The sequence below is a fragment of the Nostoc sp. genome (assembly GCF_036917535.1).
GTDB lineage: Bacteria > Cyanobacteriota > Cyanobacteriia > Cyanobacteriales > Nostocaceae > Nostoc.
The window spans coordinates 57,672-115,342 of record NZ_JBALDA010000048.1 but is presented as its reverse complement, the minus strand read 5'-3'; the positions used below and the strand labels follow the sequence as shown (position 1 = coordinate 115,342).

Below are 57,671 nucleotides of genomic sequence, written 5' to 3'. Positions count from 1 at the left end.
TTATCTCGGAGGAAGTAGAAGGTAGGAGTCAGGAGTTAGAAGTCAGGAGTTATTCTCCCAATCCCCAACTTTTTTTACATTGGCAGCTAGAACCAGCTTTGCAAAATGCCGATTTTGTCATGACTTTGCGCCTGCAAAAGGAACGGATGACAGCTCATTTACTACCAAGTTTGCGAGAATATCATCAGCTGTTTGGCATTACACGCACAAAACTGCAACTTTGTAAACCTAATGTCAAAGTTTTGCATCCAGGCCCAGTTAACCGTGGTGTTGAAATTAGTTCTGAATTGATGGATGACCCAGAATTTAGTCTCATTCAATCACAAGTTACCAGCGGTGTTGCTGTTCGGATGGCACTGTTGTACCTATTAGGTAGCGGCAAAGCTTAATATAATTTCAGTTTGAAATTTACTCCCATCGGACTACCTAACGGAAGAATACCTAGTCTCATCGAAATTATATATTCCTCCGAGCGCATGAGGACAGAATTTTTTAATCTTGGCACACTGGTATCGTACAAGTTCAGAGAAGTTGAGAATTCAATAACTTCTAGAAGTGTCGGAGGTGAATATGAAACGAATTTTTTTGACGGCAGCAGCCTTACTCAGCACGCTATCTTTAGCTGCTCCCATTCCCGTCAAAGCCGAAAACTCCGCCCCTGTCCGCCGCTTGTTAGAAACTAGAGAATGTTCGGGATGCAATCTAGCAGGAGCCAACCTCAAAGGCGCTCATCTAATCGGTGTTGACTTGAGAAATGCAAATTTAAAAGGAGCTAATCTCGAAGGTGCCAACTTAGAAGGTGCAGATTTAACTGGAGCTAATTTAAAGTCTGCTAATCTTACACAAGCATTTGTTAGCGATACGATGTTAAATAATGCCAATCTTACCAACGTGAATTTGAGTAATTCCCGTTTATATAATAGTGACCTAGATGGCGCTGTTTTAGCTGGTGTTGATTTAAAGGGTGCTGATGTATTTAATACTGCCATTAGCATTGGTGGTGAATACTAATGATCAGTCATGATTTCCAAGTGATGAGTTAAGAGTTAAACTCTTAACTCTGCACTTCCTAAGTTTTATTCGCCGGTAATCGATAGTTCATTAACCCAGATTTTCGGGCAAACCCCACCTGGCGTTAACTCTGGCTCTTTTTCTACATAAATAATTGACTTCAAGAGTTCTAAGAAGTCGCCAGCAACAGTTGCTGACTCAATACTTGTCCTCACTCCCTTATTAACTAGCCAACCATCAAACGGCAAAGAAAAGGAACCTTGCAAGGATTTAACTCCAGCATGGAGAGCTTGTAAATCATCGATAAAAATCACATTTTCAGCAGTTTCTAAGCTCAACTCCTGATCAGAAGTTGCTGTTGAAAATACATGATAAAAATTCGGACTAACGCTGACTTTTGCGCCAATACTAGCATTACCCGTTGGCTGGGCATTTAACCTTTTAGCAGTGCCTGCACTATGGAGAAATCCTGTTAAAACGCCATTTTCAATCAGCGAAATTTGACGAGTGGGAGTTCCTTCGCCATCAAAACTTTCGGCACCAACGTTAGCTAGGTGCAGTGCATCATCGTAAACTGAAAGCAAAGGAGAAGCAATTTGCTTACCTAAATCATCAGGAGTAGACAGACTTTGATTGTCTAAAATACTTTGGGCATTGAACAAGTTAGAAAAAGCACCCAACAGACTTAAGAAAGCTTCCGCAGAGAAAACAACTCGATATTTACCAGTTTTGATTTTTTCATAGTTCAGGTGACTGATAGTTTTATCGGCGGTTTCTTTGATGCAACCATTAATATCTAGATTATCTAAACTTTGGTTGATTCTAAAAGCGCCTGCACTGCGCGGTTTTTTGCCATCTTCCTCAGTTTTGCTGTAAAGATAAACTGATGCCAAAGAGTGAGATTCAGTTCTCACTGCGCCGTCGCTATTAAGATAAAATCTGTCAATATCTCTTTGTGACAAACCATTATAAGGTACACCTTTAATTGCTGGATGAGCTGCTAGTAATTCTTTTTCAGCTACCAACAATTTTTCTATAAGTTCAGCAACAGGTGCTTGGGGCGTTTTATCCTGAGGTTTACTTGGGATAGGAGCAGTAGCCTCTGGACTAAAATCAGGAACATTTTCTTTAACACCAAAGAAACTGGCTTCGTAGGCAGTTTTCAAAGCTAATTCCAGTCCCTTGGTGTCTACATCTGTGGTGCTAGTTACACCCATTGTATTATCTTCATTCCAGACACGAACAGTAACACCAGAGCGATTTGAAGCTTTGACTTGTTTTGGCTCTCCTTGGTCTACTTGCACGCTAGTGTCATCTACTGTCGAGCCATAAATGTCGAATTTCTTAATGCCAAGCTTATCAGCATTGTCCTTGGCAGAATTTGCAATCTCATTGATATTCGGCATAGTTAATTTTAGATTTGGGATTTAAGATTTGGGATTGGAAACGATTCCTTTTTTGATATTAAAGTTTGGATTTTGGATGTTATGACTTATATTTGTTAGACGAATAACTCGTAATGCCAGCTGCTTTGTTCTAGCCTGAAACTTCTGCTCATTCACAATCCAAAATCCAAAATCTAAAATTCTTATCGTCCACCTACAGTAATAGAATCGACCTTAATGTGGGGTTGTCCGACTGTGGTATAAATACTGCCACTGACTGAGCCACAAAAACCTGGTGCAATTTCCAAATCTTGAGAACACATGGAAATTTTATTCATAATTTCCTTGGCTTCACCAATCAAAATTGCTCCCTTTAGCGGTTTGGTAATTTTGCCATTTTCAATTAAATAAGCTTCATCAACACTAAAGTTAAATTGACCTGTAGCACCAACGCTACCACCACCCATCTTTTTACAGTAAATACCTTTATCAATGGAGGCAAATAATTCATCATTGCTATGTTCGCCAGAATCAATATAAGTATTACGCATCCGGCTAGCAGCAGCATAGGTATAATTTTGGCGGCGTCCACTTCCAGTTCTGGGGTGTCCGGTGCGTGCAGAACCTGTTCTATCTGCTAAGAAGTTTTTCAGAACGCCTTTTTCAATTAAGAGGGTTCTTTGAGCAGGCATACCTTCGTCATCCATGTCAATTGTTCCAAAGGCATTTTCAGAGCGCCCTTCATCCCAAGCTGTCAAACTTTCGTGGGCTATTTTTTCGCCTTTTTTATCAGCAAAGGGAGTGGTATTGCGTTCAATTTGAGTGGTTTCGAGCAGGTGTCCGCAGGCTTCGTGGAAGATTACGCCGCCAAAGTGATTGGCCATAATGATGGGATAAGTACCCGATTCCACGTAATCTGCGTAGAGCATTTTTCCAGCCGATTCTGCTATTTTTTCGGCGGCTTGTTGAGAATCCCAAGTTTTCAGGAAGTTGGCATCACTAGTGTTACCTGCGCGATCGCCAATTGAGGTACGATTAGCACCATCAGCACACAACAGGTTAAATCCTACTGACTGCGTAAGGCGAATATCACGCGCAAAAGTCCCGTCACTAGCGGCGATTAAAACTTCTTGCCAATCCCGGAAATAGCTAGCACGGCGCGATTGGACGTGGCTAGCTTTTTGCTTCAGGTGGGCTGTACCATCTAGGAGGATTTCTCCCATTTCTCGGATGGAGCTACACATCGGTAGCCATGCATCTTTACCTCTTTTGGTGGCGTAATCTCTGAGTAATTCCAGGTTAATTTCTGGGATGAAAGCTTTCGCAGTGGGTAGTTGTAATCCCAAGATAGAAAGACCTTTTTCTAAGGCTGCTTTCAAACCGGAAAACGAAAGGTCATTAGTGCTAACGTAGCAATCAGCTTTGCCGCGAAATACCCTGACTCCCGCGCCTGTAGACAGACTGGGTGAAATACTGGTGATAGCGTCATCTTCTGCAAGAGAACTAATATAGTTGCGACGCTCTAAAAATAATTCGATAAAGTCAGCACCAGCGGCGCGTCCTAGTCCCAGAAGGGTAGCCAGAGGGGCTTCCCAGGTTTCATCGAAACGCTCTGGTGTAGAAGAATATTGGAGAGTGGGAAGTTGATTCGAGAGAAGTAGCGTACTTGTAAGCATGAGTAGCCTCGTCTGCTGGCGTAGTTCAGAGATTTGACTGAAAAATCCTAGTGTGTTCAGTCTAACAAATGAGTGAAAGCCACAGTTGGCAGTTATGCAGTAGGGGTTTCCTCACTGCACTTGGACCTTAGCTTCTACGCCTAGATAAAAGTCACCAGAAGAAGAAATATCTTAGAAGTAATGCACTTGAGGGAGCGATCGCTATCATGCAGGAGTCAAAAGAAAATACAGTTTACTAAACTGTATTTTGCGACAATAGGGGGTAAGAGTTTCATAGCATTGCCAATACACGCAGGGACTGTTTTACCTCAACAAGGAATATAAAATAATGAGTTCGTATGCTTTTTGGAACAACAAAGGCGGCGTGGGAAAAAGCTTTCTTTGTTTTGTGGCTGCTGCTGAATATGCTCACCGTCACCCCGATACAGATGTTTATGTAATTGACCTATGTCCCCAAGCCAACGTCTCAGAAACCCTACTAGGAGGATATCTCAATAGTCCAAAGGCACTACATTCTTTAAGCAGTAAGATACCACGTTCGACAGTAGCTGGATATCTGGAAGCACGTCTAAACTCTCCCTTCAGAATGATTACCGATGTATCTCCTTATGTTTGTGATCCAAGGGAATTCAACCCACAAATACCAGAAAATTTGAAACTCGTATGCGGGGACAATCTTCTTGAAATAATTTCTGAAGCAATTAGGCAAACATCTGAACTACAAATACCAATTGATGCTTGGAAACAGGTGCTTAATTGGATTCGAGATTTAACAGTTTCTCTGCGTATATTTAGTGGAGAGAGAGATACTGTATTTTTAATTGACTGTAACCCTAGTTTCGCTATTTATACACAACTTGGTCTGGTTGCAGTAGAGGGTGTAATTGTCCCATTTACTGCGGAAAAAAGTTCATTTTATGCGATTGAAAATGTGGTTGCACTTTTATATGGTATAACCGATCCCAATACTGCACTATATGCAAAAATTAGCTTTGCTAAACGTGCAAAAGAAGAAGGTGTATCTGTACCAAAATTATATGCATTTGTTCTTAATCAGGTGACAATGTACGCAGGTATAACTGCTTCTGCATCCATAGCTATAAACAAAATGATTCAGAAAACTATGGATGATATACATCAGAAAAATCGTCATATTTTCGCTAATCCTAAAGACTTACCGAGTAATAGTTTTCTTGAAATTCCCAGTAAAAGTATAATTGAAATTCCTGCTTTTCACACTGTTGCTGTGGTTGTTGCGACAACTGGCACCCCTTTACATAAACTCAAACCAGGTATCAAAAAAATTGGTGAACAGCAAGTGCAATTAAATCCAGAGCCATTACAGAGATATCGAGATGCACTTGAAGAGTTTGTGAATTGTCTATAAGAGCATCGCCGTGCCATCACTAGCAGCATTAAGGTACGATAAAGCGGCTTATAAGGCTCGTGTCCTGCGTGATACTGCAACAGATCCCCGCTTGCGCCCAATATTAAATAGCCAAACTCAAGTCTATTATCACTCTGCTCTAGCAATGTTTGTTGCTGGATGGGAGGCTTATATTGAGGAACTAGTTCGCAACTTTTTTGATGTAACCGCAAATCCTTTAGATCCTCAGTTTCATGCTGTACATTCTATTGCTAAAAATGCAGCAGAGCGATCGCTTAAACAATTTAATACACCAAATGCAGATAATTCGCGTAACCTTTTGTTTCAATATACTGGCTATGACCCTATGAATGATTGGGTTTGGTCAAAAAGAAGCATGAATGCACTCGCCACTTGACAGATGCTAAACGATATTCTGCAAGTCAGACACAGTTTTACTCATGGTTATTCCAATTCCCGCATTTTCTTGGACATAAATACCAACTGGAAAAGTTCGGCTTACCGCTAAAGGTATTAAGGATGTTGATGCCTTGTTACAATATCTTGTCGCTGTTACTGACCTTGGTATGAAGCAAAATATTCAAATTATCTATAGCATAGTTGCGCCCTGGTAATCAATGAAGAGAATGCTTAGAGAATCAGTTGCAATACTAGATGTAATAATTTTTCATACATAATTATAAGACAGTCTCAGACTGTCTTATAATTTCTGAAACTATAGAAAGGAAGATGCACCCAGATATATTAGTAAAAGCAACAATTTCATTAAACAAACTTATTTTTGATTTCTGCCTTGCTCATCCCTATAATCCCACCGTTGAGAAGTTAGTATTTTCCCATCCAGTTAATTCTTAGTGAAAACCTATTTCTTATCAAGGTTTATTTACAATTTGCCATTTTAAGTGGAATTCTTGCTGTTTCTTGCTCATTAAGAATCCGAGCTAAATTAGATAGTTGCCCCTGTTGATTTGAGATTCTTAAACAAGAGCTTTAGTGTTCGAGTAATAGTTTTAAGAATTTTCATTTTGCTAGCAGTGGGCTTTTGATCGTATCTCAAAACCATTGGAATTTCCACGATTTTTGGTTTAAGGGCTTTGGCTTTCAGCAGTAAATCTATCATGCAAGCAAATCCACTTTCAGTGAATAGATTGTCCCCATAATACATGTCCAGTTTACTGAGGAAAGTACGGTTATACAGTCTGTAACCACAAGTGTAGTCTTTTACGCCTGGTACACGGGCGGCAATTCTGAAAAGCCAACTGGCTCCGTAACTCAGCAGCTCTCTAAATTTTGATAAGCCTATGACTTTAGAACCTTTTCGATATCTAGATGCGATCGCAATATCATAGCTCCCAGCTATCATAGTGTCATACATTTTTATTAGCAGTTCTGGTGGTTGAGTATTATCGCAATCCATTGCCGCTAAAAAATCACCTTCTTTGGAAATTTCTAAGAAAGTCGTGAAACCTGTTTTAATTGCTTGACCTAAACCAGCATTTTTGGGATGTTGGACTAATTTCAGTAATATACCTAGTGATTGAGATTCTTTTAAAGCAGTCTGAGCAGTTTGATCGCTACTGCCATCATCAACAAGAATCAGTTTTATCTCTATATTAAAGATTTGCTGCAATGTTTGAAACTTTTTGAACAAGGGTCGAATTGATTCTTGCTCGTTATATGCGGGTAAAAGAACAAAAAGACTCATAAAGACCTCGTGTGATTTTTAAAATAAAATGTGATTACTCAAATTTCAAGAATTAAGTAATGCTGATTTTTTGAGAAATTCATCGACTTGTCGAACTACTGCGTTGTTATTGACGCTATCATTGACCAACTGTGAGGTATTAACAACGAAAAAATCATCGTTTTCAGTACTCACTTTGGGAACAAGGCTTGAATAATTTAAAACTTGTAGTGGCTGTACTTTTATCGCTCGATTAATATGTGCCGCTACAATGTCATCTGCTTTGAGTTCGGGGAACATTGAACGTATACCTTGAAAAAATATTGGACGTAATTCGTCATCTGGTTGTTTTAATAACGGGTTAGTGGAAAGTATATATTTTGGTAGGAATGTAATGTGATACCCTGCTGTTTCTTGTAAAGAAACTAAGTTACTCATCCCAATAACTCCGGTAAAAGGAATATTTTTATCAGCAATATTTACTACGTAATAAGGAATGAGAGGTTTACGAGTAATCAGTACTATGCAGATTACACCCAGGTATTCTACTGTTTCACCAGTGTTTGAAACTTTCACCAGTTCCTTGGCAGCAACCTGTTGCAAGATATTAACTGGGCCAGTAAAGATAACTTTATCAAAATGCTCTTTTTTACCCTGATGTTCTACCCACATTCCACCCCCTGGATGAGGTGCGATATATTCAACTGCAACACCTTTGTGAATATCACCTCCAGCCGCATAAATTAATTTTTCTATATGGTCAAAAACAGTTTTATAACCGCCAGAGACATAACCAAGCTGTTCTTTATTTAATGAAGAATCGCGCGCTGAAAATAGTCGTTTGATATAAGCCCAGATAAAAACTGCTGATATTCGCTTATAGTTTTCTCCTAATTTGGATAAAAGCAAAGGTTTCCAGAGCTTTTCGTATGTGTTTTTACCACCGAGTTTCAATAGCCAATCTTCAACTAAAATCTTCTCTAAACGCCGCCAGTTATTAAGACGTGAACCATATAGGAGAGTAAAAGCTAATCTGATTTTACTGATAAGTCCAAATAAAGGAAAACGTAGGAATTCTATACTGTTACTAATAGAATAAAACTTTTTATTGTCATAAAAGCCTGTTAAACTCCGATGCCAACGCAGTTTATCTCCAAGACCAATATCTCTGATAAAATTTATTAAGTGAGTATCAGAAGGTAAAATAACGTGATAAAAGCGATCCCAGGTAAATAAACCGTAATCATGATAAGTAGTAAGTCCACCAAGCTGCTTGTTGCTATCAAAGACAGTGACTTTATGTCCTTGATGTGAAAGACGTTGAGCTAATACTAGCCCAGTTATGCCTCCGCCAACGATACCTATATTCATAAATTAAATTTAGATTTTGTGAAAATGTTTTAGAGGATGATGTTCAGAAGATGTTAATACTAAATAATCTGATTATTTGCCTATTAAGCTATTAATGTACAACCAGAATTACGCCAGTTATAATAACGGAAATTCCTAACCACTGGCTAAATATAACTTTTTCTTTTAAAAGATAGTGAGATGCAATTGGTACAAATGCATACATTAATCCTAAAACTGGAAAGGCTTGACTTAAAGGAATTGTCCGCAATACATAAAGCCACAATATAGTCATAAATGTATAGCAGATAAACCAAATCAAAAAATAACGAGATAATAAGAGATGTTTGAGAGAGCCACTTTCTCCTTTACTAGAGTTAGAAATATAAAATCCATACTTGAGTGAAAGTTGAGCTGTTGTTCCAAACAAAACGACAAGCATTAAATTTAGCCAAGTAAAAATACTCATTTTTAAGTTTTTAAGTAATTAATTATCTAAATTTGAACTTTCTTATGGGAGTAACTACCAAAATAACACCTAAGAATATAGTGATTACTCCTACTATTCGAGTTAATGTAATCACTTCATTAAAAAAGTAGTATGAACCGAAAAGTATCCCGACATAATTTAAACTAGTCAGGGGATAAGCAATACTCAATTTTACAGATCGCAGAGCCAATATCCAATTTACTATTCCTAAACAGTAGACAGTAACAGCTAATGATAATTTCTGAAAAAACTCCCAAGTAAATACTCCCTCATTTGTATGAATCATGGCATTTTTCATCAGCAATTGTCCACAGATACTAAATAAAATACTTACAAACAAAATAATATAAGGGATTATTTTAAAGTTTGAACTTTTTTGCGACATAGATTTCATCGTACTTTGCCTTAATCAAGATAGTAGGTATGAACTGGGCAGTCAAAAACCAGTTGTTTTGAACATTAGGAAGACTATGTTGAAGTGACTGATATCAAAATGATTGTTGAAGCTCATGTCCCAGAGTTAAAAACTAAAGACTATGTCATATTCCAGTATGATTGCTCTATCATGAAAGCGTTCGATATGATTCAAAGTAAAGCACGCTTAATTGTTTTACTGGATTAGACTCCCAAGCAAACCAGTTTATTGCTTGACAATTGGGACAATCAATTTAGAGTTTGCCCAACTGTAAATTACAGATATTTTCTGTGCTACTTAAGTTTGCTCCAACACTATTTTGAGGGTGATCGCGATAATTTAGTAGTAGATGCAGACATAGAGAAAGTTGAGAACTTTGTCACAAATTCTCTCTATATACATAAAGTTTGCAGTGTGCGTAGGTGTAACCCGTCGTAGACATCCCTGATACTGATCTCTGATTCCACCTACATATTCAACAGATGCACCTAAATCAAAATGGATTGCTAAAATTTTTGATTAACCGATTCATTAACTTTTATCAGTTGTATCGTGCTGTAGAAATCTTTTAAAGATACTATTGATCTTCTCAAGCTATAAAACCTAGCTGGATTGATAAATATTCTCTATTTGGCTCCAGGAAAGTTGATTTATGTACTGACATATCTGTAATCTCAGCTAGCAATTAAGCCGATTTATAAAAGTAATGGTTTTTACTCAAATTCAGTATATATACGTGCTCTTTTTGGGCATGGAAACACAAGAAGTAATACAAGTCTGACTGGCTGCGTAAATCATAGAGAGATAAATTAATCTACAGAAATACGCTTTACAGGTTTATGGGAAATTTTACTGAATGTCCAAATAGAGCCTTTTTAACAAAATAACTAATGCAAACTAGCGTTGGCTAATCAACTTTAAAGTTGACGGTACTTACATTGAATTTGAGATATTTCTACACCATTTAGTATTGAAGTTGCTTGATTTTTGATCATTATTTCAAATAAGCTGTTTTCTCCAAATTTATTGTTACATGTAATTACTTACTAGAATACCACGAGAAAGGCATGTTGCAAATTTATCGTCATACTTTATCAAAAATTTATCTACTCACAAATACACTTAAACAAAAACTTTATAAAACAAAAATCCTCCTCTATCATGAACTTTTGTCTTGGAAATTTGTACATTTATGAAGTAATTTCTGGGTATTAAAATTGTATAAGTAAAGAGTTAGTATTAGACTCGATAAATACAAAGCTAAGAGTTGACCCAAGGAAATTTGAAACTTGAACAACACTACTTGCGCTGATAATATCACACAACGTTACACTAAATTACAGCTGTAATTTTTAGATGACAATCGAGAGTTTTAATTGTTTTTAAACTATCCACAAAAATCTTCATCTGAATTCACGTATCTCAGACAGAGTTAGTAGTGCGCCAATTTTCTTTGGCTGGATAGAGGTTTTTCTATTGATTGAACTCATTATCCTCACAAAAGTTTGTTGGTAATAATGATTAACAATCTAAACTGAATCTGCCAAGGTGCTAATACTAGACTTAAAATCAAGCTAATAGCTGCAAAGTATGGAATTTCATTAGTACTCTTTTTGAAAAAGCAGGCAGTAGCTAAGACAGTATATGGTGGTATAAAGAAAAACAACGCTAAGTTTCCTTGGCTGGATAGAGGTTTCTCTAAGTTGTTTTCCTATTGTTTGGACTCATTATCCTGTAAAAATCTGTTGGTAATGACGAAGACAATGATTAATAATCCAAACTGAATCTGCCAAGGTGCTAATACTAAACTTAAGATCAAGCTGACCGCTGCAAATACACCTGCAAGATATGCAATTTCATCATTACTCTTTTTGAACAAGTAGCCAGTGGCTAAAGCAGTACATAGTGGTATCAAGAAAAATAAAGGCATTTTACTAACCTCTGAACTAAAGGTTGTAGTGTTTTTAAAACAAATTTTTTGGAAGTGTGGTTGATTTTACATCCAACAAGGTTTTGCTTACAACAGTCGAGCGAAATAAATATTATAGAAAATCAAGATTATGCAACGTTGTATATTACACCAATTGGAATAATTATTGCGACCGATGAAGCGCCTAAAAGCTTGATAACTCTTTTCCTGTGGTCGATGGTGTGCGTAGTAAGCTTTAAAATTAAGTACAAGACGCTATACAATTTAGCGTAGTGTTTAGGAACAAACAATTCCTGTGGGTGATGCTATTTTTGCCGTTCTCCCAATTCAGCGTCGCTGCGCTATGCTATGCAAATTCTCATTTATCTAGGCGGATTGAAAGAGTTATGAGTTATAAAACTTGCGTAAATAGATTTTGTCTATTTCGCCAATTGCACTCTTATGAGCAATCATCTGGTAGATTAGCTTAAAACTTTGGCCTTGCGCCAGGATAAGGATCTAGCATATTACCTTTAGAAGTAGCATTTTCATTTTAGACATCTAATGCTGAACATTCCTCAACTACTGGCAACTGAAATAAACCTCAAATCCCATCAGGTGCAAAACGCGCTGGAACTTTTGGCAGAGGGTGCAACAATTCCCTTTATTGCACGTTACCGGAAAGAGCGCACCGATGAGATGAATGAAGTGCAACTACGTGAACTGGCCGATCGATATACTTATTTAACAGAACTGGAAGAACGAAAATCGGTGATTTTAAGTGCGATCGCCCAACAAGGTAAACTTACAGATGAACTCAAAGCCAAATTCTCATCCTGCTTACAAAAAACTGAACTTGAGGATTTATACTTACCCTATCGACCAAAGCGACGCACCCGCGCCACCATCGCCAGAGAAAAAGGACTCGAACCACTGGCGGAATTCATCAAGTCACTAAATGTAAAAAATGCTGTAACGGCTTCTCTGGAAGTAGAAGCGGCTAAGTATATTTCGGAAACCAAGGGAGTAAAAACAGCAGAAGAAGCACTCAAAGGTGCTGCTGATATTTTAGCGGAAGAAGTAGCTGAAAAAGCTGAGTTACGCGCATATATCCGTGACTATTTTTTAGAAGAAGGGATATTTGTCTCCCGTATCAAAGATGATTATCCTGAAGGTACAACCAAATTTGAGATGTACCGTAACTATCAAATTAGGGTAAAAAATATTGCACCACACAATATGCTGGCGTTGTGTCGAGGTGAAACTGAGAAAGTATTAAGCTTTGAAATTGCTTTTGATGAGGATACGGTACTTTACTATCTTGAGTCGAAAGAAATTAAAACCAAAGTACGGACAATTCGGGATTTTTATCAGGCGATGCTGAAAGATACATTCAACCGTTTGATGAAAATCTCTCTCATGGGAGAGGTAATTTCTGAGAAAAAAGCTTATGCAGACATAGAATCAATCAAGACATTTGAAACTAATCTGCGGGAGTTACTGCTGTCTGCACCAGCAGGGATGAAACCAACGCTGGCGATAGACCCTGGATTTAGAACTGGGTGTAAGGTTGCTGTCCTCGACCAAACTGGACAATTTTTGGAATATCAGGCGGTATTTCCGCACCAAGCGGCTGAACAACGACTCAAAGCTGCACAAACTGTCAAAAATCTGATTGAAAAGTACAAAATTGAGTTAATTGCCATTGGTAACGGTACAGCGTCTCGCGAGACAGAGGAATTTGTTACGCAAGTATTACAAACCATAGAACGCAAACCAGTTAAGGTGATGGTGAATGAGTCTGGCGCATCTATATATTCTGCTAGCAAAGTGGCGCTAGAAGAGTTTCCCGATTTAGATGTTACCGTGCGCGGCGCCATTAGCATCGGTCGCCGTTTGCAAGACCCTTTGGCGGAACTGGTAAAAATCGATCCCAAATCTATTGGTGTGGGACAATATCAGCACGATGTCGATCAGAAGTTGTTGAAAAAGAAATTGGATGAGACTGTAGAAAGCTGCGTTAACTACGTTGGCGTAGACTTAAACACCGCCTCCAAAGAACTTCTAACTTCCGTCTCTGGAATTACGGCAACAGTTGCCAATAATATTGTCGCCCATCGCAACCAGCATGGAGCCTTTAAAAATCGCCGACAACTGTTGAAAATTCCGAAGTTGGGACCAAAAGCTTTTGAACAAGCAGCAGGTTTTCTGCGAATTCGCGGCGGTGACAACCCTTTGGATAATACAGCAGTGCATCCAGAGAGTTATTCTGTAGTAGAAGCGATCGCATCCGATCTAAATGTGCCATTAAATCAGGTAACACAAATTGCTGAAAAACTCAAAAAGACCAACCTGAAGAAATACGTTACCGATAGCGTCGGCGAACCCACACTGCGCGACATTCTCAGCGAACTCGAAAAACCAGGTAGAGATCCTCGTGCTGAGTTTAAGTATGCCACCTTCAAAGAAGGGATTAAAGAAATCAGTGACTTAAAAGTAGGAATGGAACTAGAGGGAATTGTGACGAACGTCGCCAACTTCGGTGCTTTTGTCGATATCGGCGTACATCAAGATGGCTTAGTACATATATCCCAACTTGCTGATAGATTTATAGACGATCCCAACAAAGTGGTCAAAGTTGGACAAGTAGTCAAAGTGCAGGTGTTAGAAATCAACGAGAAACTCAAACGGATTGGTTTGTCGATGAAAGCAGTTAAACAATAATTAGAAACAGCAGATGGCAGTTTATCAAGTTCGATTTATCAATTCTACACTTGGATTAGATCGCACCATTCCAGTACCAGACGATCAATATATTTTGGATATGGCGGAAGAAGCTGGTATCCGCCTACCATCTGGGTGTAAACAAGGCGAATGTTCTGCGTGTATTGCTAAACTTATTAGTGGTGAAGTCGATCAAAGCGAGCAAAAATTCCTACGTCCAAATGAAATACAGGCTAGTTATGTTGTTACTTGTGTAACTTACCCTTTGTCTAATTGCACTTTAGAAACCCATCAAGAACAAGTCTTATATAAATCAGCCCTTTATTATAAGCCTGAGTCGGGAAAATCTGAGTGATTTTTGCCTTGTGACATTAAATTAATCTTAAATTTCTAGGGTGCGTTAAGTTTGTTTAACGCACCCTTCAAAACATTACAATGCATTAGACATCTTCAGAAATTAATATGCGTTATCCATAACCCTTATAGAGACGTAGTACTACTATGTCTCTACTCCTATGTCTAATGTATGAGCGTACAGATGTGCGTCTATAATATGTATTTAAAATCGCTATAGTTTTATCAATGATAGACCTAATGGTAGAAAGAAATTCTATCTTGCAAGGGAGGGTAAACCCTAGCAGATAGTCAAAGATGATATAAGAAGTTGCAAAAAAAATCTCTAGTTATTAGGTAAAAACAATGCTGACTCCATTTTTAACCGCGCTAACTACAGCTTTGAGCCTGTTGATTGTTGATATCGTTGTTCCAGGTGTTAATATTGCTAATTTCCCCGCAGCTTTGATTGCTGCTTTAGTAATTGGTCTAATTAACGGTTCAGTTAAACCAGTTCTGTCTGCTCTTTCCCTACCACTTAACTTTCTCTCATTTGGAGCATTTTCGCTCGTTGTCAACGGTTTGTGTTTTTGGTTAGCAGCAGTGTTAGTTCCTGGGTTCGCAGTTAGTGGAATTATTGGTTTCCTGCTGGGACCAGTAATTTTAACTTTTGCTAATACCTTTATTAACAACTACTTTGTTGAAAGAAACCTTTTAACCAGTAGTGGTGATGTAAAGAATCAAGCTGAATTACCTTCTTCTAAATAAGTTAGAAAGAGTAGAAACGACAGTTCTTTACATCAATTTTCTAACATACATAAAATCTCCAAAGCTGGATTTCATAATTCGGCATCTCAAATGTAATTAAACAAAATCACCAAGTTGTAACATCATGAAATTAGTTCGTTTTCTCTTAGGTTTGTTAGTTCCTCCTTTAGGTGTTTTCTTGACAGTTGGAGTTGGACCAACTCTGATTATTAACATTTTGCTCACAGTTTTAGGTTGGCTTCCCGGTAGTATTCATGCAATTTGGGTTATCGCCAAGCATGACGAACAAGTTAATCGAGAAGGACGTATTTACTAATACGCAACAAGAATTTTATAAAAGGATAATTGTTGTCTAACAATTATCCTTTTACTATTTTTTATAATCCGGTGCAATAATAGTAAATCCTTCATCACCCAATACTTTCTTATACAATTGGGAGAAGGAGAGCTAATTTAAAAGTCCTTTGTTTCAACAAAATAGGGTGAGAATTCCCCACCCTATTTTTTCTAAATCAATTAAATGCCAAAGCAGTCTATTTCTGAATAGTCTCACGTTCTTTAACAGCAAGTTCCTTGTCTTTAGGTTCCTTATCTTTGAATAAGTCAGCCGCCGTTAAAAGTAACTCTCTCAAGGTTTGTTTGATTTGACGCTCTTTCTTTGCTAGAGATGTACCAGCTTCACCCAGTTTATCTTCTAGTTGCGATCGCTTCTCTTCTACCTGTACAACTACAGACTCTGCTTGGGGACGAGCTTTATCATACCAGTGTTTAGCCTCGTCTAGATAATCTTGAACTTCCATATTACGTCCGCCATAGCGTGCAGCCATATTAGCTCGGACAATGGCTAGCTGCGCTTGCAGTTGCGCGTAACGTTTCTTTAACAATCCTACTTCTTCACTATCTTTAATAGCATCAATAGCAGAATCAATGGCAGTTTTGGTACTAGCTGGTTTTTCCTTACCCGTCTCTTCAATTTCTGCCAAAATTACATCAACCTCTTGCTGGAGTTGTTCTTCTTCACCATCAAGTTGAGCTTGTAGCCTTTTTATATCTGTTTGAGTTTGAGCAATGCTTTCGTGTCTTTTGCTATTAATTCCTTCCAGTGCTCCTTCAATGGAAGCTGTCACTTCATCTTTAAGTTCGCTGCCTTTTTCTTGGAAGTTTTCAATTACAGCAGAAACTGCATCTTTCACAATGCTACGAACTTCACTAGAACCTTGTTTAAACTCAGAAGCTACTTGAGAAACTGCGGATTTTACTATTTCTCGAATCCGCTCAGTTCTTAATTGTCCAGTTTCTTTTGCTTGTTGCAAGTCGGCTTGAATTTGTTGCTTGATATTGTTAGGCATTTTCAACTCGTAGAATTTAACTAATTGGGATAAAATTTTCTAGAAATGTTCTTACATCCACATTATGGCGTAGCCCGATCTGGCTCGGTACTTCCTTTAGATAGAAAATTCTAGCCCCAAAGAGGTGATGTGTAAGATGTTGCCAATTTGTGAGATGATGAATATTTAGTGGTAGTAATTGGGAGTAAAATATGTGGCAAGTAAATATTACTTGTTCGGGTGATGCCTGGAAGATTTATGGTACTGAATTTAAAGCGATCACCCAGAAATATCAAGGCGAATTGATTGGTTCCAAAAAAATGCCAGATGGTACGCGCATCATGTCTTATAAAATTGAGGATGTTAGCGATGCCGAAGCTTTTCAAGAAGATTGTGCAAATTTTGCCGGATTTACAACTGACTTTGAATCCCTCTAGTATTGGTTTTGATACTTATGCCTGCAACTAGTATGTCTAAATCTGGAGAAGTTAATTGAAAAAACTACTTACATTAATATTAGTAATATGTTTATTATTAATCAGTACTTTTACTTTACCTGCTAGTGCCGCAGATACAGTTAACAGCGAACAAATATTTAGTGTTCATTGTGCTGGTTGTCATATCAATGGCAGCAACATAATTCGGCGAGGTAAAAATCTTAAAAAGTCAGCCTTGAAAAAGTATGGTATGGATTCAATAGAGGCAGTTACATCTATAGTTACCAATGGTAAAAATAATATGCCAGCCTACAAAGAACGTCTCAGAGAACAGCAAATTAAAGACGTTGCTGCTTACGTTCTTGAACAAGCTGAAAAAGGCTGGCGTTAAAAAGTTAGGAGTTGGAAGAGACGCGATTAATCGCGTCTGTACTTTAGAAGTTAGGAATTAGGAATTATCAGTTATGATTTATCTATTAGTAATTGTTAAGTCTTCCTATTCCTAACTTTTCACTCACAAATAGAAAATGAACTTACCCGCAGCTAGTCGTCTCCAATTTACTCCCGATTTGAACATCTGTCGCATATTAAACGGGATGTGGCAAGTCTCCGGCGCACATGGACGAATAAATCCCCAAGCCGCTATTGAGACTATGTTCAAATATGTAGATACTGGCTTTACTACTTGGGATTTAGCAGATCATTATGGTCCTGCAGAAGATTTTATTGGTGAGTTTCGCTGTCAACTAATTGATACTCGTGGTAAAGATGCTTTATCTCAGGTGCAAGCTTTTACAAAATGGGTGCCTCGTCCAGGCAAAATGACGAAAAAACTCGTCGAGGAAAATATTAATATTTCCTTGAGAAGGATGAATGTACAATCTTTAGATTTAATACAATTCCATTGGTGGGAATATCAGGATAAAAATTACCTGGATGCCCTCAAATATATGGCAGAACTTCAGACTGAAGGTAAAATTAAACATCTAGGTTTAACTAATTTTGATACGAAAAACTTGAAGATTATTACTGAAGCAGGTATCAAAATTGTTTCTAACCAAGTGCAATTTTCCCTTATTGACCGCCGTCCTGAAGTTAATATGGTGGAGTTTTGTCAACAGCATGATATAAAACTTTTTACTTACGGTACACTTTGCGGCGGTTTGTTATCAGAAAACTATGTGGGTAAACCGGAACCGCGAGGATTTGATCTATCTACTGCTAGTTTGAAAAAATATAAAAATATGATCGATGCTTGGGGTGGTTGGCAATTATTTCAAGAGTTGCTGGCTATTTTAAAGGAAATTGCTAATAAGCATAGTGTAAGCATTTCTAACGTGGCAGTGCGTTACATTTTAGATCGGCCAACTGTGGGCGGTGTGATAGTTGGTGCCAGACTTGGGGTATCTGAACATATAGAAGATAACGCCAAAGTATTTAGTTTTAATTTAGATGCTGACGATCGCGATCGCATCAATGCAGTATCTCGCCAATCACGCGATTTGTACCAGCTAATTGGTGATTGCGGCGACGAATATCGGCGATAACCATTAAGGCATTGGCTTTGTTGACGATTGAATTCACTGATAATACGGTGGAGGTTACTGTGTAATCTATGACTTCAAGCCATGCCCTTAAACTTTGCCTTCGCCCTCAGTCAACAGCAAACTTTTGAACTGCGCTGTGATTATGGCTCACGTTCTTTGGATAAAACAGCGTTGGTAGCGCTGATTGATTTGTGTGAGCAAAATTACTATCCTCAACAAAAAGATAGCTTACCCTATCTCACCCAGTTGGGACGGCAACTTTATCAATGGCTCGATGGTAAAGAGGGATGGCTGAGAAGGGCGCTGGATGAGGCGGATGAGCAAACGATTCATCTAGATTTGATTAAAACCAGCGAAGCGCAGGGGTTGAACCTGGAAACAGAACGGATGGCCTTGGGATTGGCACATTTGCCTTGGGAATTGCTGCATGATGGTGCAGGGTTTTTACTGCAACGTCAAAATATTTCCGTCTTACCAGTGCGTTCTGTGCAGCAGCGTCAAACCCAAGTGATTGGTGTGCAAAATCGCCCCTTGCGGTTGCTGTTTATGGCGACATCTCCTGAAGATTCGAGAGTTCCGCCACTGGGGTTTGAGCAGGAAGAAGCGAACATTTTGCAAGCAACTAAGGATCAGCCTTTGGCGTTGATTGTTGAGGAAAGTGGCTCGGTTGCAGAGTTAGCCAATTTGGTAAAATCCTACCCAGAAGACTATTTTGATGTATTTCACCTCACAGGACACGGGATAATTTATACCCAACAAAGCTACGGCTATTTGCTGCCAAAAGGTGTAACGCTGATAGACAATACCCCCTGCTTCATCACTGAAGATGAAGTGGGAAATATGCAACTAACTACCGTCAATGATTTAGCTAGAGCTTTTCGAGGACGCTGGCCTCGTGTAACTTTTCTCTCTGGTTGTCATACGGGACAGGTTCCTAACAAGGGGACAGTACCCTCAATGGCGCAGGCATTGGTGAAAGCGGGGGCAGGTATAGTTTTAGGCTGGGCGCGTCCGGTGTTTGACCGCACGGGTATTGTAGCAGCACAGGCACTTTATCAAGCTTTGGCGACGGGGGCAACTGTTGAAGAAGCGGTGAAAGCGGCGCAGCAGGAGATGATTGACCAAGAATGCACCGACTGGCATCTGTTGCGGATGTATCGGGATACGCGCCCCATTGCAGAACTGGTGACACCTCTGAGAACAAAAAATCGTGAAAGGCTGATGTTCGCAGCGCCAGAGCAAGAATTTCTCGATGAGAATAATCTAGTTAAAGTTGCCAGTCGGTTTGAATTTGTCGGACGCAGACGACCTTTGCAACGGTGTCTCAAAGCTCTGCGGGAAACCAGCGACCAAATCGGGGTGTTTATTGCTGGGATGGGCGGATTGGGCAAAAGTACCCTGGCGGCGCGGTTATGTACGCGGGTGCAGACGCAGCGTGACAATTTTGCGCGAGTCGTGTTGATTGGCCCTCTGGATGAGTCGAGTTTGCTGAATAAGCTTTCTAATAAGTATGAGCGGTTTGCAGATGTGCCAGCACTTTTGAATGAACCAAAGGTGTCTCTTAAAGGGCGGTTGCAAAACTTTTTTGCAGCAATAGAAAAAGAACACAACCAACCCTTACTGTTGGTGCTGGATGACTTTGAGCAGAACATCCCCATAGCTAACATTGAAGATGGCTCACTGCGGATGACGGCAGAAGCTTACGAAATTTTAGAGGCGATTTGTGCGGCATTGGCAGAAACCGGGGCAGAAAGTCGGCTGATTGTCACCTGTCGCTATTTGAAAGAAGACACTTTGCCACCTCATCGTCTGCATTTGGAATCTTTGGCAGGGATGAGCAGCAGTGATATTGATAAAATCTGCTTTCCCTTAGATAAAGAAGTTAGGCAGCAGTTAAGAACTCAGCGAATTATTCACATTGCTGATGGTAATCCCCGGTTGCTGAAGTGGCTATTAGAGGTGATTCAGCAGCCAGAAATAGCAGGGGATGAATTATTGAATCGTTTGGAGGAGACTGAGCAGAAATTCCGTGAAAATGTCTTAGCACAAACTCTGCTGGATGCTTTGGAACCGAAAGAACAAAAGTTTCTTGCACGGTTGAGTGTGTTTCATTTGCCTGTAATGGAGGATATTGTCAGGGCAATTTCTACCGTTGAGGAATTGGCAGTTTTGGGCAAGCTAACCAGCCTTAGCCTAGTCGAGTCCGCCACGACTCACCCCAACCAGCCAGCTAATTATCGGGTGACGACAATTTTAGAACCGTTGTTAGAACCAGTGTTGAGTGAGGAAGAATGGCAAGCAACGCGACAACAAGCGGTGAGGAAAATCCATCAAGCTTGGTGGGATGAGAATGAAGAACCCACGGAAGCAGAAGCACTGGAAATTATCCGGTTGGGACTGCTGGTAAAAGAGCAGGAAATTGCTGTCGGTATTGGGCATAGGATTGCAAACAATTGGGTAAACAATTCCCGGTTTGTGGAAGCTTTTGATTTATGTGAGCAAGTGCTGGCGGTCTTCCAAGACTACCGTATCTTAGGAGCCATTGCTCATGTAGAAGGGGTTTTGGGTTTTTTTGAAGAGGCGCTTGCTCATTCTCAGCAAGCCTTAAACCTTTGCCCTAAAGAAGACGACATTTGCAAAGCCGGAACTCTACATGAAAGGGGATGGCTAATTTACCGACAAGGAGATATTGAAAGAGCGATTGATTTGTGGGAGCAATCTTTAAAAATTAATGAACGTATTGGCAATATCAATGGCAAAGCCTCAATTCTCAATGATATAGCAAGGGTAATTGCCCAACAAGGAGATATTGAAAGAGCGCTTGACTTGTTGCAGGAATCTTTGGACATATATGAACGTATCAATTATGTTGCTGGCAAAGCCGCTACCCTCCATGAAATAGCATGGCTAACTTACCGACAAGGAGACATTGAAAGAGCGCTTGATTTGTGGCAGCAATCTTTGGAAATTAAAGAAAGTATTGGCAATCTTAAAGGCAAAGTGGCAACTATTCAAGACATGGCGTTGGTCATTGCCCAAAGAGGAGATATTGAAAGAGCACTTGAGTTGTTGCAACAAAGTTTGGAAATATCTGAGCGGATTAGCGATGTCGCTAGTAAAGCCATCACCCTCAACAACATGGCTCACGTAATTGCCGACCAAGGGAACATAGCAAGAGCGCTCGCGCTCTACGAACAATCCTTAGAAATATCTGAGCGGATTGGCGATGTCCAAGGCAAAGCCACTACCCTCAGCAACATGGCTCAGGTAATCGCTCAACAAGGGGACATCCCAAAAGCGATCGCACTCTACGAGCAATCCTTGAAAATAAAGGAACAGATTGGCGATGTCCAAGGCAAAGCCACTACCCTCAGCAACATGGCTCTGGTAATTGCTCAACAAGGGGACATTCCAAAAGCGATCGCACTCTACGAGCAATCCTTGGAAATAAAGGAGCAGATTGGCGATGTCCAAGGCAAAGCTGCTGCCCTCAACAACATGGCTCAGGTAATCGCCCAACAAGGGGACATCCCAAAAGCAATCGCACTCTGGGAGCAATCTTTGGAAATATCTGAGCAGATTGGCGATGTCAAAGGCAAAGCCACTACCCTCAACAACATGGCTCAGGTAATCGCCCAACAAGGGGACATCCCAAAAGCGATCACACTCTGGAAGCAACTTGCTTCCACACTTGCACAAATACGGGCTTATGGTGATTTAGTGACAGTTCTGGGTAACTTAGGCGTAACGGCTGAAAGCAACGGTTTGGTTTATCTGAATCAAGCAATCTGGCTGATGCTGAGAATTCAAGCGCCCTTAGCAAGTACCATTAACCTAATCCGTATTTTATATAATGCAGTGCCTCAAGGCGATGAACTAAAAGCTTTACTAGGAATAACAGCAATGTTCTTTTGCAGCCGCCGAGGTAAAGATCATCCGCAGTTAAAGGAACTCCAAGAGCGTAGTATTGAGATGATAGCAGGGGCGGTAGGGGGACAAGGAATTGAGACGCAAGAAGCATTTGAGACTTGGTTTGTCCAGCAACGGCTAAATGATCCAGAATATTTCCTTCCCCGACTCAATCAACGCCTAGAGGAGATTGTCAGCGATGGGTGGTTGTTTGACTCCAGTCAAGTTTCAATGGGTGGATAAAGGGAAGAAGTGCGATCAAGTTAATCTTAATGATTTTTGTTGGCTTGTCCAGAGAGGAGACGCGATGAAGATAAGAGAGATGCGATCGCGTTACTCTTAAATTAATCGCTAACAATGTAACCAGCTTATGCAATCCTTCAATATCACACTGCCAGATGCGATATGGAACCTCAACTAATACAGAGTTCTCCCGACATCCTTTCTGGTACACCAGTTTTCTACGGAACTCGCGTAGCAGTACAAACATTGGTTGATTATCTCGAAGCAGGCGATCGCCTTGATGACTTTCTAGAAGATTTTCCCACTGTGAGCCGCGCACAGGCAACAGCGTTTCTCAAGCTAGCCCTGAAAAAGGTATTATCTTCTTGTGAAAGTGCTGCTTGATAAATGCCTGCCTAAGAAATTAAAGCGAGAAATCACAGGTCATGCCGTATTTAGTAATACTGGGCATGATTATTTTTGGATTGCTGAGAGAAAAGATGCGATCGCATCACTCTTAATTAATCAGCGACAATGTAAAAAGTTTCTGAAATCAGTCCTCTAGACTCATTCACGAGCATAAAAGACTCGTCAGCGAGTATCAAAGACTCATTCACGAGTATCAAAGACTCATTCACGAGTATAAAAGACTCGTCAGCGAGTATCAAAGACTCATTTACGAGTATCAAAGACTCATTCACGAGTATCAAAGACTCATTAGCTGTTTGGTAAGGTGCGTTAGCTGTTGCTAACGTACCAAAAATATCTTGAAGGGTGCGTTAGCAAAGTAACGCACCCTACGAAAGTTACTAATCTACTTCATACATCTGTTTATGTTTGGCTAAAAGCTCTTGATATTTCTCATTTGTCTTTGCTTCTATCCACTTTGCTTTAAATATTGCTGCTGATTCGGCTTTAACTGAGTCTACTTCATAGGGAAGAATCTCTTTTTTGTCACCTGAATCTTCCGAATTCTGTTTATACTTCCTGCCGCTTTTATGATTAGCATAACGGCGAGAGCGAGTATAACCCATTTGAATAAACTTACGTGCCATATCCGCGCCGACAAAATCATCTTTTTCTAAATAATCAAGAAAAATCTCGTAGATTTTTTCACTCGACTCTCTAGCAATATCTGGAGTTTTGAATTGCCAATAAGGAAGAATTTCTGATTTGTATGGTTCAACCAAAAGTACACCCTGCTCACCCTTGCCAACACGGTAGAGTTCAGGATGTTGGCGAAAATCAATATTTTTAAAGTCTAAAGAATAATCAAAAGCCATGATAAATTTTTATTAGCAATAGTAAACTTTAAAAAAAAGTTCAACTTCTATCTGAGTATTGAGATTTTGTTAATTATGCTATCCAGCACCCAATCCTTGAACAGTGTTATTGCGCCAGGAAGTCTGCGTAGAGTACATCACATTGCCCTCAACGTCAAGGATATGCAAGCCTCGCGCTATTTTTATGGCACAATCCTGGGTTTGCACGAACTCACAGGCGACGAAGTACCCGCAACCCTAGTGGAACTAGTCGCATCTGGGAAAGTAGCCAACTTCATCACTCCCGATGGTACAATTCTAGATTTATTTGGGGAACCAGAATTATCACCACCAGATCCCAATCCAGAAAAGACCTTCACCAGGGCTTACCATCTAGCCTTTGACATTGATCCGCAGTTATTTGATCGCGCGGTGACAGCGATCAGAGAAAATAAAATAGCGATCGCACATGGCCCAGTCACTCGTCCTACTGGTAGAGGAGTGTATTTTTACGATCCAGATGGCTTTATGATTGAAATTCGTTGCGATCCAGATGTCTATTAAATAATTATTTGTCAATAAAAAAGGGAAATACTTCTATGACAGCACTGACATTAAACCTGAATTCAATTCTGAAACTGACAAGAGAGCAGTTTTATCAGTTGTGTGAAGAAAACCCCGATTTACAACTAGAACGCAATGCCCAAGGAGAACTAGTCATAATGCCACCGACGGGAGGAGAAACTGCAAGAAGTAACGTTAATTTAATTCTGCAATTAGCATCATGGAATGAACAAAAGCAACTAGGTGAAGTTTTTGATTCTTCCACTGGATTTACTTTACCAAATGGTGCTGACCGTTCTCCTGATGTTTCTTGGGTGGAAAAATCTCGTTGGGATAGTTTGACAAAAGAACAAAGAGAAAAATTTATTCCTTTATGTCCTGATTTTGTGATTGAAATAATGTCACCATCTGACACTTTGAAAAAAGTTCAAGTAAAAATGCATGAGTATATGTCAACTGGGTGTTGTTTAGGTTGGCTAATAAATCGGAAAAAACAGAAAGTAGAAATTTATCGTCCTGAACAAGATGTGGAAGTTTTAAAATCAACTCAAACTATTTCTGGAGAAAGTGTTTTACTTGATTTTGTACTAAATATGAAAAAAATTTGGGGATAATAATATTTGAAAATGCTCGAATGGATAGAACAGATGTTAGAGATGCACAGTTAAATCGACGCTTGGAAACTGCATCTATACAAACAGAACCCACCTCTGTGAGTTTAAAAACCTCAATCTTTTCTTATGTGTAGCGGCGAATCACCTTTACCCTGACTTTTAAAAACACAACTTAATTTACTATGACCGCTAAACTCACGCAAATATTTAAAGTAATTGAAGACACAATTACAAAACCACCAATTCCACATGAACCATACAAGCAATCATTGAAAGCCTGGGCGATGTATTGTTTGCGAGACAAAGGCTTTATAGTCGTTTATGCTCAAAATGCCGACTTTGCTATTGAAAGAAAAGGCGAAGAAAAGCTATATTTCAAAGTTTCAAATAGCCCCGATGATTTAGATAATTCTCTTAATTGGATTGTTTGGGATAGTGCAACCAAAAGCGCCAGTCTCATTCATCAAAAAATAGACTGATGTTTTCCTGATTTTTTAACTATTATGATTCCTGAATTCTGACTTCTGAATTATAACTAGACAACTGCTGCACAAATCTTTGATGTTTTGGCGAACTTAATCCCAACTGTAATACAGCTAAGACTTGCTGCATATTGCCAGTAAGTAAATTTGACATTGACAACCACAAACCAGGAAATACTTGACTTTTGATAATTCCATCTACATCCACTTCTAAAGAGACATATTCTCCTTGTTGCAGGCTAAACCAATCTAATTTGTTTTCAAATATTTGCCAAACAATATATTCTTTTACTCCATTACGACCATAAACTTTTTTCTTGTCATGTAAATCAATAGCAACACTGCTAGCTGCTATCTCTATTACCAGTTCTGGCGCACCTTCTATATAATCATCATTGCTGAAACGAGATTGTCCTTTAGCTGTTGGTGTGATTAATAGCACTCCATCTGGTTGCGGTTCATTGTCTCGATCTAAGCGGACTGTTGGCTCAATTCCCAATCTCACACCGGGAGTGGCAATTTGGTAAGTCCATAACCAACCTATTAGATGGCCATGTGGTTCAGCATGACTTTCAAAGCGCAATGGGGATGCCAAGTATACAACTCCTTCAATTAATTCTGCCTTTTGATGACGGGGCATTGCTTGATAGCGTCGCTCAAATTCGTAGCGAGTAAGGCGATCGCCATTTTCTAAATGAGGAATTCGCTGCTTGAGTGATAGGTTGACCATGATTTTCTGCTCTGGCAAGGAGTCTTACTTTATTATGGCTTGGTACATATTTTTCTTGTGATGTACTGCCTAAGTTTGATCGGGTTTCTCAAACACCATTAAATGCTGTTGAGGTAACAAGTTTTTAGTTTCCCGCCAAACCAAACCAACAACTTGCATTTCTTTACAGACTTGCTTTTGAGTCATTTTGTGCAGACGTTTAATCATAATAAAGGGATTTTCACCCCGATACTCAACCAGCACCACCTTCCCACCTGGTTTAAGTGCTTTCACAATTCCTTGCATCACTTCTTGGGGATACTCAAGTTCATGATAAGCATCCACCATCAAGGCGAAATCGATACTTTCAGATGGTAAGTTGGGGTCAGTAAGGGTTGCCAAAATCGGCTCAACATTGGTGATATTTTTCTCTTTTTTGAATAACTCAATGATTTCCAACATTTCTGGCTGAACATCTACAGCCAACACTTTGCCTGCTGTTAATAGCGGTGCAATGCGAAAGCTTAAGTAACCTGTTCCAGCGCCAATATCCGCCACCACATCATTAGGTTTGAGATTGAGGACGTTGACTACCTTACTTGGTTGTTCTTCTCCCTCTCGACTTGGACGTTCTAGCCAACCAGCGCCAGTGTATCCCATAACTTTGGCGATTTCGCGCCCCATGTAGTATTTGCCAATACCATCTGGACTATGGATAAAACGCTGTTCGTAAACAGCGATTGCACCAGTCGCGGCTTGTGCTGTCAGGGTTGGGTTCAGCAGCGAACAACTCAAGATCGCAACAAGAGTTACTATAAAGTGGAGAAAATTTGACATTTGATTATGACTGATCGAGATAGTTATAAGCAGCAACTAAGAGAATTTTATGGTAGTAGAACGACTTATGACTATGAGGAAGGTACTCGCCATCCTCTAGATGCCAAACTTTTACTAGAATTTGTTCCCTTACATTCGGGACAGAAAATCCTTGATGTGGCGACTGGAACAGGTTTAGTTGCGATACCCGCAGCCCAAAAAGTTGGTTCAGAGGGCTATGTAATTGGAATTGACATGACCCCTGAAATGTTGTATCAAGCAAGACAAAAAATTGCCGCAGCAAGATTACAAAATATCGAGTTGATTGAGGCAGATGCAGAATATTTCAACTTTAGTGATAGTAGTTTTGATATTGTCTTTTGCTGTGAGGCAATTGTACTGTTTCCTGATATAATTGCTGTTTTAAAAAAGTGGTATCGCTTTTTGAAACCTGGAGGATTTGTGGCATTCACCTGTCCTCCTGAAACTGCCTATATGGCATCTCTTCAACAGAGAATCTGCACTAGAGTTTTGGGCGAATCATTACCACATATCCTTGAACCACTGGGGACTCCAGAAAAATGTCGGAATTTGCTCAATCAGGTAGGTTTTAGAGATATCGAAATTAAGATTGAGCCATCAGGACGTTATCGCCCTCTTAGGGATAACAGATTATCTTGGACAGCAATTAATATAAATTTTAAAGGTAATCCTTTGTTGTCAAAATTATCACAAGAACAATTAAATCAGTTGGAAGTTGAGTACAATACAGAAATTGAGAAACTAGCAACTGATCAAAATCTTTGGCAAGACACTACAAAGTTGTTTGTTCGCGCTCGAAAATAAGTTGATGGCAAACTGACAGCTTCAGGCGATCGCACATGATAATCTTGCCATTAATAATTACAATCACAATTTAATCTCCTAGACCGATGTAGAAGTAAACGTTTTCAGATTTACTTGAAACAGCCCCTTTTAAAATTTGTAATCCAACCTTTGGACGCTTATATGCAAAACCTGTCCCTAATATTAGTGCCTGTACTCGCTGCACAAAAAGCAGCAGGTGACGGTTTAATTAAACCTCTTGGTCATCACGAACTGCTATTGGTGTTGGTGCAACTGTCACTATTGCTTCTAGTAGCGCGGGGATTAGGTGAGTTGATGCGTCGGATTAATCTACCGCCTGTTGTTGGGGAATTATTAGCGGGTGTACTGCTTGGCCCTTCTCTATTTGGTTTGCTCCTTCCAGACTTAGAGGCGCACATCTTTCCCAAAAGTCAAGAACAGTCTAATTTACTTTCGGTAATTTCTTGGTTAGGCGTGTTATTTTTGCTGATTGTGACTGGGTTGGAGACGGATCTCAAGCTGATTCTTCGTAAGGGTAAAACGGCTCTTTTGATTTCACTAGGTGGAATTATTGTCCCGTTTATTACCGGATTTGGACTGGGCTGGCTATTGCCAGATAATTTTTTAGCCGAGCCAGAAAAACGACTAGTATTCAGTCTGTTCATCGCCACAGCAATGAGTATTTCGGCAATACCAGTGATTGCTAAGGTGCTGATGGACTTAAACCTGATTCGCCGTGACATTGGTCAAGTCACCTTAGCTGCTGGTATGACTGACGACACCATCGGCTGGATTTTACTCTCTGTGGTTTCAGGTTTAGCTAGTAGTGGCAAATTTGACTTTGGAACTATTTTCCATTCCGTGAGTGCGGCTATATTGTTTCTAGCCATTGCCTTTACAATTGGGCGTACCATTGTAGACCAGATATTGCGCTGGGTTGATGACTATGTTGGTGGAATCTCCGCTAGTATATCGGTTGTACTGATTCTTTCGCTCTCGGCAGCAGCACTTACCCACGCATTAGGTCTAGAAGCAGCATTAGGTGCTTTCGTGCTAGGAATTCTAGCAGGTCAATCTCGCCGCTTTAGCAATGAAGCTGGACACATGTTAGAAGTCTTCACAGCAGGCTTTCTAGCGCCAATTTTCTTTGCTTCAGCGGGCTTGAAAGTTAACTTACTAGCTCTGTTAGTCCCTGAAACGTTGCTATTTGGCTTGATTGTTCTCGTTGTTGCCTGTGTTGGTAAATTTACAGGTGCTTACCTTGGTTCTCGCGTTGGTGGCTTGAGCCATTGGGAAGGTTTGGCAATGGGTTCTGGGATGAATGCTCGCGGGGCGATGGAAATTGTCGTTGCCACGATTGGTTTATCTTTGGGAGTGCTGAATCCCCAGATGTACTCGATTATTGTCATGGTAGCGATCGCCACTTCCTTAATGGCTCCACCCCTGTTGCGCTGGACTTTATCAAAAGTCGTTATGAGTGAAGAGGAAGCTCGACGTTTGGAACAAGAAGAACAGGATAGCCGCAGCTTTATCAAGCAAATCCAGCGTGTCTTGATACCTACTAGTGGTGGCCCCAACATCCAACTCGCGGCGCAACTAGTCGGTTACATGGCTCACCAAAACTCGATAGAAGTTACATCTCTATATGCTCTGAGTGATAAGCAACCTCAAAGCAGAACCCGCCGGATGGCAGCAACCCAGGTTAAAGATACCGCCGCCGAGCAAGCTCTGGCTGCTGTGACTGAGGAAATGCAGTTACCTGCTGATACCACCCTGCAAACAAAAACAGAGTCTGGGCGTAATAAAGCGGAGGTAATTTTAAATGAAGCAAACAAAAACTATGACTTAATCGTACTAGGAGCTTCTGAACAGATAAGCCCCCAGAAAGCATTGTTCAATTTGCTTGTCGATCGGGTTGTCCAAGAAGCGCCTTGTGCAACAATGGTAGTGAAGTCGCATCTACCCCAACCGAAAGGCAAGATTTGCAAAATCGATCAACAACAGCTGAACAAGATTCTAGTGCCAACGGTGGGGACAGAATATAGCAAAAATGCCGTAGAGATGGCAAGTACAATCGCTGCTCAAACCGGGGCATTAGTGATGATCGTTAACGTGATTAATTTGCCACAGGTTGAGTATATTCTTTACGAACAGCGATCGCTAGCTCCAGTGAAGGAAATTGCTCACGATATGCTCGAACAGCAAGCAGAAATGGGCCGCAATCTGGGTGCTGATGTCAAAACCTATATTCTTCAAGGAAGCAGCCCAGAAAGGGAAATCCTCAAGTTTGCCCAAACTGAGGAAGTTGACTTAATTCTTCTAGGGAGTAGTATCCGAATGGTTACAGGTCGCGTTTTCTTCGGTCATAGAGTCGATACAATTCTGAGTAAGGCCCATTGCCCAGTAGCCGTAATTACTACTCCATAGTCGTTCTAAGCTTAGATGCATTTAGGCAACTTTATCGTGTGTCCATAATGTTCGAGGACAAGGTAAAGCTTTGCTTTGAGGCCTCCTTGAGTCTTTTGAAAAGCTAGATCCCTGGAATCCCGGTTGAGCGTTTCCTGAATCTCTGTTTTGTGAATCATCGTTATCTTTAGGCGATCGCGCCAGCGAGTTAGTTTGCCATTGCTGAAGCTACTTGCTGTCAAACGCGAAGAGGGGCTTTTATTAAATCGGCTGCTTTTTCGCCGATCATAATCGTGGGCGCGTTCGTATTGCCCCCGACCAGAGTTGGCATGATCGATGCATCAACAACCCGTAACCCCTCAACCCCATGTACCCGGAGTTCGGGATCGACAACCGCCATTGGGTCAGTTCCCATTTTGCAGGTGCCGACAGGATGATACCCCGTAATGCAAACTGAGCGAATGTAATCGATGAGTGCTTCATCGCTAGTCACCTCTGCACCGGGACCGACTTCCTCTCCTCGAAACTGATCAAAGGCATTTGTATCAAACAATTGGCGCATTATTTTAACTCCTTCAATCACCTTTTGCATATCGGATTGACTTTGCAGAAAGTTAATCCGAATAATCGGTGGGTCTTTGGGGTCAGGCGAGGACAAACTGACACTACCAATGTTTTGGGGATGAGTCGGACTCACCGTCACCGTGAATCCCATACCATAATCGGTAGAGGTAGGAACTCCCCACAGAATTGAACCGAAGAAAAACTGTAAATCTGGTGCAGCATCCTGATTACTCTGTGTATGCAAAAACAATCCGGCTTCTGCGCCACCATTACTGGTTATTGCTGGGTGAAACTCTTGAATTGCCTGGTGTGCCACAGGAACGAGAAAGTGGTCTTGGAGGTTTTGACCGACACCTGGCAAATCAACGACAACAGGAATTCCCATTGCTTGCAGGTGTTCTGCATCGCCAATGCCGGAAAGCATCAGCAGCTTGGGCGAATCGAATGCACCAGCACTTAAAATCACTTCTTTGTTCACCCTGGCTTGGTGCAGCTGACCATGTTGCATATATTCCACCCCAACAGTGCAATTTCCCTCAAACAACAACCGAGTCACTAATGCTCCTGTGATCGTTGTTAAATTGGGATGCTTGAGAATTGGCACCAGAAAGGCTGCCGCAGCACTGTGACGTTTACCATCCTTGACTGTTAACTGATAAAGTCCCGCACCTTCTTGCTGTACCCCATTGAAATCAGGATTGTGGTTATATCCGATTGCCACGGCTGCTTCTACAAATCGTTTAGATACCGTAGCAGGCGCTTGAAGATCGGTGACGCTCAACTTACCATCAACTCCGTGGTATGTGTCGGCACCGCGTTGCTGGTTCTCAGATTTCTTGAAATAGGGCAATACATCTTGGTACGACCAACCAGAATTCCCCAATTCCTGCCAGTGGTCATAATCGTGATGATTGCCGCGGATATAAACCATAGAGTTAATTGAACTGCTACCACCCAAGACTTTGCCACGGGGACAAAAGATTTTGCGGTTATTCAGGTACGGTTCTGGCTCAGAGAAATATCCCCAGTCCATCTCCGAACCGTATAGTTTGGGGTATTCTAACGGGATTTGAATCTCTGGTTTAGTATCCTCTTTGCCAGCTTCGAGTAATAACACGGTTGTTTCACCGTCTTCTGTCATCCGGTTGGCAACAACGCAGCCTGCCGAACCCGCACCAATCACAATATAGTCATATTGAGTCACGTCGCTTCGCTCCGAATTCAAAATTCAAAATTCAAAATTAATGATCCCCATAAATAAATAATGGGGCTTGTATCCTTTTCGTTTTCGGTCATCACATCTTCGCTTGTAAATTCAACTACTTTAAGAACTGCAACAGTCAAATTGGTTAAAGCTTGAAGTTTACGAATCTGATACCAATTTGCAATCATATGTAGTATTTCTCCCCCTGCCTGGCAAAACTAATATTTTTGAACGCAACTCGGTATGACTATTGCATTACGACCAACACAGAGATTCATGCTAAATATCTAACGTTGATTTTTCAACTTTTTATACAAATTTTGGAGCAGATATTTGCATCAAGAGCTAGATTCATTGCCTAGCAAAGCTTTAAGGGCTGTTTAGTACATTTGCACCGGGGAAAGTTCAGCTTAGTGCTATTCAGCCCTTGACCCTTTTTCTGCCTTTACAAAAGCTACGGAGTTTTTCATTTGAAAGTGTTTGCATCCAAGGCAACAGTATAGGGGTAAAGGTTTCCTCTAGATTGCCTGTAGTCTATTAAGTCAAGGTTTTACACGTTGCCCCGTGAAAGTGAACGTCCTTGCTACTGGGGCATCATCATTGAGCGGATTTGCGTTTAGAGCGAACGACTTCAGTGTTGCTGTTGCTTGCACTACCCCATTTTTCGGATCAAATGTCGCATGAAGATCGGTTCTGCTAATTGTGCCAGGCAATGTCGCTGTTGGGTAATCAAAGTTGAATGCCGTAGTGGTAATCTCTGTAGAAGAGGTACACTTCCACCTGCCCTGTATATTACCATAGGAGGGCACAGAGGCAACACTACTTTGGTTTGAGCTAGTGGCAAAATAGTTACCATCTTGTGTGAACGTTACAATACTAGGAAACTTATCGAAGTTACCAGATACAGTTACTGTCACCAGATAAGTGCCTGTCACAATTTTGCGACAATCCGTTATGGGTTGCGCTGAAACTTTCTGCATATTCACCAAGAAAGTAGTTGTGAGTACTAACAATAGACAAATCGTTAACGTGACGAAAGCATTACGAATTTTCATTCTCAAACATTCGCTTATAAATACATAAATTATTATCCCTCTTTTGTCACTTTCCGAGAGGGCAATCTCTAGAAGCTTTACCAGTCATTCAATACAAGCTATCCTATTACAAAAACTTGGTGCTTGTATTTATTATTAGAAAAAAATCTGGCGATGCCTGCGGCGGGCTACGCCTACGCTTTCTGTACAAAAGCTCTAGACTTTAGAAATGGCAAAAGTTTTCGGAGAGTGACACAAGAGGGTTACTTGCATCGCGTTGTTCCCTCCCCAGCAGGTCGCTAGATTGTCTTTGTGAACAATGCAAGCCGACGCATTAACAATGCAAAGTATTGCCTTTCATTAATTCGTAGCGAATTAATGAAATGCTCTACTAAACAAACTTTTCTTTAATGATTTGACCTTAGCGCGAAGCCCTGGAAGTGACTGATCTTTGTAAATTAGCTAGAGCGCGATTGTAATCCAAAATAGCTTCAACTCGATTACCTTCTGCTCTTGTCAGGTCATTTTCAGCATCAATTACCTCTGTTTGAGTGCCCACACCAGCTTGGAACCTCAACCTTGCTAAATTCAGAGCTTCTCTGGCTTGATTTAAAGCCACACTAGAAGTCTGCACATTATTTAAATTGGATTGCAATCGAGCATAATACTGTTCTACATCAAAGCGAATTTGGTCGCGCTGGGTAGCAAATTGAGTCTCTGCGATCGCAATATTAGCTCTTGACTGATCTGCACGCGCTTTTGCTGCTCCGCCATCAAATAAAGTTAGATTTCCTTGGAGTCCTACTGAATAACCATCAGTAATGCTCGCGCCATCGTTATACCGATCTAGCAGATTGTAGTTTCCTGCCAAACTAACTTGTGGCCCTAGCTGTGAAAGTGCCTGTCGCCGCTGTTGCTCGGAAATATTACGTTGTGCCAAATACTGTTGCAACTCTGGACGATTTTGAAACGCTTGGACAATACTTTGTTCTACCGTCTGCGGCCAAAGACCCGCTAACTGTACAGGGTCTGAGGCAGTGATATTAACTGACTGTGACAAACTTAACGACGTGGCAAGCTGACGACGGGCAATTTGCTGCTGTGAGATTGCATTAGTCAGTTGTTGTTGGGCGTTTGCTAAATTCACCTGAGCTTGCAGCACATCGAACCGCGTACCTACTCCAGCCTGTTCTCTGGCTTGAGTATCCCGTAAACTAGCCTGGGCATTTATCACAGCAGACTGATTAATTCTAACTTCTTGATCTGCTTGTTGCAAATCGTAGTATTGAGTTGTGGCATTCAAGCTAATTGTCAAAGACTGACTTTCAACATTTAATTGATCTACCCGTAGCTGTTCCTCTGCGGCTCGAATAGTCGCTTGTCGGTTCCCAGAAGTATAAAGATTGTAATTCAGTTGTGCTGAACCATTAAAAGTGGTGCTGGCTTGAGATGGAGTGTTCTTAAAACCATTACCACTATTAGTCACACTACTGTCAAGACCAAGACTAGGAAACAAGGCAGCTTGAGCCTCGCGGAGCGCCGAACGACTGCGTTCTAGCTGTAATATAGCTACCTGTAAGTCTCGATTGTTGCGTTTTGCTAGTTCCAAAGCTTGTGCCAAACTGATTGGCACAGTTTCCTGAATCCTTACTTCCTCCGGTTTGGTAGGAAATTGGAGAGGATTGGGATTGGGGTTGAGGCGATCGGGAACTTGTACAGAGCTTGAAGAATTCTGTACTTTTGGCGGAGTTGCTGCACTTACTAAAGTTGGAAAAAGAATCACGAACGCGACAGTAATCCAGGCAGAATGCACGAAGAATAAACTGAAATTCATAATCTAGATATAGTCATTAATTAGGTTTTTTGAGGATATAATCAAAAGTTTTCATCCTGATTGACCTGACAATGGTTTTAATCTTAAATTCCTCCTCAAAAGGTTAATCTTAACAAATTAGCCGACAATCAAACCATCCTGAACTCGAATAATCCTTCTGGTTTGAGCAGCGATATCTGGTTCATGAGTGACAATCACAATCGTGATCCCTTGGTCATTAAGTTCAGTCAGTAAACCCATCACCTCATGGGAAGTTTCAGTATCTAAAGCTCCTGTCGGCTCATCTGCCAAAACTAATGCAGGTCGGTTGACCAAAGCACGAGCGATCGCTACTCGTTGTTGTTGTCCGCCAGAGAGTTGACTAGGACGGTTAGCTATACGTCCCCCTAATCCTACCCTTTCTAAGGCTTCTAATGCCCTTTCTCGGCGTTTTGGCTTAGGCAAGTTAGCGTAAACCATTGGCAACATGACGTTTTCTAACGCTGTTGCCCGCGCCAATAGGTTAAATTGTTGGAACACAAAACCTATCCTTTGGTTGCGGATATAGGCTAATTCATCATCGTCAAAAGTCGTCAGGTTTCTGCCTTCAAAAATATAGTCTCCAGTTGTGGGACGATCTAGACATCCCAAAATATTCATCAGCGTCGATTTACCCGAACCTGACGCACCCATAATTGAGACGTATTCTCCTTCTTCAATAGAGAGTTCAATTCCCTTGAGTATGGGGACACTAACTTCTCCCAAATGATAGGTTTTGGTAATAGATTCCATCCAAATCATTGTTGGCATATTGATTTTTACTTGATAAATTATTGGTTGTTGTTTGCTAATTTTTCAAAAGTTACATTGATTTTATCACCTGCAAATAATTAAAAATTAGTTTTTAGGTTATTTGCAAATAAGCAGTAATATTAAAATATAAAACTTATTCAATAAATAAAATGTACTTACTGTAATCAAATACCATAATCACCATCTAATTACAATTGGTAGCTGCGAGCCAAAATATTGTGAATTACCTTCATTGGCGTTATCAAACTCTATTTCTAATTGGTAAAAGTTGCCATGTGAAAATTGCACTAATCCAAGCTCAATTAGCGTTCTCACTTCAGCAGAAAATTTTTGAACACCGGGTAAGGTAACTTGTAATGCTGTAATTTCTTTAAATCCAACTTGATGAACTAAAGGAGGTCGCCGTTCTAAAGGTAAATTTCTAGGTTTTTTAGTTGTGGGTGAAATAAAAATCAAGGGTTCTGATAAATTGTCACTATTGGTTGCGATCGCAATAGAAGCTTCTGGTGTCCGATATTTTGCATGGTAATCCCAAGTAGGAAATGGTATCTCTTGTAAATTAGATGCTGTTCGCCGGAATGAAATGCCAAAAGGACAAGCTTGTGTTTCCTGCCAACGGCAGCGTGACCACAAACCTGTAGGGCGAACAAGAGGAGACTGGATTTCGTTAGCGTCAAAAAGCCAAAGTAACTCAAGATAAGCATTGTCAAAGAAAAAGCAAACATTTGCAGTCCCTTGACCTTGATGAATTCTCCGACTACCTTCTGTGAGTCCAAAAGCAGTTAGTAAATCTGCTGTTGGTGCTTCTGGTTCAACACAGACAAAGATATGGTCTAGTTCAAGTTGCATATATTCACCTGTTTTAAGAGAAGCTTTTAATTTTTAAATTTTCTTTTTTTGGATTATTTAGTCGCTTCTTAAAGCAGTAATTGGATCTAATTTTGCAGCGTTACGTGCTGGAATTACGCCAGCGATTAAGCCAACAGTTAATGAGAGTCCAAAGCCAGCAATGATTGACAATAAAGAAATTACAAAGGGAAATTTGAAACTGTTTGCAGCCACAAAGGCTAATACAATACCAGTGACCATTCCAATACATCCGCCGACAATGGAAATCACGATCGCTTCCGCTAAAAATTGATTCAGTATTGCTGAATTAGTCGCTCCTACAGCTTTGCGGATTCCGATTTCCCGCGTCCGCTCGACCACAGAAACTAGCATAATGTTGGCAATACCAATGCCACCAACTACCAGAGAAATTCCAGCGATCGCTACCACCATGACTGTAAATAAACCCACAATACTAGTAAAGGTACTAACAATATCAGCTTGATTAGTCAGCCGAAAATCATCAGCTTGTGGCGGATAAATGTTATGACGCAGCCGTAAGAGATTGGTAACTTGAAACTGAGCGGCTTCTAACTGCTCTTGGTTCGCACCTTTGACTAAAATTCCACTTACAGAAACGCCTACCAGGGCATTATTTCCAACTAGTCTCTTCGACATACTAGTTAGAGGAATAAAAATCTGGTCATCTCGATCCATCGGCCCCTGAGCGCCTTTAGGTTCCATCACCCCAATTACTTCATAAGCCTCTCCCTGAATCCGAATTCTCTCACCGATCGGATTTACACCTTGTGCAAAGAGTGTTTTTTGAACTGTCGGACCAAGAATGGCAAGCTGTGCGGCAGTATCTAGTTCTTCTTGAGTAAAATATCTCCCTTGTTGGGGGTGAGTATTTCTGACTTCTGGGTAGTTCAAATCAGTGCCATAAATGGTTGTTGAAGTGTTCTGTCCGGCATAGACAACTTGAGCAGTCCGTTGAAGATAAGCAGAAACCATCTGTGCTGATGGCGCTTGTGTCGCGATCGCTTTCGCATCTTCCCAAGTCAAAGTACTGCTAGAACCTACTCCTTGACGAACATTCCCGCTTCTTGCCGCACCCGCCAAGATTTGGATCACATCTGTACCTAATGCTTGGATCTGTTGCTCAACTCCCTTTTGTACTCCCTGACCCACAGAAGTAATGGCAATAACTGAAGAAATCCCAATAATCACGCCCAACATAGTTAGACCTGTGCGTAATTTGTTACTCCACAGAGTCTCCGCTGCCATTGTCAAGATTTCCAGCAATGGTACTGTGCGGGTATTCTTCGCTTTGTAAAAGCCCTTAAATATCTTAAACATAATTCTTCTATTTAAAACTAACTTTAAGGGGAACCACCGCCTTGAGAACGACCACCACCGCCAGAACCGCCGCCAGAACGACCTCCGCCGCCACCTGCTCCTCTTCCGCCTCCTCCTCCAGCTCCACCACCACCTAGACCAGGGAAAACTCCTCCTCTTGGTGTTGATTGCGGACGCGATCCTGGTGGGAAACTGAGCAACACCCTTTCGTCTCCTGTCAATCCAGATTTAACTTCGGTAAAGTTATTCGCGGTGACGCCGGTCTCAATGCGAGTGAACACAGGTCTGTGATTTTTTCCTTGCACAAACACGCCTGTAGCATTTTCTTGGCGTACCACTGAGGCTGTTGGCACTACTAAAACATTTTGAACTTGACCGACTTGAAAATCTACTTCTGCATTCATCCCAGACCGCAGTAGTCTTTGAGGATCTGAAAGTGATACTCTCACTTCAAAACTGGTAACGTTTTGCTCTACTATTGCTTGGGCAGCAATTTGGCTGACTTTACCTTCAAAAGTTTTTCCTGGGTAGGCATCTGCTTTAATCGAGACTTTTTGCCCAAGGCTGATTTTGGAAATATTTGTTTCCGCTAAATTGGCGACAACTTCATTTGTGGAAGCGAGAGCCAAGATTGAAGAAGAAGAAGAAGAAGCTACTTCACTACTGGCAGTTGTAGGTGTCACAAAAGCGCCTGGATCAGCATATTTCTTTGTCACTACACCCTCAAAGGGGGCGCGAATGATCGTGTCGTTGATTTCGGCTTGGATGTTTTGCAGCGAACCACGAGCCGATGTTACCTGGGCGCGGGCTGCGTCAATATCTTCTTGGCGCGTTCCGGCTTTCAAAAGTGCCAAAGCTTGCTGTCTCTGCTTCACTACAGCTCGTGCTTGCTCGATGTCTTCTGGACGTGACCCAGCTTTTTGCAGCCCCAGTGCTTGCTGTGCTTCATTTACACTGGCTTGGGCACTGTCGCGAGTGGCACGGTTTTGGTTAAGAGTCTGAAGGGAAATACCACCTGCATTGTAAAGTTGCTGATTGCGAGCAAAATCATCTTCTGCTTGGCGAAGGGTGGCTTGAGCGCTTTGCAAGCGTGCCTGTGCTTGGGCAATATCTTGAGAGCGATTACCTGCGATCGCTTTTTGCAAATTCGCTTCGGCTTCGTCTAATACTCCCTGTGCTTGGGCAATATCTTGAGGACGATTACCTGCGATCGCTTTTTGCAAATTTGCCTCGGCTTGTGCCAATTGTCCTTGAGCGGAGGTAAGTTGCCCCCGGAGGTTGGAATCATCCATGTAAGCGACAATCTGTCCTTGTTTGACGATATCTCCTTCCTTCACCAAGAGAGTTTTCAAGATGCCGGAATTTTTCGGGCTAAGGTTGATTGACCGCTCAGGTTTCACCGTTCCGTTCGCTGAAACTGTGATTGTTAAACTCTGCCTTTCTACAGGTCTTGTCAGCACTCTGCGTCTGGCTTCTTGACGGGGAGCAACCGTTACTTGGTAATAAACGGCATAGCCAATTCCACCCAAAAGACAAAGAGCAATTAGCCAAGAGAGCCAATTACGTCTGACCTTTTTTTTCTTTAGCTCTGGAACCAAAACTGATGATTTTACGGTATTTGGTGTATCAATTTTCATATCCATTTTGTCTATAAGGAACGGCTACCGAGCTATTTATTTACGGCTAAAACTATAGCCTGGTAGCCTAATACTGACAATGATTTTGAGTTTTTAGTGTTTTAAAGGTTGATTTGCAGTACTAATCCACTAGGAAGTCTGAAGTAATCATCATGCACTCTCACTAATCTCCCAGCAGGAACAATTTCCTGATTGGGAAGCAGAATATCTCCGTTAGGAAGTCTGAAGTAACCTTGATCGCGCAGTCTGACTACGGATCTAGCAGGAATAATTTGCCCATTGGGATATCTGATATCACCATTGCCAAGTCTGACTACTCTGCCATTAAATTGGTTGTCACGGTTCCAATTATCCCGATATCTGGGGTTTCTGACTTCTACAGGATATGTTCTGCGATCGCGGTTCCAATTATCCCTGTCTCTAAAGTTTCTGATTTCTCTAGAATTGGATCTGCCGTCGCGATCCCAATTTTGATCGCGATCGCCAACAACGTAGACTTTCGTCTGGGCACTTGCAGGCGCAGTCATGAGAGTAGGAACAATTATCAGGGCAGCAGCAGCTAAGACTATCGATATACGGTTTGGTTTCAACATGGAATTGACTTCTTATTTGTATTAAAGTTCTAGTTTGCTGAAGTTTGAATTCAGCAATCTTTAGACAGTTGTTTTTGTTTTGGCATTAAGATGTTTAGTATTTATCTCCTCGTATAAATTCATACATAATAATTATTGACCAAAAAGTTGAAACCGATGTATGACGAAAGTCATTAGTAATTCCAGACTGATATATGACCAAAGTCATCAGTTTTTTAAGTGGGGATTGGAAAATTAAGATCCCAATCTCTAACTTTTATAAAAGTCTGATTTGATTTGTGAAAACATACTCAGATTTAAAATCCCGTTTGATCAGGGTTTTATCTCAAATCTTGTTCGTACACACAGCAGTTTTATAAAGAATTACTTCTTAATACCCACTCCCCAATCCCTACTGCTTATTTAATCTTGGCTTAGTGCAATTCCTTGCCAGACAATATCCACAACACTCTGGACAAATGATGATACTTCTGTGGGACGATCTTCAGAATTTAATGATAATTCGGTAGTTGATATACTGACTTGAGACGATATCTGTTCTACGAAAACGTAGTTCATCAGCGATCCTAGCAAGACATGAGCCACTGTCTGGGGATTGCAAGGGCGGAGGCGACCTTGGTTGATCTCACGCTCTAGGAAAGCAGTTAGTGCTTTTACATCTTGCATAGGTCTTGGTTGTTGACCTCCAAGTTCTGGGAGCACATTTCCTCGCGATCGCAGCATCATGATTAGAGGCAATACCTCACGATGGAATTCTATAATCTGGAGACAAACCTTGATTAGGTTTTCTTTGAGATTGCCTTTACCACAAAGAGATTCCAACTCGCTCACCCACAGGGGTTTTTCTGATATTCCCATCGCTGCAAAAAATAATTCTTCTTTCGTTGAAAATCGCTTGAAAATTGAAGCTTCAGAAATGCCAGCCTGGTGAGCAATTTCTAATGTTGAAGCACTAAATCCTTGTTGTAGGAAAATTTGGCGAGCCGCTTCTAAGATTTGCTGATTGGTAATTCTGGGTATCCGAGCCATAAATAAGTAAGTGATTACTTATTAATATATTGTTTGATTATAGGGATGTCAAGAACTAATGATGTAAAATTTTGCTGCCGTCAAGAGCGCAGATCGTTTAAGCTAGCTGAAAGATTCTTTGATTAGTGGCTTAAAGGCGGTAGTGTGCCTAAACATGTTCGTTTGATTTCTTTTTTAATGGTCTGTAGTTTATGGAGTATGCCAAAAGCCGCTAACGCGCAGGCATTAATACCCCATACACTGCAATTAGATGCAACAAAGTTAGAAAAGCAAGGGTTAAGCTTGGCACAAGAAGCGGCTCAACTAGCTCAGTTTCAACAGGTTGATTTAGCTTTGCCACGAGCGCGGCTGGCTAGTCAACTGGCTCCTGGGAATGACAAAGTATGGTTGCTCTTGGGTGGATTGCAGTTGCAATCCAAAGAGTTTGATGGGGCGATCGCTAGTCTGAAAAAAGCACAATCTCTCAACCCTAAAAATGGTGATATTCTGTTTGCTTTGGGTTCAGCGAATTTTCAGCAGAAAAATTACCAGGCTGCTGTTGTCAATTATCAAGATGGTTTGAAATTAAAACCCAACGATCCAGAGGGGTTATTTGATTTGGGTAATGCTTACTATCTGCTGGGTAAATTGCCAGATGCGATCGCACAGTATGATAAAGCTGTCTCTCAAGATAAAAAATTCTGGCCAGCGCTGAACAACATTGGCTTAATCAACTACGAGCAGGGTAATATTCCTGAAGCAATTAAGCGATGGCAATCTGCTATAACCCTTGAAAAACAAGCGGCAGAACCTTTACTGGCCTTGGCAGTGGCACTATATACTAAAGGCGATCGCCAACAAGGACTAACCTTGGGAGAAGCTGCACTCCGTATCGATTCCCGCTACGCTAATTTGAATTTTCTCAAAGAAAATCTCTGGGGCGATCGTCTACTGTCTGATACGAAAAAATTCTTAGAATTACCACGTATTCAAGCAGCTATACAGCAACGAGAAAACTCATCATCAGCGCCTACGCCTACAAAACAGCCTACTCAATAGGAGTAGAAAGCAGAGGAGCAGGGGAGCAGAGGAGCAGAGGGTAAAGAGGTAATTTTTTATTCTCCCTATTCCCTATTCCCCATTCCCCACTTGCCTAACAGTACCTTGTCATAGTACATCTATACTAAATAAAGACAGGAATTAGTTGTCCAAAAACATTGGCGGGCAAGTATTCCTGAAATTAATTCGTTAGTTCTCAGTGTTAGTCTGTGGGTAGAAGTGCGATGATTTGGTCAACGAACTGTTGATGGTCAACAACTGGCTTAGAAATGTAGCCATCAGCACCGCTTTGCTTGAGAAAGTTCTCGCGATCGCCTTCCATAGCATGTGCTGTCACCAGAATCACAGGTAAGTTTGCTGTTTTTGGATCAGATTTTAACATTTGTGTAATTTTGATTCCATCAACAGACTTGCCTTGGTAAACACTTCTGGAAAGAGAAACATCCATCAAAATCAAGTCGGCTTCTCCTGATTGGGCAATTTTGATGACTTCTTCGACATTTTCAGTGTGTTTCACACCCAAGCCACCACGCTTGGACAAAATTTTGGAAAAAACACGAGCATTAATTAGATCGTCTTCGACAATTAAAACAGTTTTCATGAGAATTTTAGTTATAGAGGTGAGGAGATTCAAGAATTCCAGAATACAAAATTAAGAAATGCAATCATGGTAAGTATCATGGCTACTAAGTTTATGTAGATTATACTCGTGTGCATCCTTTTTAATAATCAATGTGCATCTTCGTCATCAAGGATGATACTACTGCTTTTTCTTCTGTGACTATCAAAATTTTGTTATGAATCTCATTTCATCCGTTATGCTGTGGTTGCCGCAATGTTGAGTTGCATCGGCTTTTGTGTAGTTAAACTTCAGGGAAAAAACTCATGGCAAAACAGTTAAACCTTCTCTCAACGGGACAGGTAATTCCAACAGCCCTGCACACCGAGATGCAACGGTCTTATCTAGAATATGCCATGAGCGTGATTGTCGGGCGAGCGCTACCAGACGTGCGTGATGGCTTAAAACCAGTGCATCGGCGCATTTTGTATGCAATGCACGAACTCGGTTTGGTACCAGATAGACCTTATCGAAAATGTGCCCGTGTAGTGGGTGATGTATTGGGTAAATACCATCCTCATGGCGACCAATCAGTTTACGATGCTTTAGTCAGGCTGGTGCAGGATTTTTCTAGCCGCTATCCTTTGCTGGCAGGACATGGTAACTTTGGCAGCGTCGATAATGACCCGCCAGCGGCGATGCGTTATACAGAAACGCGCCTCGCACCCATCAGCCATGAAGGAATGCTGACAGAAATTGGGGAAGAAACTGTGGAATTTGTGGGGAACTTTGATAATTCCCAGCAAGAACCAACAGTGTTACCTGCTCAGTTGCCGTTTCTGCTACTTAATGGTTGTTCTGGTATTGCCGTAGGAATGGCGACAAATGTACCACCCCACAATTTGGGGGAAGTTGTCGATGGGTTAATTGCTTTAATTGACAATCCAGATTTGCCAGATGAAAAATTATTTGAGCTAGTTCCAGGGCCAGATTTTCCCACTGGCGGGGAAATAGTTGGTGAAGCAGGAATTCGGGAAGCATATACCACAGGTAAAGGTGGAATTCTGTTGCGGGGAGTCGCGACTCTAGAGGAAATTCCAGCCGCTAGGGGAAGTAAGCGCAGGACGGCAATTATCATTACAGAATTGCCTTATCAAGTGAATAAGGCTGCCTGGATTGAGAAGGTAGCGGACTTAGTAAATCAAGGACGCTTGCAAGGAATTTCCGATCTTCGGGATGAGAGCGATCGCGAAGGGATGCGGGTGGTAATTGAACTCAAACGCGATACCAATCCCCAAGAAGTTCTCCAGCATTTATATCAACAAACTGCTTTACAAATGACTTTTGGGGCAATTCTCCTAGCAATAGTGGATGGACAACCCCGCCAATTAAGTTTGCGTCAACTATTGCAGGAATTTTTGAGATTCCGAGAAGAGACGCTGAACCGTCGCTACAATTACGAGTTGGGAAAGGCCCAAAGTCGTGTACATTTGGTAGAAGGTTTGTTGAAAGCGCTGTCTAATTTGGATGAGGTAATTCAAATTTTGCGCCAAGCTCCCGATGGCAGTACAGCAAAAATTAATCTTTGCAATCAACTGGATTTGAGTGAGCTACAAGGAGATGCAATTCTAGCTATGCCGCTGCGCCGCCTCACTAGTCTAGAACAGAAAAATTTGCAGCAGGAATTTGAGCAGTTAAGCGAACAAATTAGATTGTTGGAGCTATTACTGAGCGATCGCCGCGAATTATTGAAGGCGCTGAAAAAAGATTTGCGATCGCTTAAGCGCAAGTACAGCGATCCCCGGCGAACCAAAATCAAAGAGGAGCAAAAGTCTAGGGCAGAGGAGCAGAAGTCTAGGGCAGAGGAAGAGGAACTTAAATCTTCCGAACCAGTAGAAGAAGCGATTTTAGAATTTACCCAACGGGGTTATGTCCGCCGCACCCAGCCATCTGGAAAAAAGTCAAAAGCAGAAAATGGTCTGCACGATAATGACTTCATTATCCAAACAGTGTTGACTGACACAGGGAAAGACTTGCTAATACTAACTGGTGGCGGCAAAGTGTATCCGGTGAATGTGGGAGAAATTCCCCTAACTACTGGGCGTTCTCCACGGGGCAAACCTTTAATCACTATGCTCAGTAGTACTGCTCAAGGCACTCAAGAAGCTGTCGTCAGCCGCTTTTTGCTGCCGGAAAATCTCGAAACTAGGCAGATGATTCTTTTAACAAAGCAGGGAAGAATTAAGCGTCTGTCTCTGGGAGAATTCACTAACCTGACTCGGCGCGGAATCACGATTTTGAAGCTCAAAGACGATGATGAATTGTCATTTACCCAGTTTACCGCTCCAGGGGAGCATCTGATTTTAGCTAGTTCCGGTGGGCGAATATTGCGCTTTGCAGTCAATGATGAACAATTGCCGATCATGGGACGCACAGCGATGGGTTTACAAGCATTTCGACTATTGAGAAATCAGCAAATGGTTGGTTGTGTCACTGTCGGTAAAGATGACCAACTGCTGCTAGTTACTCAAGAAGGATATGCCAAGCGGATGGCTGCGAGTCAGTTAAGAGCGGCTAATCGGGGCGATTTAGGCACGCAAGCGCTGAAATTTGCCAGCAAAACTGACAACTTAGCTGGTATGGTGATGGCGATGCCTTCTCTACGAGACGCTACGCGAACGGCGGGCTACGCCAACGCATCTGGCGAAGTAGCTTTAGTAACGAATAAGGAGCGGGTCGTGCGGATACCTATGGAAACAGTGCCGCTCTTAGGTAGAGATGTCAAAGGTGAAAGCATTCTCCAACTCAGCCGCGATGAAAAAATCATCACTGTAGTCGAAGTGCGATCGTAAATTAGGGTGATGTTCAACTTGCGACAAGCCAACTTGCAAGACTTAGAGGCGCTAATCCAACTGCATCTCGAACTCCTGCGGGAGGTTGGCGAGATTAAAGGTAATTCTGACATCGCAAATTTAGCAGAAGCGACTCGAAAATATCTTGGCGAAAAAATGCCGCCAGGTGAGTTTTTAGCTTGGGTAGCTGAAGTAGATAACCAAATTGTTGCCACTAGTGGCTTGGTATTTTTCAACGACCCCCTTACAACGGCAATCTCTCAGGCTTAGAAGCCTACATTATGAATGTCTATACAATTCCGATGTGGCGACGCCAGGGAATTGCAACAGCATTATTAAAGGAAATTATCAGCTTTGTGAGAGCAACTGAAGCAAAACGCCTCTGGCTTCACACCACTGAGGATGGTAAACGTATCTATAAGAAGCTTGGTTTTGTCTTGACTTCAAAAGAAATGGAAATGGTCTGGTACTAACTTAAATTATCAATAAACTTTTTATTTTAAAATGCGATATAGATTTAAAATCAAGTAATCTAACTAAATTAATTGATAATTAATTTCAATAATGTAAGATTGTTTATAAAGCTAAAAGTCGGAATAACATTTCTTCTACCTCATTAAATCTCACTGAAGGTTGATGTTTTAGTCTGTACAAATAGCTACTGATATTTATGTCAAGCTCTGGAAACAAAAATATAAAAAATGTTGCTTTTATGAAAATATTTGTTATATTAGTTTACACAAGATAATAAACCTTAAAAATTAAGTTTGGAGTCCTAACAATGACAAATGCAACCACAACAAAAGTCACTACTCCCGTAATTGAAGATCGTAACGCTTGGCGTTGGGGCTTTACCCCACAAGCAGAAATTTGGAACGGTCGCTTGGCAATGATTGGTTTTTTAGCAGCTGTTTTAGTCGAGCTTTTTTCTGGTCAAGGCTTTCTACATTTTTGGGGCATTCTATAAGTTTTAATATTTAAGATGACCTATAAATAAAAAAACCTGGAGTGCCAATTCACTACCAGGTTTTTTATTTGTTTTGTCATTTGTCAGCTGTCATTTGTTTATTCACTAATGACCCTTCGGGTGACGCTCGTGCCTCACTAGCGCTGCGCTAACACCAGTTGCTCATGGGGGAAACCCCCTTGGCGCTAGCCTCTCCCTTTGGAAGAAGACCGCACTGGCTCACCAATGACTATTGACTAATTACTACCGAATATACTCTTTAAGAACACTGTTACGATTTGGGTGGCGTAACTTACGGAGTGCCTTCGCCTCAATTTGACGAATTCGTTCGCGGGTGACGTTGAAAATCTGTCCGATTTCCTCAAGGGTTTTCATCCGACCATCATCCAAACCGTAACGTAGTCTGAGAACATCGCGTTCGCGTGGGCTAAGACTATCGAGGACTTTTTCGAGGTCTTCGCGCAGAAGATTTTTGGAAACTTGGTCTTCTGGCGTCTCACCATCGGATTCAATAAAATCGCCCAATCGAGAATCTTCTTCTTTACCAATTGGCGTTTCTAGTGAAATGGGTAACTGAGCGGATTTAGCGATAAACCGCAACTTCTCAATGGTCATTTCCATGCGAGTGGCGATTTCTTCTTCGGTGGGTTTGCGACCCATTTCTTGAGATAGTAACTTGGTAGTTTTCTTAATCCGCGAGATGGTTTCGTAAAGGTGAACTGGAAGGCGAATTGTGCGGGATTGATCTGCTATTGCGCGGGTAATTGCTTGACGAATCCACCATGTAGCATAGGTAGAGAACTTATAACCTTTTTCGTGGTCAAACTTTTCAGCGGCACGAATCAAACCGAGACTGCCTTCCTGAATTAAGTCTTGGAACGACAAACCACGATTCATGTACTTCTTAGCAATTGAAACTACAAGACGGAGGTTAGATTGCACCATCTTGTCTTTCGCCCTGCGACCAACATGCAGGCGATAACGAAAGGCTGGTAGTGGCAGTTGTACTGCTTCTGCCCATTCACTATCTCGAGGATCGCGATCTAATTGCTCACAGAGTCTTTCGCGTACCCTTTCTAATTCCAGCAAATCGGCTATCTTCCGCGCCAATTCAATTTCTTCGTCTGCCCGCAACAGACGAATTCTACCAATCTCTTGCAAGTAAAGCCGAATTGAATCTTCGGTATAGTGCTTTTTCTTGCTTTGTGTCCGACGACGCGATTTAGCGGCTTTTCCAGACTTTGCGTCGTCCTCATCAGACTGAGGCTCTAAAAATTCCTCGTCACCTTCATCTACGATCAGCAAGTCCTCTTCATCGTCTATTAAGAGTTCTTCTAACTCGAGCTCAGGCTGATTCATTATTTCTAGGTCAGGCTGATATATGCTTTCGAGTACGTTGTTAGCCTGGTTCATGCCGCGTTCCTCATGCTCCTTGCAGAATCAATTACTCAAGATGTGTTTACTGCTCTTTTTAACGAGCCAATTGCTAACTGAAAATAAACTTTTTGGCAGATTTGCCAAAGATATTTTCAGACGTTTTAGACCTCCGGTAGGAGGGTTTTTACTTTAGTTTAAGCAACTACTAAAGGTGACTTGCTCACTTTAGTAAATGTTATATGTGTTGCTATCACATATTGCTTTCAACTAACTGGTCAAAATAAAGACTGGCCTTTATCAAGAAATTTGCCACTCTATACAAATGAGTTCATACTGTTGGCAGATTTTCGTATAAAGACTCTTCTGATTGTAGCCTGTTTCACAGAAATTGCACTCTTTTTGTGTATTAATCATGAATTCATTAAGCAACTGTTAGCTACTTTCACCAAAAAGACATTGAAAACGGGATTCATACCCGGAAATTTTTTCTCCACTTTTCGGAATTACAGTGGCGCTCTTATTACATTACAAAGTAAGTACGCTTGCTTTTGCCGAATTTCATGTATTTTACACAACATTAATTACTGAGAAGAAGTGCATTTTATGTTAACTCAGACTATTCGTCTTAACCTACCATTTTTACATTTCCTTCATAAATTAAGCATCCCTTAGACTAAAACGGGTATTGTCCTTGCGTAAATACAACAACGGTGGTGGTGCTTGCTTGAAAGCATTTAACCTTCTGCGTATTAACGACCTTAACTGAGGAGTTGAGGCGGTGGCAGAATCGATCCGATCACAGATCAATTTAGGTTTACTAATTTGGTCTTATTCACACGTTAGCGCACTGTGGTGATTTCAGCCCTATGAAACTTGACAAACTTTTTTTATTGTATACAAAAATATTTTAATCAATTCAAAAACAATTTGTCCTGCGAATTTGCCAATATCGTCTTATCTTAGGCAAAAGTACATTCGATACATACGATCCAATCGCGATCGCCACGGCACTACATGAAGATATTAACAAGTTTTCAGCCTTATGGTGTGTACTTCCTACAACTATTACCTCGAACACAGAGAACCCAGCAGATTACCTGATGATTTACTTACAAAAATTTTTTGCGTAAATCAATTGTAAATTTCAATACTTTTATTTCGGTAATTCTCTGTCATCTGATGATGAGAAATCCTCAAAATACTTATTAATTGCTGTTGGATAGATGATATTTAGTTATTTTCTTAAAGCATAACAAATGTGTTTCTAGCAGGTGGTTCAAATTAATCAGCGAGTCAGAGCAAAAAGTATTATCTGGACTAAATTTCCAATAAAGTTAGTAGTTATGTTAACAATCGAGCATTGATTGTTTGGAAAGTATTGACAATAAGCGAATTATATGGTTTTTTCCAACCGATAAATTGGAATATTTGTAGTTTTTGTATTATCAAATATTTGCTCTTGTAACAAGTCAACCTAAATTTTTAATTGATTGTTTGCGACTAGTTCAAAGTCAGGGAGGCTTTCAAAGCTATCTCTAATTAAAATTGGGGACTATGAACTTTGCTGAACTACCGTGGTGTTGGGGTGGTGTTTAGACTTGCAGGGAAATTAGGTGGCAGAAGCACTTGGTCAACTACATGAACGATGCCATTGCTAGCTGGGATATCTGGCTGAGTCACTTTAGCATTGTTAACTGTGATTGAGTTACTGGCACGATCAACTGTGATTTTAACGGGACTACCCTCAATTGTTTTAACTTCTCCAGATGTCAATTGCTGGGAGGTAATTCCCCCAGGTATAACGTGGTAGGACAGAAGCTTGACTAATTGTTGTTTGTTTGCTGGTTGTAAGAGTTGGTCTAGAGTAGCTTTTGGTAAAGCAGAGAACGCGGCGTCAGTAGGTGCAAATACTGTAAAAGGACCTGGTTTAGCCAATTGTTCAGTTAAGCCGGCAGCTTGCACTGCTTGGATGAGAGTTTTAAACTGTCCTTGACTAGCTGTTGACTTTGCCAATTCTGCTAAATTTTGGGTGGCTATAGTGGCAGTAGGAGTTGGTGTGACGAGCGGGACAGTTGTTGGAGAGACAGTTGCTGTAGGAGTTTCTGCAACAGGTTGAGCGCAGGCAGACAGAGCAACTAAGCTACCTATGCCAATAATATTGAACAATGCTCTTTCTACTATGCCTTTGCTTGCTTTCATAGCTTTATGTAGAATCCAGCTGAATAGGGAATTATTAACAATAGTTTATGAATTTATGGATATAGTCACTCATCTAACGACATAGTTTGTAGTAAAAAAATATTAATCAAAAACTTTTACAAAATACATAATTTGTCATCACCCAAAAGAGGTAGTTTTTATAATATTTGGGATATAAAGTCTTTACCAAAATCTGTTGCAGTAATGTCAAGCAATACTTGAAAGCTAAAGATCCCCGATTTCTTAAAGAAATCGGGGATCTTATTTTTTACGAATGATTTAAGACTGCTGGTATTTAGATATCTAGATCGGTGAAGTTGAGTTTAGAACCATAGGTTTCGATAAATTCTCGTCTGGGTGCGACCCGATCGCCCATTAAAATTGTGAAGATGCGATCGGCTTCGGCGGCATCCTCAATTTCGACTTGCTTCATTTTACGGGTTTCTGGGTTCATTGTGGTATCCCAGAGTTGTTGTGGCATCATTTCACCCAAACCTTTGAAGCGTTGGATGATGTAGTTGGCGTTAGCCGGAAATTTGGCGATTGTTTGATCTTTTTCGCGATCGCTATAGCAATACTCATGATTACGTCCCCTTTCGACTTTATACAGTGGGGGACAAGCAATATAAATAAAGCCTTGTTCAATAAGCGATCGCTGATATCGATAGAAGAATGTTAACAACAAAGTCCGGATGTGCGCTCCATCTACGTCAGCATCCGTCATGATGACTACGCGGTGATAGCGCAGTTGGGTGGAATCGAATTCATCGCCTTTAACACCTAAACCAAGTGCTGTAATTAACGCTTGAACTTCGTTGTTTTTATAGATTTTGGCGTCGTCGGTTTTTTCAATGTTAAGAATTTTACCACGTAGAGGCAAGATAGCTTGAGTGCGGCGATCGCGTCCTTGTTTTGCACTTCCACCGGCTGAATCCCCTTCCACAATAAATATTTCAGATTCGCCAGGGTCACGAGAGCTACAGTCTGCCAATTTACCGGGTAATGGTGAAGATTCCAGTACAGATTTGCGTCTGACTAATTCCCGTGCATGACGCGCGGCTTCTGCGGCTTTGAAAGCTTGGATAGCTTTATCTAAAATTGCATCAGCAACGCTGGGATGAAATTCTAGATATTCGGTAAGGACTTCTCCTACCAAAGAATCGACAATTCCCCGCACTTCGGTGTTACCGAGTTTAGTTTTGGTTTGTCCTTCAAACTCTGGGTCTGGGACTTTAACGGAAATTACGGCTGTCAGACCTTCGCGGACGTGCTCGCCACTGAGGTTAGGTTCATTCTCTTTAATTTTATTGCGCTTGCGGGCGATCGCATTTAATGTCCGCGTCAGAACCGCCTTCAAGCCTTCTAAGTGCGTACCACCATCCACTGTACGAATATTGTTAGCAAAACCTAGCACATTATCTGTATAAGCATCAGTACACCACTGTAAAGAAACTTCCACTTGTACGTTGTTACGTTCCCCCTGCACATAGATAATTTCTTCATGCAGGGGTTGTTTCTCACGGTTCATGTAAGCAACGTACTCTTTGATCCCACCCTTGTACTCGTAGGTTTCTACCTTGGGTGTATCGCTTTTTAGTAGTTCTAAACGGTGGTCACTAAAAGTAATTTTGACACCTGCATTCAGATACGCCAATTCCCGTAGGCGACCTGATAAAGTGATGTAATCGAACTCAATGCTAGTAGTGAATATTTGGGTATCTGGCTTAAAAGTAACAGAAGTTCCAGTTCTAGCTTCTTTGTAAGGTTTGACTTGCAGATCGCTAACTGGGATACCGCGTTCATAGCGCTGAAGATGAACCTTTTTATCTCGCCAAACTGTAACTTCTACAACCTCAGATAGGGCATTAACAACAGAAATACCAACCCCGTGCAATCCTCCAGAAACTTTGTAACCACCGCCGCCAAACTTTCCACCTGCGTGCAGTACCGTCATTACGGTTTCTAAAGCCGATTTCCCGGTACGCGAGTGAGTATCGACGGGAATACCGCGACCATCATCTGTTACAGTCACAGAACCATCTGCGTTGATATCCACTTCTATATGAGTGCAATGACCCGCCAAAGCCTCATCGATTGAATTGTCCACCACCTCGTAAACTAAATGGTGGAGTCCTCGCGGTCCAGTGGTACCGATGTACATTCCTGGTCTTTTGCGGACGGCTTCCAGACCTTCCAGAACTTGAATCTGATCGGCACTGTAACTGCTCGTCATGTAAACTCTCCTGATGCGTGGGGTTGAAATCGCCGAAAGGCAAATAAAAGTAAAAACACTCCAAAATTGTAACACAAAAGCCTTGCTGGCGTCTGTAGGGCATTTTCAAGAGAAGTTTATACTGGGGTTGCAGTACCGTGCAATAGGGGCAGAGGAGCAGAGGGGCAGGGGAAGCAGGGGGAGATGAGGAAGTGGAAAAGCAGGGGAGCAGGGGAGCAAGGGGACAAGGGAGACAAGGGGGACAAGAGAGAATTATTGAACAAGTCTCTTTCTTGTCTCCCCCTCTTCTTCGTCTACCTTGTCTCTTCTCAATGCCCCATAACAAATGACAAATGACAAATGACTAAATTAATTGTGATTTGTGGGGCGACGGCAACGGGTAAATCAAGTTTGGCTTTGGCTTTGGCGATGCGATTGGGTTCTGTAATTTTCAGTGCTGATTCTCGTCAAGTTTACCGTGAGTTTGATATTGGAACGGCGAAACCAACTGTAGCTGAACAAAAATTGGTGCAGCACTATTTAATAGATATCTGCGAGCCAACAGACGTGATGACAGTAGCAGACTATCAAGAGCAAACACAAGCCTTAATTGCTTCTGTTGGTGTTATACCACTATTCCTAGTTGGTGGGACTGGTTTATACATCCGTTCTATTGTTCGAGGTATGAAAATTCCGAGAGTTGCACCACAAAAGGAATTGCGATCGCAGCTTGAATCTCTGGGCCAAACACAACTCTATGCAATGTTACAACAAGTTGACCCAATTGCGGCACAAAAGATTCATGGCAACGATTCAGTGCGTACTTTACGAGCATTAGAAGTATTTTATATAACTGGATATCCAATTTCAGAACAGAAAGGGGAGAATCCACCAAATTATCCGATTTTGCAAATTGGTTTAGATTGCAATGTTGAAAGGTTGGCTGCTCGTATTCAACAGCGTACTGAGCAGATGATAGCAAATGGTTTGGTTGCTGAGGTGGAGAATCTTTGTCAAAAATATGGCGCTGATTTGTCTTTGTTGAATACTTTGGGTTATCAAGAAATTAAGCAATATTTGGCTGGGGATATTTCCTTAGATGAAGCAAAAGAATTAACAATTTTGCATACGCGACAATTTGCCAAGCGACAACGCACTTGGTTTCGAGCAGATCCGCAAATTAAGTGGTTTGATGCCGATGATGCTGAGTTATTAGAAAAGGTTTGGCTGTGTACAAATGATTTTATTAATTCCACGAGTCTGTAATATCTTCTGACTCGCGCAAAGACGCAAATTTTTTTACATCTTTGCGTGAACGTTCTAGAGAGTTTCGGGATCTACACCCATAGCCCGTAGCCTATCTGCTAGTAATTGCGTACGTTGTTCTGCTTGTTCGGCACGTTGTCGTTCCTGTTCGGCACGTTGTCGTTCCTGTTCGGCGCGTTCATCTCCAGTGGATAAAACATTACCATCTTGATAGCACCAGCGTAACCAATGATCCTGTCTACCTTCAAATTCACCTTCCCACAAAGTTATACCTAAACCAACTTGTTCAAGCCAAGTTTCTTGACTTTCAAAGTACCGCCTTCCTCTAAGTTCATAAACGCGTAGTACTTTCTCTCCTAATTGTTGATTTGGGTCATATACAATGTAGTAACTTGCACGCATGTGTTCATAAACTTGTAGCTTTTTGCCTAGTTCATCACCTTCTTTATTTGAGACAATTTCGAGTACAACTTCGGGAGGTTTGCCAAAACGCCAAACCATATAACAACGATTTTGTTTCTCCCACCAATTTTCAGGCACTTGCACATCTAAGCTGAGAAAGACATCAGGCACAATGGGAGGCTGAAGGTCTGTGTAGTAAATGCCCACATTAGCTTCAGCTAGAAAAGCCTGGCTTTGTAAAGAACTGTAAAGAGAACTCACTAAAAGACGTTGTTGTTTGGCAGATGCGAAATTGTCCACAGGTGTATCATCTTCAGTAACTAACTGGTTAGCATCTGGCACATAATAATCATCGTCACTGATTAAAAGTTGATTAACCATGATTTTATCTAGTATTTGAGAGCGTTATTTATAGGTTAGTTGATTGAGGATAAGAGAGTAATTAGCAATAAAAATGCTGTTATCGGATAAATTGTGCCAAAATCTACACAAAGGAGTCTCTAGCATCAAGTTTTAAGCACTAATTTGCAATTGATATCGCTTAAATGCATATCCTCCATTCATAAATACAAAGTGATGCGATCGCCTCCTCTCCACCGATCCAAATTATTGCTGAAGATAAGTGCGATCGCTTTTACTCACTTTTGACTGCTATTCTTGCAACAATAGTAATTACAGCTATTATCAATAGCCTGCAACATCTACCTTGAACTTGAAAAAACTATGCTTACCCAAGAGAAAAAACAACGCAACTGGAAACCCATTATCAAAGCATTCGAGGCTGTCCTTGGCAAAAATGGTGTGGTGCAACGCCGCGAAGAACTCATTACCTATGAATGCGATGGTTTAACTGGCTATCGCCAACGTCCGGCTGTGGTGCTATTACCCAGAACAACAGAACAAGTTGCCCAAGTTGTGAAAATATGCAATCGATACTCTATTCCCTTCATAGCACGCGGTTCTGGTACTGGTTTATCTGGCGGCGCTTTACCATTAGAAAATTCTGTTTTAATTGTCACTTCCTTAATGCGGCAAATCCTCAGCATTGATTTGGAAAATCAACGCACAGTTGTACAACCAGGGGTAATTAATAGTTGGGTAACACAAGCTGTTAGTGGTGCTGGATTTTACTACGCTCCTGATCCTTCTAGTCAAATTATTTGTTCTATTGGGGGCAATATTGCTGAAAATTCTGGTGGCGTACATTGTCTCAAATATGGTGTTACCACTAACCACGTTTTGGGATTAAAAATTGTTACGCCAGAAGGGGAAATTGTTGATTTAGGTGGACAAATTCCAGAAATGCCTGGTTATGATTTAACAGGTATTTTCGTTGGTTCTGAAGGCACTTTAGGAATTGCCACAGAAATTACTTTGCGAATTCTCAAAAGTGCAGAATCAATTTGTGTGCTATTGGCAGATTTTACCAGTATTGAAGCTGCCGGAGCAACTGTTTCTGACATCATCAGTGCCGGGATTATTCCTGGTGGGATGGAAATGATGGATAACTTTAGTATCAACGCCGTTGAAGATGTTGTTGCAACTAACTGTTATCCCCGCGATGCTACTGCTATTTTGCTAATAGAAATTGATGGTTTAGAAGTGGAAGTTGCAGGGAATAAACAGCGAGTTACCGAAATTTGTAAACATAATGGGGCGCGGAATGTCACTTCTGCTACTGACCCAGAAACCCGATTGAAATTATGGAAAGGACGCAAAGCGGCTTTTGCTGCGGCTGGGCATTTAAGTCCAGACTATTATGTACAAGATGGTGTAATTCCCCGGACTCAGTTGCCTTATGTTTTACATGAAATTGAGACATTAAGTCAACAATATGGTTATCGTGTTGCTAATGTATTTCACGCTGGCGATGGCAATCTTCATCCACTAATTCTTTATGATAATTCTGTGTCTGGAGCATTAGAGCAAGTAGAAGAAATGGGTGGAAAAATTCTCAAACTTTGTGTCCAAGTCGGTGGTAGTATTTCTGGCGAACATGGCATCGGGGAAGAGAAAAAGTGCTATATGCCACAGATGTTTAGCCAAGTTGATTTAGAAACTATGCAATGGGTGCGGCAAGTTTTTAATCCCAAAGGTTTAGCAAATCCGGAAAAGATATTCCCCACACCACGAACTTGTGGAGAAGCAGCAAATGTATCGGCGCTCAAGCAATTTGAAGGTGTGGAAAGATTTTAATAAGAAAGAAGTTAGGAGTAGAGACGCGATTAATCGCGTCTGTACAGGAGTTAGGAGTCATAATTTATGAAGTTTTGGTATCGTTAAGTATATTCATTACCAAAACTAGCTCCGTATTATTTCAACTATTCTGACTCCTGATTTCTAGATTCTAAATTCTGAATCATCATTTATTTACATCATCCGGAGGATTACAACTTTATTTTGTAGTTATATATATTCCGATCGCACTAGGTCAAGCTTACAAATGAATCGGGTTGTTCGCCGTTGTGTTTCTTACTTGCTGTGTTTGGGATTAGTAGTTGCTTTAACAGTTGTCTTGGAAAGTTCTGATGCTTGCGGCGGGCTGCGCCAACGGAGGGAACCTCCGCTCAGACTTTCCGCTTTTTCATTCTCTTCACTGCCAGTTTATTCCCAAAAGACAAGTCCTTTCACTACAGAAATTCGTGGCGTTTGGCTTACTAATGTTGCTAGTGGTGTACTATTTGTCCCTTGGGGTATTAACCGTGCTATAAATCAATTATCAACTCTCAACTTTAATACAATTTATCCTGTAGTTTGGAACCGAGGACATACTTTTTATAAAAGTGCTGTAGCCAAAATAACTACAGGTTCAGAAACTCAACCTTTGCTTAACTTTATGCACGGTGGACAAGATGTTTTAGCAAAGATAGTGACACTTGCCAAAAATAAAGATTTAAGAGTTATTCCCTGGTTTGAATACGGATTCATGACACCGCATTATTCACAATTAGCAAGGCGTTATCCTGATTGGTTGACAATTGGACAAGAAGGTATAAATTCTATTCAAGATGCCCCACCAGAAGAAATTGACAATCTTTTAATAACTAAACAAGCTTGGTTGAATCCCTTACATCCACAAGTACAAGAGTTTATCCAAGGGTTAATTTTAGAAGTAGTCAGGGATTACGATGTGGATGGTATTCAGCTTGACGACCATTTTGGGATGCCTGTACACTTCGGCTACGATCGCTTCACTATTGAACTCTACCAGCAAGAACATCAAGGCAAAAGTCCCCCAACTGATCCTTTTAACTCAGAATGGATGCGGTGGCGGGCAGATAAAATTACTGATTTCATGGCAGAAATCTATCAAGCCGTCAAGGCAGTTAAGCCCAAACTCAAAATATCTCTGTCTCCCAACTATCAAGCTTTTGCCTACAAATACTATTTGCAAGATTGGGAAAATTGGGTAAAAAAAGGTTTAGTTAATGAGTTGATTTTGCAGGTATATCGAAACGATAAAAAGTCTTTTATCGCTCAACTAGAACAACCATCTATAAAATTGGCTCAAAGTCTGATTCCTGTAGGTATTGGGATATCAACGGGAACCTTAGGAAATCCGGTGAAAATGGCACAAGTCAGAGAACAGGTTCAGGTAGTGCGCGATCGCAATTTTGATGGTATCTCCTTTTTCTACTGGGAGAGTCTATG

The 57,671-nt window shown here is 41.1% G+C and carries 53 protein-coding genes (2 of these 53 cut by a window edge); 27 read left to right on the top strand and 26 right to left on the bottom strand.

Annotated features, from left to right (window positions below; translation table 11 throughout):
- Both V7K56_RS16150 and V7K56_RS16145 read left to right on the top strand, forming a co-directional pair.
- Positions 1-389 carry the end of an aspartate carbamoyltransferase catalytic subunit gene (locus V7K56_RS16150; RefSeq protein ID WP_334911892.1) on the top strand. 646 nt of this gene lie to the left of the window's left edge, so 389 of the gene's 1,035 nt are visible here — the last part of the coding sequence; its start codon lies off the left edge, out of view; the stop codon is at positions 387-389.
- A gap of 181 nt (positions 390-570) precedes the next feature.
- Positions 571-1,011: a pentapeptide repeat-containing protein gene (locus V7K56_RS16145; protein WP_334911888.1), complete on the top strand. Its 441-nt coding sequence runs from the start codon at positions 571-573 to the stop codon at positions 1,009-1,011.
- Between the two features lie 65 nt (positions 1,012-1,076).
- Here V7K56_RS16145 and V7K56_RS16140 read toward each other — a convergent pair whose 3' ends face one another.
- On the bottom strand, positions 1,077-2,417 hold the full coding sequence (locus V7K56_RS16140) for a TldD/PmbA family protein (protein ID WP_334911887.1): 1,341 nt from the start codon (positions 2,415-2,417) through the stop codon (positions 1,077-1,079).
- Between the two features lie 182 nt (positions 2,418-2,599).
- Entirely contained in the window at positions 2,600-4,072 is a 1,473-nt protein-coding gene (locus V7K56_RS16135; RefSeq protein ID WP_334911886.1) for a TldD/PmbA family protein, read from the bottom strand.
- 328 nt (positions 4,073-4,400) lie between these two features.
- On the opposite strand from V7K56_RS16135, the gene V7K56_RS16130 reads away from it, so the two are divergent.
- Together V7K56_RS16130 and V7K56_RS16125 are read left to right on the top strand one after the other, a co-directional pair.
- Positions 4,401-5,459, top strand: a complete 1,059-nt coding sequence (locus V7K56_RS16130; protein WP_334911885.1) for a ParA family protein — start codon at positions 4,401-4,403, stop codon at positions 5,457-5,459.
- Positions 5,460-5,469: 10 nt separating this feature from the next.
- Positions 5,470-5,856, top strand: a complete 387-nt coding sequence (locus V7K56_RS16125) for a hypothetical protein (protein WP_334911884.1) — start codon at positions 5,470-5,472, stop codon at positions 5,854-5,856.
- A 549-nt stretch (positions 5,857-6,405) separates the two neighbouring features.
- Here V7K56_RS16125 and V7K56_RS16120 read toward each other — a convergent pair.
- The 5 genes from V7K56_RS16120 to V7K56_RS16100 all read right to left on the bottom strand — a co-directional run bounded on the left by V7K56_RS16120 (position 6,406) and on the right by V7K56_RS16100 (position 11,328).
- Entirely contained in the window at positions 6,406-7,164 is a 759-nt protein-coding gene (locus V7K56_RS16120) for a glycosyltransferase family 2 protein (protein ID WP_334911883.1), read from the bottom strand.
- Positions 7,165-7,209: 45 nt separating this feature from the next.
- Positions 7,210-8,514, bottom strand: a complete 1,305-nt coding sequence (locus tag V7K56_RS16115; protein WP_334911882.1) for an NAD(P)/FAD-dependent oxidoreductase — start codon at positions 8,512-8,514, stop codon at positions 7,210-7,212.
- 91 nt (positions 8,515-8,605) lie between these two features.
- Positions 8,606-8,962 (bottom strand): EamA family transporter, encoded by a 357-nt coding sequence (locus V7K56_RS16110; RefSeq protein ID WP_334911881.1) that lies wholly within the window; start codon positions 8,960-8,962, stop codon positions 8,606-8,608.
- A gap of 22 nt (positions 8,963-8,984) precedes the next feature.
- Positions 8,985-9,368, bottom strand: a complete 384-nt coding sequence (locus V7K56_RS16105) for an EamA family transporter (RefSeq protein WP_334911891.1) — start codon at positions 9,366-9,368, stop codon at positions 8,985-8,987.
- A gap of 1,741 nt (positions 9,369-11,109) precedes the next feature.
- The gene (locus V7K56_RS16100) at positions 11,110-11,328 is read right to left on the bottom strand and encodes a hypothetical protein (protein WP_334911880.1); all 219 of its coding nucleotides are present in this window, start codon (positions 11,326-11,328) and stop codon (positions 11,110-11,112) included.
- 543 nt (positions 11,329-11,871) lie between these two features.
- On the opposite strand from V7K56_RS16100, the gene V7K56_RS16095 reads away from it, so the two are divergent.
- The 4 genes from V7K56_RS16095 (at position 11,872) to V7K56_RS16080 (ending at position 15,448) form a co-directional block, all read left to right on the top strand.
- On the top strand, positions 11,872-14,031 hold the full coding sequence (locus V7K56_RS16095; protein ID WP_334911879.1) for a Tex family protein: 2,160 nt from the start codon (positions 11,872-11,874) through the stop codon (positions 14,029-14,031).
- Between the two features lie 13 nt (positions 14,032-14,044).
- Positions 14,045-14,386 carry a 2Fe-2S iron-sulfur cluster-binding protein gene (locus V7K56_RS16090; RefSeq protein WP_334911878.1) on the top strand — a complete coding sequence of 114 codons (342 nt, stop codon included), beginning with the start codon at positions 14,045-14,047 and terminating at the stop codon, positions 14,384-14,386.
- 344 nt (positions 14,387-14,730) lie between these two features.
- Positions 14,731-15,132, top strand: a complete 402-nt coding sequence (locus tag V7K56_RS16085) for a phage holin family protein (protein ID WP_334911877.1) — start codon at positions 14,731-14,733, stop codon at positions 15,130-15,132.
- A gap of 124 nt (positions 15,133-15,256) precedes the next feature.
- A complete protein-coding gene (locus tag V7K56_RS16080; protein WP_179067870.1) occupies positions 15,257-15,448 on the top strand; it encodes a YqaE/Pmp3 family membrane protein in 192 nt (63 codons plus the stop codon).
- A 217-nt stretch (positions 15,449-15,665) separates the two neighbouring features.
- Here V7K56_RS16080 and V7K56_RS16075 read toward each other — a convergent pair whose 3' ends face one another.
- Positions 15,666-16,481 (bottom strand): histidine kinase, encoded by an 816-nt coding sequence (locus tag V7K56_RS16075; RefSeq protein WP_334911876.1) that lies wholly within the window; start codon positions 16,479-16,481, stop codon positions 15,666-15,668.
- A gap of 191 nt (positions 16,482-16,672) precedes the next feature.
- Here V7K56_RS16075 and V7K56_RS16070 point away from each other — a divergent pair, with 191 nt between their 5' ends.
- The 6 genes from V7K56_RS16070 to V7K56_RS16045 all read left to right on the top strand — a co-directional run bounded on the left by V7K56_RS16070 (position 16,673) and on the right by V7K56_RS16045 (position 23,140).
- Positions 16,673-16,897, top strand: a complete 225-nt coding sequence (locus tag V7K56_RS16070) for a hypothetical protein (RefSeq protein ID WP_334911875.1) — start codon at positions 16,673-16,675, stop codon at positions 16,895-16,897.
- 55 nt (positions 16,898-16,952) lie between these two features.
- Positions 16,953-17,288 carry a cytochrome c6 PetJ gene (petJ, locus tag V7K56_RS16065; RefSeq protein ID WP_334911874.1) on the top strand — a complete coding sequence of 112 codons (336 nt, stop codon included), beginning with the start codon at positions 16,953-16,955 and terminating at the stop codon, positions 17,286-17,288.
- Positions 17,289-17,424: 136 nt separating this feature from the next.
- Positions 17,425-18,444, top strand: a complete 1,020-nt coding sequence (locus V7K56_RS16060; RefSeq protein WP_334911873.1) for an aldo/keto reductase — start codon at positions 17,425-17,427, stop codon at positions 18,442-18,444.
- 81 nt (positions 18,445-18,525) lie between these two features.
- Positions 18,526-22,596, top strand: a complete 4,071-nt coding sequence (locus V7K56_RS16055) for a tetratricopeptide repeat protein (RefSeq protein ID WP_334911872.1) — start codon at positions 18,526-18,528, stop codon at positions 22,594-22,596.
- A gap of 162 nt (positions 22,597-22,758) precedes the next feature.
- Positions 22,759-22,980 (top strand): DUF433 domain-containing protein, encoded by a 222-nt coding sequence (locus tag V7K56_RS16050; protein ID WP_334911871.1) that lies wholly within the window; start codon positions 22,759-22,761, stop codon positions 22,978-22,980.
- Complete coding sequence (locus V7K56_RS16045) at positions 22,964-23,140, top strand: hypothetical protein (RefSeq protein WP_334911870.1); 177 nt, start codon at positions 22,964-22,966, stop codon at positions 23,138-23,140. Before V7K56_RS16050 ends, V7K56_RS16045 begins: the two co-directional genes overlap by 17 nt.
- 244 nt (positions 23,141-23,384) lie before the next feature.
- Here the strand turns inward: V7K56_RS16045 and V7K56_RS16040 are convergent, their stop codons facing one another.
- Positions 23,385-23,858: a DUF4385 domain-containing protein gene (locus tag V7K56_RS16040; RefSeq protein WP_334911869.1), complete on the bottom strand. Its 474-nt coding sequence runs from the start codon at positions 23,856-23,858 to the stop codon at positions 23,385-23,387.
- A gap of 75 nt (positions 23,859-23,933) precedes the next feature.
- On the opposite strand from V7K56_RS16040, the gene V7K56_RS16035 reads away from it, so the two are divergent.
- The 3 genes from V7K56_RS16035 (at position 23,934) to V7K56_RS16025 (ending at position 25,494) form a co-directional block, all read left to right on the top strand.
- On the top strand, positions 23,934-24,401 hold the full coding sequence (locus V7K56_RS16035; RefSeq protein WP_334911868.1) for a VOC family protein: 468 nt from the start codon (positions 23,934-23,936) through the stop codon (positions 24,399-24,401).
- A gap of 35 nt (positions 24,402-24,436) precedes the next feature.
- Positions 24,437-25,015: a Uma2 family endonuclease gene (locus tag V7K56_RS16030; protein ID WP_334911867.1), complete on the top strand. Its 579-nt coding sequence runs from the start codon at positions 24,437-24,439 to the stop codon at positions 25,013-25,015.
- Between the two features lie 182 nt (positions 25,016-25,197).
- The gene (locus V7K56_RS16025; protein WP_334911866.1) at positions 25,198-25,494 is read left to right on the top strand and encodes a hypothetical protein; all 297 of its coding nucleotides are present in this window, start codon (positions 25,198-25,200) and stop codon (positions 25,492-25,494) included.
- 22 nt (positions 25,495-25,516) lie between these two features.
- Here the strand turns inward: V7K56_RS16025 and V7K56_RS16020 are convergent, their stop codons facing one another.
- The gene (locus V7K56_RS16020) at positions 25,517-26,227 is read right to left on the bottom strand and encodes a Uma2 family endonuclease (protein ID WP_334911865.1); all 711 of its coding nucleotides are present in this window, start codon (positions 26,225-26,227) and stop codon (positions 25,517-25,519) included.
- 69 nt (positions 26,228-26,296) lie between these two features.
- Positions 26,297-27,043, bottom strand: a complete 747-nt coding sequence (locus tag V7K56_RS16015; RefSeq protein WP_334911864.1) for a class I SAM-dependent methyltransferase — start codon at positions 27,041-27,043, stop codon at positions 26,297-26,299.
- Between the two features lie 6 nt (positions 27,044-27,049).
- On the opposite strand from V7K56_RS16015, the gene V7K56_RS16010 reads away from it, so the two are divergent.
- A complete protein-coding gene (locus V7K56_RS16010; protein WP_334911863.1) occupies positions 27,050-27,868 on the top strand; it encodes a class I SAM-dependent methyltransferase in 819 nt (272 codons plus the stop codon).
- Between the two features lie 162 nt (positions 27,869-28,030).
- Complete coding sequence (locus V7K56_RS16005; RefSeq protein ID WP_334911862.1) at positions 28,031-30,295, top strand: cation:proton antiporter domain-containing protein; 2,265 nt, start codon at positions 28,031-28,033, stop codon at positions 30,293-30,295.
- A 217-nt stretch (positions 30,296-30,512) separates the two neighbouring features.
- Here the strand turns inward: V7K56_RS16005 and V7K56_RS16000 are convergent, their stop codons facing one another.
- The 10 genes from V7K56_RS16000 to V7K56_RS15955 form a co-directional block, all read right to left on the bottom strand.
- Positions 30,513-32,042, bottom strand: a complete 1,530-nt coding sequence (locus V7K56_RS16000) for a GMC family oxidoreductase (RefSeq protein ID WP_334911861.1) — start codon at positions 32,040-32,042, stop codon at positions 30,513-30,515.
- Between the two features lie 17 nt (positions 32,043-32,059).
- Positions 32,060-32,230: a hypothetical protein gene (locus V7K56_RS15995; protein ID WP_334911860.1), complete on the bottom strand. Its 171-nt coding sequence runs from the start codon at positions 32,228-32,230 to the stop codon at positions 32,060-32,062.
- Between the two features lie 354 nt (positions 32,231-32,584).
- Positions 32,585-33,097: a hypothetical protein gene (locus tag V7K56_RS15990; protein WP_334911859.1), complete on the bottom strand. Its 513-nt coding sequence runs from the start codon at positions 33,095-33,097 to the stop codon at positions 32,585-32,587.
- A gap of 400 nt (positions 33,098-33,497) precedes the next feature.
- Positions 33,498-34,910, bottom strand: coding sequence for a TolC family protein (locus V7K56_RS15985; protein ID WP_334911858.1), 1,413 nt, complete (start codon positions 34,908-34,910; stop codon positions 33,498-33,500).
- Positions 34,911-35,027: 117 nt separating this feature from the next.
- Complete coding sequence (locus tag V7K56_RS15980; RefSeq protein WP_334911857.1) at positions 35,028-35,699, bottom strand: ABC transporter ATP-binding protein; 672 nt, start codon at positions 35,697-35,699, stop codon at positions 35,028-35,030.
- A 180-nt stretch (positions 35,700-35,879) separates the two neighbouring features.
- Entirely contained in the window at positions 35,880-36,551 is a 672-nt protein-coding gene (locus V7K56_RS15975; protein ID WP_334911856.1) for a VOC family protein, read from the bottom strand.
- A gap of 57 nt (positions 36,552-36,608) precedes the next feature.
- Entirely contained in the window at positions 36,609-37,889 is a 1,281-nt protein-coding gene (locus tag V7K56_RS15970) for an ABC transporter permease (protein ID WP_442940062.1), read from the bottom strand.
- A 23-nt stretch (positions 37,890-37,912) separates the two neighbouring features.
- Entirely contained in the window at positions 37,913-39,526 is a 1,614-nt protein-coding gene (locus V7K56_RS15965) for an efflux RND transporter periplasmic adaptor subunit (protein WP_334911855.1), read from the bottom strand.
- Between the two features lie 101 nt (positions 39,527-39,627).
- A complete protein-coding gene (locus tag V7K56_RS15960) occupies positions 39,628-40,119 on the bottom strand; it encodes a hypothetical protein (protein WP_334911854.1) in 492 nt (163 codons plus the stop codon).
- 402 nt (positions 40,120-40,521) lie between these two features.
- Complete coding sequence (locus V7K56_RS15955) at positions 40,522-41,148, bottom strand: TetR/AcrR family transcriptional regulator (RefSeq protein ID WP_334911853.1); 627 nt, start codon at positions 41,146-41,148, stop codon at positions 40,522-40,524.
- Positions 41,149-41,292: 144 nt separating this feature from the next.
- Here V7K56_RS15955 and V7K56_RS15950 point away from each other — a divergent pair, with 144 nt between their 5' ends.
- Positions 41,293-42,186: a tetratricopeptide repeat protein gene (locus V7K56_RS15950; RefSeq protein ID WP_334911852.1), complete on the top strand. Its 894-nt coding sequence runs from the start codon at positions 41,293-41,295 to the stop codon at positions 42,184-42,186.
- Positions 42,187-42,388: 202 nt separating this feature from the next.
- Here the strand turns inward: V7K56_RS15950 and V7K56_RS15945 are convergent, their stop codons facing one another.
- On the bottom strand, positions 42,389-42,787 hold the full coding sequence (locus tag V7K56_RS15945; protein WP_069073372.1) for a response regulator: 399 nt from the start codon (positions 42,785-42,787) through the stop codon (positions 42,389-42,391).
- Positions 42,788-43,071: 284 nt separating this feature from the next.
- Between V7K56_RS15945 and gyrA the strand changes: the two genes are divergently transcribed.
- The 4 genes from gyrA (at position 43,072) to V7K56_RS15925 (ending at position 46,564) form a co-directional block, all read left to right on the top strand.
- Positions 43,072-45,597, top strand: coding sequence for a DNA gyrase subunit A (gene gyrA, locus V7K56_RS15940; protein WP_334911851.1), 2,526 nt, complete (start codon positions 43,072-43,074; stop codon positions 45,595-45,597).
- 9 nt (positions 45,598-45,606) lie between these two features.
- Complete coding sequence (locus V7K56_RS15935) at positions 45,607-45,867, top strand: hypothetical protein (protein WP_334911850.1); 261 nt, start codon at positions 45,607-45,609, stop codon at positions 45,865-45,867.
- An 11-nt stretch (positions 45,868-45,878) separates the two neighbouring features.
- Positions 45,879-46,070: a GNAT family N-acetyltransferase gene (locus tag V7K56_RS15930; RefSeq protein WP_334911849.1), complete on the top strand. Its 192-nt coding sequence runs from the start codon at positions 45,879-45,881 to the stop codon at positions 46,068-46,070.
- A gap of 308 nt (positions 46,071-46,378) precedes the next feature.
- Complete coding sequence (locus V7K56_RS15925) at positions 46,379-46,564, top strand: chlorophyll a/b-binding protein (RefSeq protein ID WP_109009401.1); 186 nt, start codon at positions 46,379-46,381, stop codon at positions 46,562-46,564.
- A 243-nt stretch (positions 46,565-46,807) separates the two neighbouring features.
- Here V7K56_RS15925 and rpoD read toward each other — a convergent pair whose 3' ends face one another.
- The 3 genes from rpoD to gyrB form a co-directional block, all read right to left on the bottom strand.
- Positions 46,808-47,977 carry an RNA polymerase sigma factor RpoD gene (gene rpoD / locus V7K56_RS15920; RefSeq protein WP_104904896.1) on the bottom strand — a complete coding sequence of 390 codons (1,170 nt, stop codon included), beginning with the start codon at positions 47,975-47,977 and terminating at the stop codon, positions 46,808-46,810.
- Positions 47,978-49,510: 1,533 nt separating this feature from the next.
- Positions 49,511-50,140, bottom strand: coding sequence for a fasciclin domain-containing protein (locus V7K56_RS15915; protein ID WP_334911848.1), 630 nt, complete (start codon positions 50,138-50,140; stop codon positions 49,511-49,513).
- Between the two features lie 295 nt (positions 50,141-50,435).
- A complete protein-coding gene (gene gyrB, locus V7K56_RS15910) occupies positions 50,436-52,373 on the bottom strand; it encodes a DNA topoisomerase (ATP-hydrolyzing) subunit B (protein ID WP_334911847.1) in 1,938 nt (645 codons plus the stop codon).
- Between the two features lie 339 nt (positions 52,374-52,712).
- Here gyrB and miaA point away from each other — a divergent pair, with 339 nt between their 5' ends.
- Positions 52,713-53,618 (top strand): tRNA (adenosine(37)-N6)-dimethylallyltransferase MiaA, encoded by a 906-nt coding sequence (gene miaA, locus V7K56_RS15905; RefSeq protein WP_334911846.1) that lies wholly within the window; start codon positions 52,713-52,715, stop codon positions 53,616-53,618.
- A gap of 54 nt (positions 53,619-53,672) precedes the next feature.
- Here miaA and V7K56_RS15900 read toward each other — a convergent pair whose 3' ends face one another.
- Entirely contained in the window at positions 53,673-54,401 is a 729-nt protein-coding gene (locus V7K56_RS15900) for a Uma2 family endonuclease (RefSeq protein WP_334911845.1), read from the bottom strand.
- 342 nt (positions 54,402-54,743) lie between these two features.
- Between V7K56_RS15900 and glcD the strand changes: the two genes are divergently transcribed.
- Both glcD and V7K56_RS15890 read left to right on the top strand, forming a co-directional pair.
- Entirely contained in the window at positions 54,744-56,216 is a 1,473-nt protein-coding gene (gene glcD, locus V7K56_RS15895) for a glycolate oxidase subunit GlcD (protein ID WP_334911844.1), read from the top strand.
- Positions 56,217-56,463: 247 nt separating this feature from the next.
- Positions 56,464-57,671 carry the 5' portion of a glycoside hydrolase family 10 protein gene (locus V7K56_RS15890; RefSeq protein ID WP_334911843.1) on the top strand. The gene runs 100 nt beyond the window's last position, so the window shows 1,208 of its 1,308 coding nt (coding positions 1-1,208); the start codon lies at positions 56,464-56,466; its stop codon lies beyond the right edge, outside the window.

Excerpts from the sequence above, each read along its gene's own strand:
- V7K56_RS16025 (WP_334911866.1), top strand. The coding sequence starts at position 25,198 with ATGACCGCTAAACTCACGCAAATATTTAAAGTAATTGAAGACACAATT.
- V7K56_RS15985 (WP_334911858.1), bottom strand. The coding sequence starts at position 34,910 with ATGAATTTCAGTTTATTCTTCGTGCATTCTGCCTGGATTACTGTCGCG.
- V7K56_RS15955 (WP_334911853.1), bottom strand. The coding sequence starts at position 41,148 with ATGGCTCGGATACCCAGAATTACCAATCAGCAAATCTTAGAAGCGGCT.
- rpoD (WP_104904896.1), bottom strand. The coding sequence starts at position 47,977 with ATGAACCAGGCTAACAACGTACTCGAAAGCATATATCAGCCTGACCTA.
- V7K56_RS16035 (WP_334911868.1), top strand. The coding sequence starts at position 23,934 with ATGCTATCCAGCACCCAATCCTTGAACAGTGTTATTGCGCCAGGAAGT.
- miaA (WP_334911846.1), top strand. The coding sequence starts at position 52,713 with ATGACTAAATTAATTGTGATTTGTGGGGCGACGGCAACGGGTAAATCA.
- V7K56_RS16140 (WP_334911887.1), bottom strand. The coding sequence starts at position 2,417 with ATGCCGAATATCAATGAGATTGCAAATTCTGCCAAGGACAATGCTGAT.
- V7K56_RS16030 (WP_334911867.1), top strand. The coding sequence starts at position 24,437 with ATGACAGCACTGACATTAAACCTGAATTCAATTCTGAAACTGACAAGA.
- V7K56_RS16110 (WP_334911881.1), bottom strand. The coding sequence starts at position 8,962 with ATGAGTATTTTTACTTGGCTAAATTTAATGCTTGTCGTTTTGTTTGGA.
- V7K56_RS15900 (WP_334911845.1), bottom strand. The coding sequence starts at position 54,401 with ATGGTTAATCAACTTTTAATCAGTGACGATGATTATTATGTGCCAGAT.
- gyrA (WP_334911851.1), top strand. The coding sequence starts at position 43,072 with ATGGCAAAACAGTTAAACCTTCTCTCAACGGGACAGGTAATTCCAACA.
- V7K56_RS16005 (WP_334911862.1), top strand. The coding sequence starts at position 28,031 with ATGCAAAACCTGTCCCTAATATTAGTGCCTGTACTCGCTGCACAAAAA.
- glcD (WP_334911844.1), top strand. The coding sequence starts at position 54,744 with ATGCTTACCCAAGAGAAAAAACAACGCAACTGGAAACCCATTATCAAA.
- V7K56_RS16010 (WP_334911863.1), top strand. The coding sequence starts at position 27,050 with ATGACTGATCGAGATAGTTATAAGCAGCAACTAAGAGAATTTTATGGT.
- V7K56_RS16130 (WP_334911885.1), top strand. The coding sequence starts at position 4,401 with ATGAGTTCGTATGCTTTTTGGAACAACAAAGGCGGCGTGGGAAAAAGC.
- V7K56_RS15915 (WP_334911848.1), bottom strand. The coding sequence starts at position 50,140 with ATGAAAGCAAGCAAAGGCATAGTAGAAAGAGCATTGTTCAATATTATT.
- V7K56_RS16050 (WP_334911871.1), top strand. The coding sequence starts at position 22,759 with ATGGAACCTCAACTAATACAGAGTTCTCCCGACATCCTTTCTGGTACA.
- V7K56_RS15945 (WP_069073372.1), bottom strand. The coding sequence starts at position 42,787 with ATGAAAACTGTTTTAATTGTCGAAGACGATCTAATTAATGCTCGTGTT.
- V7K56_RS15980 (WP_334911857.1), bottom strand. The coding sequence starts at position 35,699 with ATGCCAACAATGATTTGGATGGAATCTATTACCAAAACCTATCATTTG.
- V7K56_RS15990 (WP_334911859.1), bottom strand. The coding sequence starts at position 33,097 with ATGAAAATTCGTAATGCTTTCGTCACGTTAACGATTTGTCTATTGTTA.
- V7K56_RS16100 (WP_334911880.1), bottom strand. The coding sequence starts at position 11,328 with ATGCCTTTATTTTTCTTGATACCACTATGTACTGCTTTAGCCACTGGC.
- V7K56_RS16055 (WP_334911872.1), top strand. The coding sequence starts at position 18,526 with ATGCCCTTAAACTTTGCCTTCGCCCTCAGTCAACAGCAAACTTTTGAA.
- V7K56_RS15975 (WP_334911856.1), bottom strand. The coding sequence starts at position 36,551 with ATGCAACTTGAACTAGACCATATCTTTGTCTGTGTTGAACCAGAAGCA.
- V7K56_RS15995 (WP_334911860.1), bottom strand. The coding sequence starts at position 32,230 with ATGATTGCAAATTGGTATCAGATTCGTAAACTTCAAGCTTTAACCAAT.
- V7K56_RS16060 (WP_334911873.1), top strand. The coding sequence starts at position 17,425 with ATGAACTTACCCGCAGCTAGTCGTCTCCAATTTACTCCCGATTTGAAC.
- V7K56_RS15930 (WP_334911849.1), top strand. The coding sequence starts at position 45,879 with ATGAATGTCTATACAATTCCGATGTGGCGACGCCAGGGAATTGCAACA.
- V7K56_RS16015 (WP_334911864.1), bottom strand. The coding sequence starts at position 27,043 with ATGTCAAATTTTCTCCACTTTATAGTAACTCTTGTTGCGATCTTGAGT.
- V7K56_RS16075 (WP_334911876.1), bottom strand. The coding sequence starts at position 16,481 with ATGCCTAACAATATCAAGCAACAAATTCAAGCCGACTTGCAACAAGCA.
- V7K56_RS16040 (WP_334911869.1), bottom strand. The coding sequence starts at position 23,858 with ATGGCTTTTGATTATTCTTTAGACTTTAAAAATATTGATTTTCGCCAA.
- V7K56_RS16070 (WP_334911875.1), top strand. The coding sequence starts at position 16,673 with ATGTGGCAAGTAAATATTACTTGTTCGGGTGATGCCTGGAAGATTTAT.
- V7K56_RS15925 (WP_109009401.1), top strand. The coding sequence starts at position 46,379 with ATGACAAATGCAACCACAACAAAAGTCACTACTCCCGTAATTGAAGAT.
- V7K56_RS15970 (WP_442940062.1), bottom strand. The coding sequence starts at position 37,889 with ATGTTTAAGATATTTAAGGGCTTTTACAAAGCGAAGAATACCCGCACA.
- V7K56_RS16145 (WP_334911888.1), top strand. The coding sequence starts at position 571 with ATGAAACGAATTTTTTTGACGGCAGCAGCCTTACTCAGCACGCTATCT.
- V7K56_RS16120 (WP_334911883.1), bottom strand. The coding sequence starts at position 7,164 with ATGAGTCTTTTTGTTCTTTTACCCGCATATAACGAGCAAGAATCAATT.
- V7K56_RS16090 (WP_334911878.1), top strand. The coding sequence starts at position 14,045 with ATGGCAGTTTATCAAGTTCGATTTATCAATTCTACACTTGGATTAGAT.
- V7K56_RS15965 (WP_334911855.1), bottom strand. The coding sequence starts at position 39,526 with ATGAAAATTGATACACCAAATACCGTAAAATCATCAGTTTTGGTTCCA.
- gyrB (WP_334911847.1), bottom strand. The coding sequence starts at position 52,373 with ATGACGAGCAGTTACAGTGCCGATCAGATTCAAGTTCTGGAAGGTCTG.
- V7K56_RS16135 (WP_334911886.1), bottom strand. The coding sequence starts at position 4,072 with ATGCTTACAAGTACGCTACTTCTCTCGAATCAACTTCCCACTCTCCAA.
- V7K56_RS16080 (WP_179067870.1), top strand. The coding sequence starts at position 15,257 with ATGAAATTAGTTCGTTTTCTCTTAGGTTTGTTAGTTCCTCCTTTAGGT.
- V7K56_RS16020 (WP_334911865.1), bottom strand. The coding sequence starts at position 26,227 with ATGGTCAACCTATCACTCAAGCAGCGAATTCCTCATTTAGAAAATGGC.
- V7K56_RS15960 (WP_334911854.1), bottom strand. The coding sequence starts at position 40,119 with ATGTTGAAACCAAACCGTATATCGATAGTCTTAGCTGCTGCTGCCCTG.
- V7K56_RS16115 (WP_334911882.1), bottom strand. The coding sequence starts at position 8,514 with ATGAATATAGGTATCGTTGGCGGAGGCATAACTGGGCTAGTATTAGCT.
- V7K56_RS15935 (WP_334911850.1), top strand. The coding sequence starts at position 45,607 with ATGTTCAACTTGCGACAAGCCAACTTGCAAGACTTAGAGGCGCTAATC.
- V7K56_RS16105 (WP_334911891.1), bottom strand. The coding sequence starts at position 9,368 with ATGTCGCAAAAAAGTTCAAACTTTAAAATAATCCCTTATATTATTTTG.
- V7K56_RS16085 (WP_334911877.1), top strand. The coding sequence starts at position 14,731 with ATGCTGACTCCATTTTTAACCGCGCTAACTACAGCTTTGAGCCTGTTG.
- V7K56_RS16095 (WP_334911879.1), top strand. The coding sequence starts at position 11,872 with ATGCTGAACATTCCTCAACTACTGGCAACTGAAATAAACCTCAAATCC.